Raw genomic sequence first — 54,973 nt, 5'->3', positions numbered from 1 at the left:
TCAAGGGCGAGGACTACTGGGGCAACGCTCCGACCGTGGCAGTGAACACCAACAAGGACCCCGCCCCCGGCCTGCCTGAGTGCTCGTAGCGCTCCACCCGGGGGAATGAGGACGGGCGAGGAGCCTTCGGGCCGGCCCTGTGCGGTGAGTTCTCAGGAGGGGAGAGACTCTCGCAGCCATCCTCGGCTGCGGAGAAGTCCTCACTGCCCCGTAGTCCGACCACGGCGAAGTGGTCCCCGCCGATGCGGGGGTGATCCCCTGCTGCGGAAGGCCGCTAGCCGACTGGGATCTCACCCGGTCCGTCAGGCCCGTCCGGGACGGTCGGTTGCCTGGAGCGTTCGGTCAGGAGGTCGATGAGGAGGGCGAGCGAGGGCCAGTTCAGGCGGCCGTGGCGGGCTACCGCGTAGGCGCGGAGCAGCACGTCGGGGGCGGTGAGCGGGACGAGGCGGACGTCGGGGAAGGTGGGGATGCCGGCCGGCAGCAGGCCCACGCCGAGGCCCGCGGTGATCATGCCCTGGACCAGGTCGAGGTTGTCGGCGCGGTGGGTGATGCGCGGGGTGAAGCCCGCCATGGAGGCGAGCGTGCGGATAGCGGTGTCGTCCGCGGTGTTGCGGGAGTTGACGATCCAGTCGTGGCCGCGGAAGCGGGCGAAGACCTCGGCGGCCGTCCCGGCGCCGTCGGCGGCTGCCGCGGGGACGCCCAGGCTCCAGGGAGTGGTCCACAGTGCGGTGGCGCGCACGGCGGGGTCGAAGGTGGCCGGGGCGAGGTTGTAGTCGTAGGTGAGTGCCAGGTCCGTCTCGTCCGAGGCCAGCAGTGCGAGGGCCTCGGCGGGCTCGTGCTCGCGGACGAGGAGGTGCAACCGCGGGTGGCTGGTGGCCAGTTCGGCGACCAGGGGCAGCAGATGGGCGCGGATGGCACTGGCGAAGCCGGCGATGCGCAGGGTGCCGTTGGGTTCCGCGCCGGGGGCGAGGTCGAGGTGGGCGGCCTCGACGGCGCTGAGGATGGTCACGGCGTGTTCGGCCAGGCGGCGGCCGGCGGGGGTGAGGCGGACCCGGCGGCCGTGCGGTTCGATCAGGTCGGTGCCCATCTCCCGCGCGAGTACGGCGATCTGTTGGGAGACGGTGGAGGTGGTGGTGCCGGTGGCCTCGGCGACCGCGCGCATGGATCCCAGCCGGGAGAGTTCCACCAGCAGATGCAGTCGGCGCGTTTCCATCCCCCCATTGTTCGGGATTCCCGAACGGAATGTCCATGATCAGCACGTGGACGTGAATGATGCCTGGGGCATCTACTGACCCTCATGTCTGCGTTCGACTCCCACGGCCCCCAGGGCCGCTCCCCGTCCCGTCTCCGCAGCGTCGGCGCGGGCCGATGGCGCCCCGGCGGTGCCGAGACCGGCTTCCTGATGGCGGTCGCCTCCATGACCTCCGTCCAACTGGGGCTGGCCCTGGCCATCCCGCTCTTCGGACAGCTCGGTGCGCTCGGTACGGCGGGACTGCGGCTGGGTTGGGGCGGGCTGCTCATGCTGGTCCTCATACGACCCCGCCTGCGCGACTTCACCCGGCGGGACCTGGGCGCCTGCACGGTGCTGGGCGCGGCCACCGCCGGCATGATGTTGTTCTTCATGCTCGCGGTGGCGCATCTGCCGCTGGGCACCGCGAGCGCGTTGGAGTTCCTCGGGCCCCTGGCGGTGTCCCTGTTCGGGCCGGGCGGCGGACGGAAACTGTGGGCGGTGCTGGCCGGGCTCGGGGTGCTGCTGCTCACCGAGCCCTGGCACGGCGGCCTGGACGCCGTGGGACTGGTCTGCGCGCTGGCCGCGGCGGGCTGCTGGGCCGCCTACATCCTGCTGACCCAGCGCGTCGGCGACCGCGTCACCGGATTCGGCGGCCTGGCGGTCTCGATGCCTGTCGCCGGTCTGCTCGGCGCGCTGATCGCCGGCCCGAGTCTGTGGGGGCATCTGACCTGGCGGCCGGTCTGGATCATGCTGGTGCTGGCCGCGGTGAGTCCGGTCCTGCCCTTCGCCCTCGAATTCCTCGCCCTGCGCCGACTGACCACCGCCGCCTTCGGCACGCTGATGAGCCTGGAACCGGCCGTCGCGCTGCTGATCGGCCTGCTGGTGCTCGGCCAGACACCGGGCCTGGCGCCGGCGGCCGGTGTGGTCGTCGTCGTCATCGCCGGCGTCGGTGTCACGCGTACCGGCGCGCGCACACCGACCGAACCGACCGAGGCCGGCGCGCCCGCGCCGCAACCCCGTCCGGCGGAAGCGCCCTGAGGGGCGGAGGCGGACACCCGTCGGGTCCCCGGGCGCTCCCGGGGGCCACGGCGCAGGGGCGGTGCCTCAGCCCACCGGCTTCCTGGCCTCGCTGCGGATCTTGCCGACGGTGTCCGCGAACGCCTGGAGGTCCACCGACTGCGGATCCTTCGCCAGGTCGTCGGCGTCGGTCTCGGCGACGTTCCCGCTCGTGCTGGAGTCCGCCCAGACACAGAACTCCAGCGTGACCTTCTGGCCCATCTCCTCGCGCACGTCCACCCCGCAGGTCAGCGGAGCGCCGCCGCCGCTGGGTGTGAACTCCTTCTCCGGCACCGCGACATGGGTGTCGGGGGTGCTCTTCATGCCGCTGATGGAGTGCGCAACCGTCGTGCGCGGGTCGTCGATGGTGCCGTAAATACCCACCATCACCAGCGACTTGGTCCCGTTGGCATACTGCCCGCCCACGGACTGGATACCGTGCTCGTTGGCCCCGTCGTGGGGTACGGAGCTGCTGGCCTGGGCGGAGATGTCCTTGGCGAGGGTGTAGCGGCCGTCCGCCAGTGTCTGGGGCACCGTGACCCGGTACTTCGGCCCGGCCGGACCGCCTCCGCCGCTGAAGGCCACGGCGGCCGCGATGCCGCCGAGGACGACGACGCCGGCCACCGCCCCGATGAGGGCCCACACCTTCCCGGCGCCGCGCCGGGGCGGAACCGGCGGCGGCATGCCCGGGCCCGGATAGCCGTAGGGTGCCTGCGGCGGTGCACCGTAGGGCGCCTGCGGGGCGCCATAGGGGCCTGGTTGGCCGGGGTGGCCGTACGGGTTCCCGCCCGGTGCCTGGAATCCCGCGGGTGCCTGCGGCGGGGGACCGGCCGGCGGGCCGGGCACGGGGGCACCGCCGGGCGCGCCGAACCCGGGCGCACCGCCGAATTCCTGGGGCGAGGGCTGAGGTGTAGTCACTCGCGCACCCTATCCGCCGCCGCGTTCCCGGCGATCAAGGCAGGGAGCGGGGAAGGGGACGGGGAGGGGCCGCGCGGCGGTTGGTGACTGGATGCCTGGTGGCCCGTCCCGCTGTTCGCAGCCTGATCGGGCCCGGGCCGGGCTTCCGCCTGCTCGGCGCGCCGCGTCAGCCGGTTGTGAGTGATGTCGGACGGCGAATGCCGGGCTCAGCCCACGCCGATGGGGCAGACGAAGGTGCCGGGGTGGGTGGCGCCGGGCTGGTTGAGGATGGAGCCGCCGTAGGGCCGGTCGAGGGTGACGTACGACCTCTTGTCGGGCGGGGTGAGAAGGATCTTGCGCGGCACAAACGCATTGGCTTCGTGCTTGACGACCGGCAGCGGCCGCTGTGAGGTGGGGCGCCGAGCATGACGTCAACTGCTCCGCATCCGGGCGCAGTTGGTGCGCAGACGTGCGCTGCCGATGCTGCGGGAACGCAGAGGGCGCAGGCCCGCCGCGGAGCCGTTGGTCAAGCCCGCGTCAACTACTTGCGTTCTTGCGCAAGTAGGGTGGTAGGCTGTCACCGCAACGCTTGAGGCGTCTCGTTGCGGTGCCGATGCTCCGACGAGTTGGGTGAACCGGTCACAAGGACTGGTCCGCTCGTTGCGTTGTCCGCGTGGCGCCCGCGCGCCCCGGCCGGAAGGAGGCGAGAGACATGGACGGCCATTGCAGTAGTCCGGGCCACAGTCGCCCCCGTATCCGTATGTCTTCTCCGACCTCCGGTACGCGGTAACCACCCTCCCTGCGGTATCCCTGCCCTGCCTGGCACCCGCACGACCACCGGCCGTGCCGGGACGCTGTGCTGCGCACTCGTGGGGAGAGCACTGCTGCGTACCCCCACCCGCTGGTTGCGAGGGTCCCGGCCATCGTCAAGACCGCCGACGTCTCGACGGGCGGTAACCGCCGGATTCCCGGGGCGTGTTACGTCCGCCCGGGCCCTGCTGCTCCCGCCCTTCCCTGAACGGAGTTCCCATGCTCGCCGCCATCGACCACGTCCAGTTGGCCGCTCCCGCCGGCTCCGAGGACGTCCTGCGCGGTTTCTACGTCACCGCCCTGCAGATGACCGAGATCCCCCAGCCCGCCGGGCTGGCCCGCCGGGGCGGCTGCTGGTTCGCCGCCGACGGCGGCCAGTTGCAGATCCACCTCGGGATCGAGGACGGTTTCCGCCCACCCCGCAAGGCCCACCCGGCGGTGCGGGTCACCGACCTCGACCGGCTCGCCACCCGCCTGGAGGACTACGGCGCGCCGGTCGTGTGGTACGTCAGCCTGCCGGGCCACCGCCGCTTCCAGACCCAGGACCCGGTCGGCAACCGCCTCGAATTCCTCCAACCGCTGCCATGATCAGGCCCGTTGCACGGCTCCGGCCGCGCGACCGCCGTCCGACGCGCCGGCCCCGTTCGTTCAAAGCTGTCTTGTGAGGAGAGCCCATGCTTGTCACCCTCGACCACGCCCGGCTCACTGCCCCTGCCGGATGCGGGCCCCTGCTGCGCGCCTTCTACGCCGACCTGCTCGGTATGGAGGAAGTCACCGGGCCGCCGGTTCTCGCGGTGCGCGGCGCCTGCTGGTTCACCGGCGAGCACGGTGGTGCCCAGCTGCATCTCGGCGTCGAGACGCCCTACCGACCTGGTGCCCGCACCCACCCCGGACTGCGCGTGCGGGACATCGACGCCCTCGCCGACCGCCTCAGAAACCACGGTGCGCCCGTCGTCTGGGACGACCGCGTCCCCGGACAGCGCCGCTTCTACAGCCTGGACCCGGTCGGCAACCGTCTGGAATTCCTCACCCCGACCGACTGACGGACCTCCGCGTCCAGCAGCCCGTCGTCAGTGAACTCCCGCGGCACGCCGCCATCGGGAACCGGATGGGAACCGGGCAGGCCGCTCACGTCTCCGGCAGACAGCGGGCGCCGCTTTCGCGTCGGCGCCCGCGTGCCCGGCGTTCCCCGACCGTCGCCGGTTCCCGCCGTCCGGCGCTACGCCGGTACCGCCGGCACCGCCCGCTGCCCCGGCCCGGCGTAGGAGGCGAGGGGACGGATGAGGGCGTTGTGGGCGAGCTGTTCGGTGATGTGGGCGGTCCAGCCGGTGATGCGGCTCATCACGAAGATCGGCGTGAACGCGGGGGTGTCGAAGCCCATCAGGTGGTAGGCGAGGCCGGCGGGGTAGTCCAGGTTCGGGTGGATGCCCTTGCGGGTGAGCATGGCCTGTTGCAGCGCCGAGTGGAGCGCGGCCAGGCGGGTCGTCTCGGGGTCAGCGGCGCGGGCCACCAGGCGGTCCAGGGCGGTCTGCATGATCGGGACGCGGGAGTCGCCGTGCTTGTAGACGCGGTGCCCGAAGCCCATGATCTTGCGCTTGTCGGCGAGTGCCCGGTCCAGCCACTCCTCGGCGCGCTGCGGGTCGCCGATCTCCTCCAGCATGTGCATCACGGCCTCGTTGGCGCCGCCGTGCAGCGGGCCCTTGAGGGCGCCGATGGCGGCGGTGACCGCGCTGTAGAGGTCGGAGAGGGTGGAGGTGACGACCCGGGCCGTGAACGTCGAGGCGTTGAAGCTGTGTTCGGCGTAGAGGGCTAGGGAGATCTCGAAGCAGCGGACGACGTCGGGGTCGGGCACGCTGCCGAAGCACATGTGGAAGAAGTTCTCGGCGTAGCCGAGGTCGGGGTCCGGGGCGAGGGGCGCCAGTCCGCGGCGGCGGCGCATGTCCGCGGCGACCACGGTGGGCAGCTTCGCCAGCAGGGTCAGGGACTTGGCGCGGTTGGCGGTCAGGCTCCCGTCGTCCTCGGTGGGGTCCTCGGCGCCGAAGAAGCTGACGGCGGTGCGCAGGACGTCCATCGGGTGGCAGGTCTCCGGCAGCCGGACCAGGAGCTCGGCGGTGGTGCGGTCCAGCGGGCGCAGGGCGCGCTCGCGGGCCTGGAAGTCCAGCAGCTGGGCGGGGGAGGGGAGTTCGCCGTGCCAGAGGAGGTAGGCGACCTCCTCGAAGGAGCAGCGGGCCGCGAGGTCCTGGACGGGATAGCCGCGGTAGGTGAGGGAGTTGGTCTCCTGGATGACGGTGGAGATCTCGGTGGTGTCGACGACGACACCGGCGAGACCGCGGTGGATGTCGAAGGAGCTGGTGGACATGGCTGTGCCCTTCGTGCGTCAGGTGCCGGGCGGGAGGGTGAAGTCGAAGACGGCCGAGTCGAAGGCCGTGTAGTCCTGGTAGCCGAGGAGTTCGTAGAGGCGGGAGCGGGTCTGCATGCGGGGCAGCAGGGACTCCTGGGTGCCCTCGGCGGCGAGCGTGCGCAGGCCGTCCTCGGCGGCGCCCATGGCCAGGCGCAGCAGGGTGACCGGGTAGAGGGCGATGTTGTAGCCGAGGTTCTCCAGGGCGCGGGTGTCCAGGAGGGGGGTCTTGCCGAACTCGGTCAGGTTGGCGAGCAGCGGGACGTCCACGGCCGTGCGGAACGCCTCGAACTCGGCCTCGTCGGCGAGGGCTTCGGGGAAGATCGCGTCGGCGCCGGCGTCGACGTACGCCTTGGCCCGGTCGATCGCCGAGGGCAGGCCCTCGACCGCTCGGGCGTCGGTGCGGGCCATGAGCAGGAAGTCGGGGTCGCGGCGGGCGTCGACGGCGGCCCGGACGCGGCGGACCATCTCCTCGCGGGGCGCGAGGGTCTTGCCGTCGAGGTGGCCGCAGCGCTTGGGGTTGACCTGGTCCTCCAGGTGGAGCCCGGCCAGCCCGGCGTCCTCCATCAGCTGCACGGTGCGGGCGGCGTTCATGGGTTCGCCGAAGCCGGTGTCGGCGTCGATGAGGACGGGCAGGTCGGTGACCCGGGTCGTCTGCTGGGCGCGGGCGGCGATCTCGGTGGCGGTGGTCAGGCCGATGTCGGGCAGGCCCAGGTCCGCGGCGAGGACGGCGCCGGAGAGGTAGGCGGCTTCAAAGCCGTGCTCCTCGATGAGGCGGGCGGTGAGCGGGTTGAGGGCGCCGGGCATGCGCAGCAGGCGCCCGGTGGCCAGGCGCTCGCGGAGGGCGCGGCGGCGTTCGGCGGGGGTGGTGCGGGTGTGCAGCAACATCAGAACAGGCCCTTCGGCAACCGCGCGTCGTACGCGGCCACGGTGTGCGGGTCGACGGCCGGGAACAGGCCGTCCAGGTCGGGGGCGCGCAGTTCGGCGAGGTGCTCGGCCGCGGCGAGGAAGCGGTCCTGGTCGCCGGGGGTGACGAGGCCTTCGGTGAGGGTGCGGAACTTGGCCGCGTAGGCGGGGCGGTCGAAGGGGCGGGCGCCGGCCGGATGGGCGTCGGCGACGGCCAGTTCGTCCTCGATCACCGAGCCGTCGTCGAGGGTGAGCACCGCGCGGCCGCCGAAGGCGCGGCGCTGCGGGTCGGGGTCGTGGTAGCGGCGGGTCCACTCCGGGTCCTCAACGGTGCTGATCTTCCGCCACAGTTCGACGGTCTCCGGCCGCTGGGCGCGTTCGGGGGCGTAGGAGCGGGTGTGGTGCCAGGTGCCGTCCTCCAGGGCGACGGCGAAGATGTAGGGCACGGAGTGGTCTAGGGTCTCGCGGCTGGCCGTGGGGTCGTACTTCTGCGGGTCGTTCGCCCCGGAGCCGATCACGTGGTGGGTGTGGTGGCTGGTGTGCAGGACGATGGACCGCACCCGCTGAAGGGGGCCGGTCTTCTCCCGCAGTCGGCGCGCGAGATCGATGATCGCCTGGGCCTGGTACTCGGCGGAGTGCTCCTTGGTGTAGGTGTCGAGGATCGCGCGGCGCGGCTCGCCGGGCTCGGGGAGCAGCACGGTGTAGTCGGCGTCGGGACCGTCCAACATCCAGGCCAGGAAGCCGTCCTCGCCCTCGTAGATCGGGGAGGGGGAGGTCTCGCCGCGCATGGCCCGGTCGACGGCCTCGATGGCGGCCTTGCCGGCGAAGGCGGGCGCGTACGCCTTCCAGCTGGAGATCTCGCCCTTGCGGGACTGGCGGGTCGCGGTGGTGGTGTGCACCGCCTGCTGTACGGCCTGGTAGACGGTCTCCGTCGGCAGCCGCAGCAGGGCGCCCAGACCGCAGGCGGTGGCCGCGCTGAGGTGGGCGACGTGGTCGATGCGGTGGGCGTGCAGGCAGATGCCCTTGACCAGGGCGACGTGGATCTCGTACGCGGCGACGGCGGCGCGCAGCAGGTCGGCGCCGGTGCGGCCGGTGTGCTGGGCGACGGCGAGCAGGGGCGGGATGTTGTCGCCGGGGTGGGAGTAGTCGGCGGCCAGGTAGGTGTCGTGGAAGTCCAGCTCGCGGACCGCGGTGCCGTTCGCCCAGGCGGCCCACTCCGGGGAGACGCGGGTGCGGGTGCCGAAGACCGAGGCGCCGGGGGAGGCGCCGGGGTGCGCGGTGGCCTGGGCGCGGGCGACGGCGACCGGTCGGCGCAGCAGGGAGGCGACGGCGACCGAGGCGTTGTCGATGACGCGGTTGACGGCCATGCCGGCGCTGTCGGCGTCCAGTTCCTCGGTGCCGGTCGCCACCGCCGCGAGCTTCCAGGCGAGCTGGTCCTCGCGGGGGAGCCGGTCGGCGCTGGGGTGGACACGGACGTGGTGCTCGATCACGGGACTCCTCGTGGAGGTCGGGTGGTCCTGGCGAGTGCTGACGTGATCGAGACTCCCCGCGCGGCTCTGCTCGCGCCACCCCGCCAAGCTGCGGATTCCCTACGGTCCGGGGCTGTGAATCTGCGAATGTTGCGAATTGTGCGGATGCTATGTTCGCAAGGTACTGCCGCTGCGGGGCCGCGCGGTAGCACCCGGCGGCACCGGTTCCCGCGGTCCCGCGACGAGGAGGTGGGCGATGGCCCGTCGACCGGCCGACCGCAAGGTCTACGCGCATGCCAAGCTGCGCCGCCTGCGTCGCGAGCACGGCATGAACCAGGTCGACCTGGCACGCGCCCTGGGCATCTCCACCAGCTACGCCAACCAGATCGAGCAGAGCCAGCGCCCGCTGACCGCACCGGTGCTGCTGCGGATCGCGGAGGTCTTCGGCGTCGACGCGGAGTTCTTCTCCGACGCCGAGGAGGACCGGCTCGCCGCCGACCTGCGGGCCGCCCTCGCCGACGAGGCGTGCGGGGTGCCGCTGCCCGCCGCCGAGGAGATCACCGAAGCCGCCCGCGACCACCCGGAGGTGGCCCGCGCGCTGGTCTCCCTCCACCGCCGCTACCGCGACACCGCCGAACAGGCCGCCGCCCTCGGGGCCCCCGGCGCGCACGACGGCCTGCTGCCCGCGACCGAGCCGCACGACGAGGTCCGGGACTTCTTCTACACCCACCACAACCACTTCGAGCCCCTGGACACCGAGGCCGAGCGCGCGGCCGAGAGCATGGGACTGCGGCCGGGCCGGTCCGCCGACCCGCTCACCGCCCGCCTCGCCGAGCGGAGCGGCGTCCGGGTGGTGCAGACGGCGCCGGGCCGTGCCGCCGACGCCCGGCGGTACGACCCCGACACCGGTCTGCTGTTCCTCTCCCCCTGGCTCAGCGACGGCCAGCGCGCCTTCCAACTCGCCACCCAGCTCGCCCTGTTGGAGCACGGCCCACTGCTTGACCAACTCGCCGCCAGCGCCGTGGAGTTGACCTCGCCGGAGTCCGTGGCGCTGGCCCGCATCGGCCTGGCCAACTACTTCGCCGGTGCCCTCCTCATGCCGTACACCGCCTTCCTCGCCGCGGCCGAGGGCGTGCGCTACGACATCGAGCTGCTCTCCGCGCGCTTCGGCGTCGGCTTCGAGACCGTCTGCCACCGCCTGAGCACCCTCCAACGCACCGGTCGCCGGGGCGTCCCCTTCTCCTTCCTCCGCGTCGACCGGGCCGGCAACATCTCCAAACGCCAGTCGGCGACCGACTTCCACTTCTCCCGCCTCGGTGGCACCTGCCCGCTGTGGACGGTGTACGAGGCGTTCTCGGCGCCCGGCCGGATACTGCCCCAGGTCGCCGAAATGCCCGACGGCAAGCGGTACTTCTGGATCGCGCGGACCCTCACCCGCGGCGGTTTCGGCCACCACGCCCCGCGCGCCGAGTTCGCCATCGCGCTCGGCTGCGAACTGCGCCACGCCCACCGCCTCGTCTACGCCGAGGGCATCGCCCTGGACGACCCCCGCGCCGCCACCCCCATCGGCCTGGGCTGCCGCATCTGCGAACGCCGCGACTGCGCACAGCGGGCCCGCCCCCCGGCCGGCGGCCGCCTGGCCATCGACCCGGACCGCCGCACCTATGTGCCCTACCCGGTGGAGTCGGGGACCCCCCTCGGCTGAACCTCCGCGCTCCCGGGCACGACAAGGCCCCAGGGCGCGACCCGATGCCCTGGGGCCGTTCGCCAGAAGGGGGAGCGGATCGCGCTATCCCCAGATCGCCTGCGCCAGCGCGGCCCCGATGAAGGCCGCTCCGAGGCCGGCGGTGATGCTGCCCACGACGTTGGCCGCGGCGAAGAGCCGCGCGCCGTCCTCGGTCAGGCGCAGCGTCTCGTAGGAGAACGTCGAGTAGGTCGTCAGGGCCCCGCACAGCCCGGCGCCGACGAGCAGTTGCACATGAGGGGATGCCGCTCCGGCGGCCACCGCACCGGTGACCAGCCCGAGGATCAGGCTGCCGAGGACGTTGATGGTGAAGGTCCCCCAGGGGAAGACGGTGTCGTGGCGGCGCTGGACGGCCCGGTCGGTCAGATACCTCAGGGGGGCGCCGATCATCGCGCCTATGAGGACGAGGGCCCAGTTCACGCCGTGGTCTCCTGCTGGTCGGTGGTGCGGTCGGCCCGGACCCCGTCGCGGGTCGCCGGTGCCTGGTCCATGAGTGCGCTGCGGTTCCGCCCGGTCATCGCGTCCGCCACCCGATCACGCGCCGGGTCAGCGCGGCGGCGAGCCACACCGCCGCCAGCGCGGACAGGGCGGTCAGGACCAGGTAGGCCAGCGCGGCGCCGGCGCGGTGCTGCTTGACCAGCAGCTGGATGTCCACCACGTACGTGGAGAACGTCGTGAAGCCGCCGAGGACGCCGGTGCCGAAGAAGGGCCGGACCAGTCGGTGCGCCGACCAGGCGTCGGTGATGACGACCATGAACACGCCGATCACGGCGCAGCCGAGGACGTTGATGCCCACGGTGGTCCAGGGGAAGGCGCCGGGGGCGGTGGGCCACGTCAGGGAGGCTCCGTAGCGGGCGGCGGCGCCCAGGGCCCCGCCGACGGAGACCGCGCCGATCACCGGCCACTGATCCGTGGGCGAAGGGCGCCGCGCACGGCGCAGGCGGTCCAACGGTCCGGTGCCTGGGGCGACGGATTCCGCAAGAGCCTCGGTCCGAGGGGGTTCCACGCGCACTTCTCCTACTCGCCGGCACCCCGGAAAAGGGTGCGCCTGATCGCAAGTAGGGACCGTTGGCGGCACATGGTGCTGCGGTTCGGGTACGGCGGGCCCCACCGCCGTCACGGCGCCGAGGGACGGTGGCCGTGGGTGCCCAGCGTAGCGCCTGGCGGGTGGGGCTCCAACACGGACAGCGATGTGCGGTTACGTGGTGGGGGTGGACTTACTAGGACGTCCAACTATATGTTCGGGGGCAAGGCCCGCGGTGCAGGGAAGCCGGTGCGATTCCGGCGCGGTCCCGCCACTGTGACCGGGGAATGCGCTCCCCGAACGAGACCGGCCACTGACGGAGAGTCCGTCGGGAAGGCCGGGGAGCGTGTGCTGATCCGGGAGTCAGGATACCGGCCGCGGGGTGTTCCGTGTTGTCCACGAGGATGGAGCAGACACGCATGGCACCGGTATGCACCCGCGCTCCCGACCGGCGAATCCGACGGGCGCCGAGCGGCGACCTCTGACGGTGGCCCAGCCCTGCGTATCCCGCGCCGCCCGCCCGCGCCGTTTCGGCGTCCGTGCGGGCCGGTGCGCCATCCCCGGATCTCACCTGACGGAGAGCAGGCATTCATGGTCCGTGAACTGGCACATTTCATCGGCGGCAAGCACACCCCGGGCACCTCGGGGATCTATGGCGATGTGTACGACCCCAACACCGGCGCGGTCCAGGCCCGCGTCCCGCTCGCAGGCCGCGCAGAGACCGAGGCGGCGATCGCCGACGCCGCCGAGGCCCAGCGCGCCTGGGGCGAGTGGAACCCGCAGCGCCGTGCGCGGGTGATGATGAAGTTCCTCCAACTGGTCGACGGGGAACGGGAGTCGCTGGCCCGGCTGCTGTCGTCCGAGCACGGCAAGACGGTCGCCGACGCCCACGGTGACCTGCAACGCGGCCTGGAAGTGGTGGAGTTCGCCGCCGGGATTCCGCACCTGCTCAAGGGCGAGTTCACCGACAACGCCGGCACCGGCATCGATGTGCACTCACTGCGCAGCCCGATCGGCGTCACCGCCGGCATCACCCCGTTCAACTTCCCCGCGATGATCCCGCTGTGGAAGGCCGCGCCCGCCCTCGCCTGCGGCAACTCCTTCGTCCTCAAGCCCTCCGAGCGCGACCCCTCCGTGCCGCTGCGGCTGGCCGAACTGTTCCTGGAGGCAGGGCTTCCGCCGGGCGTCTTCAACGTCGTCAACGGCGGCAAGGAAGCGGTCGACACCCTGCTGTCCGATTCCCGGGTCGGTGCGCTGGGCTTCGTCGGCTCCACCCCGATCGCGGCGCACATCTACGCCACCGCCGCCGCGCACGGCAAGCGGGCGCAGTGCTTCGGCGGCGCCAAGAACCACATGATCGTGATGCCGGACGCCGACCTCGACCAGGCCGTCGACGCGCTGATCGGGGCGGGTTACGGCTCGGCGGGGGAGCGCTGCATGGCGATCTCCGTGGCCGTGCCGGTCGGCGAGGCCACCGCCGACGCCCTGGTGGAGCGCCTGAAGGAGCGCATCGGGAAGCTGCGCATCGGCCGCAGCGACGACCCCGAGGCCGACTTCGGACCGCTGGTCAGCCGGGACGCCCTCGACCGGGTGCGCCGCTATGTCGACATCGGGGTCAACGAGGGCGCCGAACTCGTCGTGGACGGCCGCGGGTTCACCCTCGACGGCCACGAGAACGGCTTCTTCGCCGGCCCCTCGCTCTTCGACCGCGTCGCCACCCAGATGCGGGTCTACCGGGAGGAGATCTTCGGTCCCGTGCTGTGCGTCGTGCGGGCCGCGAACTACGAGGAGGCGCTGCGGCTGCCCAGCGCGCACCCGTACGGCAACGGCGTGGCGATCTTCACGCGGGACGGGGACACCGCCCGCGACTTCACCCGCCGGGTGAACACCGGCATGGTCGGCGTGAACGTGCCCATTCCGGTACCGGTCGCCTACCACACCTTCGGCGGCTGGAAGCGCTCCGGTTTCGGCGACCTGGGCCAGCACGGGCCGGACGCGATCCGCTTCTACACCCGCACCAAGACCGTCACCTCGCGCTGGCCCTCCGGGGCCAAGGAGGGCGCGAGCTTCACCATCCCGACCATGGGGTGAGCGCCATGACCACCACCATGCTCACGGAGGACCAACTCGCCCTCGTCGAGGCGACGCTCGACTTCACCCAGGACCATCTCACCCCGCACGCCGTGGAGTGGGACCAGACCAAGCACTTCCCGACCGACGTCCTGCGCAAGGCCGCGGGGCTCGGCCTGGGCGGGATCTATGTGCGCGAGGAGAGCGGCGGCAGCGGGCTCGGCCGCACCGACGGCGCGCTGATCATCGAGACCCTGGCCTCCGGCTGCCCGTCCATCGCCGGCTTCGTCTCCATCCACAACATGGTCGCCTGGATGATCGACCACTACGGCGACGCCGCCCAGCGCGAGCGGTGGTTGCCCAGGCTGTGTGCCATGGAGGACCTGGGCAGTTACTGCCTGACCGAACCGGGCGCCGGCTCGGACGCCGCCGCCCTGCGCACCCGTGCCCTGCGCGACGGCGACCACTACGTCCTCACCGGCGTCAAACAGTTCATCTCGGGCGCCGGGGCCTCCCAGGTCTACGTCGTCATGGCGCGCACCGGCGACGACGGCCCGCGCGGCATCTCCGCCTTCCTTGTCGACAGGGACGACCCCGGGCTGTCCTTCGGCCCCAACGAGAAGAAGATGGGCTGGAACGCCCAGCCGACCCGCCAGGTGATCCTCGACCAGGTGCGGGTGCCCGCCGACCGGCTGCTCGGCGGGGAGGGCGCGGGCTTCCGCATCGCCATGCACGGGCTGAACGGCGGCCGGCTCGGGATCGCCGCCTGCTCCCTCGGCGGCGCCCGCGCCGCACTCGACCGCAGCCTGGTCCACCTCGCCGACCGCGAGGCGTTCGGCCGGCGGCTGCTGGACGCGCAGGCGCTGCAGTTCCGGCTCGCCGACATGGCGACCGAACTCACCGCGGCCCGCGCCCTGGTCCACCAGGCCGCCCAGGCCCTGGACCGCGGTGACCCGCAGGCACCGCAGCTGTGCGCGATGGCCAAGCAGTTCGCCACCGACACCGGCTACTCCGTCGCCGACCGCGCCCTGCAACTCCACGGCGGTTACGGATACTTGACCGACTACGGCATCGAGAAGATCGTCCGCGATCTGCGAGTCCACCAGATCCTGGAAGGAACCAACGAGATCATGCGCGTCATCGTCGCCCGCGGCCTGACGGAGGCACTGCGGTGACCCAGACCGACGAGCCCGTCCTCCTGACCACCGAGGGCCGTACCGGCCGCATCACCCTCAACCGGCCCCGCGCCCTCAACGCCCTCACCCACCCCATGGTCGACCGCATCGACGAGGCGCTGACCGCCTGGGAGAAGGACCCCGCGGTCGCGGCCGTGGTCCTCACTGGTGCGGGCGAGCGCGGTCTGTGCGCAGGCGGCGACATCCGCGCCATCTACGAGGACGCGCGTGCGGCAGGCACCGCATCGGCCGCCTTCTGGCGGGCCGAGTACCGGCTGAACGCCCGTATCGCGCACTACCCCAAGCCCTACGTCGCCGTCATGGACGGGATCGTGATGGGCGGCGGCGTCGGCGTCTCCGCCCACGGCGACGTCCGCCTCGTCACCGAACGTTCCAAGATCGCCATGCCCGAGACCGGCATCGGCTTCGTCCCGGACGTCGGCGGCACCTACCTGCTCGGCCTGGCCCCCGGCGAACTCGGCACCCACCTCGCGCTCACCGGCACCGCGATCGGCGCCGGCGACGCCCTGCTGTGCGGCCTCGCCGACCACTTCGTCCCCGCGGACCGCCTTCCCCGGCTGCTCGCCGACCTCGCCACCACCGAGGTCTGGGACGTACTGGAACGCCATGTGCGCCAGCCGCCCCCGGGCGAACTCGCCGCACAGCGCGCCTGGATCGACTCCTGCTACCGCGCGGACACCGTGGAGGAGATCATCGGCCGGCTGCGCGCCCACCCCGCTCCCGCGGCCGGGCAGACCGCCGAGATCCTGGCCCAGAAGTCACCCACCGCCCTCAAGGTCACGCTCGCCGCGGTGCGCCGCGCCCGGCGGCTCGGGCCCCTGGAACGCGTACTGGAACAGGAGTACCGGATCTCCTGCGCCGCCCTGTCCTCGCACGACCTGGTCGAGGGCATCCGTGCCCAGGTCATCGACAAGGACCGGAACCCGAAGTGGTTGCCGGACACGCTGGCGGGGGTCGGTGACGCGGACGTGGACCGGTACTTCGCACCGACCGGGCCGACCGGGCCGTCCGGCCCCTCCGGCCCCGACTCCGGGCTCGGACTCGCCCCTCTGGCAACGGCACAGGAGGTCCCCTGGTGAACGACGCGACCCGCACCATCGGCTTCATCGGCCTGGGCCACATGGGCGGCCCGATGGCGGCCAACCTCGTCAAGGCCGGCCACCGCGTGACCGGATTCGACCTGGTGCCCGAACTCCTCGCCACCGCCGCGGAGTCGGGAGTCGAACCGGCCGCAACGGCGGTGGCGGCCGTGACCGCGGCGGACGTGGTGCTCACCATGCTGCCCGCGGGCCGGCACGTCCTGGGCCTGTACCGGGACGAGGGGCTGCTGGCCGCCGCCCGCCCCGGCACGCTGTTCATCGACTGCTCCACCATCGACGTCGCCGACGCGCGCACCGCCCACGAGGCCGCCGTCGCCGCCGGTATGCGCACCCTGGACGCTCCCGTCTCCGGCGGCGTGGTCGGCGCCGAGGCCGCCACCCTCACCTTCATGGTGGGCGGCGCACAGCCCGAGTTCGCCGACGCCGAACCGCTGCTGGCCGCGATGGGCAAGAAGATCGTGCACTGCGGCGGGGCCGGCGCCGGACAGGCCGCCAAGATCTGCAACAACATGATCCTGGGCATCTCGATGATCGCCGTCAGCGAGGCGTTCGTCCTCGGCGAAAGCCTCGGCCTCTCGCACCAGGCACTCTTCGACGTGGCCTCCACCGCCTCCGGCCAGTGCTGGGCACTGACCACCAACTGCCCCGTACCGGGCCCGGTCCCCGCCAGCCCCGCCAACCGCGACTACGCCCCCGGCTTCGCCGCCCCGCTGATGGCCAAGGACCTCGGCCTGGCCGCCAACGCGGCACGCGCCTGCGGAGTCCCCGCCCGACTCGGCCTGACCGCGGCGGAGTTGTACGCCGCGTACGCCGCGGGAACCGGCGCGCACGAGGACTTCTCCGGCATCGTGCGGACCCTGCGGAACGGGGCCGCCACCGCGCCCACCTCCGAACCCCACCGCGACGCGAAGGACGGCACCCCCGCATGACCCCACCCCACGAGGCGGCCTACGAGACCATCCTGGTCGAACGCAGGGGCCGCACCGCCCTGGTGACCCTCAACCGCCCCAAGGCGCTCAACGCCCTCAACCTCCACGTCATGAACGAGGTCGTCGCGGCGACCGAGGCACTCGACCGCGACCCGGACATCGGCTGCATCGTCCTGACCGGCTCGGCCAAGGCGTTCGCGGCCGGAGCCGACATCAAGGAGATGGCCCCGCAGGGCTATCTCGACATGTACCTCACCGACTGGTTCGCCGCCTGGGACCGCCTGGGACAGCTGCGCACCCCGACCCTCGCGGCGGTTTCCGGCTTCGCCCTCGGCGGCGGCTGCGAACTCGCCATGCTCTGCGACATCCTGCTCGCGGCCGACACCGCCGTCTTCGGACAGCCGGAGATCAAGCTGGGCGTCATCCCCGGCATCGGCGGCTCCCAACGGCTCACCCGCGCCGTCGGCAAGGCCAAGGCGATGGAGATGTGCCTGACCGGCCGCACCATGGACGCCACCGAGGCGGAACGCGCCGGCCTGGTCTCCCGCATCGTCCCCGCGGCCGACCTGCTCGACGAGGCCCTCGCGGTCGCCGAGACCGTCGCGGGCATGTCGCTGCCGGTGGCGATGATGGCGAAGGAGGCGGTCTCCCGCGCCTTCGAGACGAGCCTGACCGAGGGCGTCCGCTTCGAACGGCGGCTGTTCCACGCGGTGTTCGCGACCCAGGACCAGAAGGAGGGCATGCGCGCCTTCATCGACAAGCGGCCGCCGGAGTTCCGGCACCGCTGAAGGCCGCACCCCGCACCCCGCGCTGCGGCCGGCCTCGCCCGCGGCGGATCCCTCCCCCGGATCCGCCGCGGGCCCCAGGCACCCTCAGCTCACGAGGACGACGTCGCGGGCTGTCCCGTCGCGCACACGGCCGGCCCGGTGTGCTCGCGGCCGACCGCCCCTTCCGGCCCGTCTTCCGACGCCGCCTCCTCGACGCTCTCTCCCGGGTGCATGACCTGCACGTCACGCAGCAGGCCGTCCACCAGGTCGTCCACGTCGAGGCGCTTCTCCACCGAACGCAGGTCGGTCAGACCGGCCCGGAGCGTGACCCGGGGCGGCGCGAGGAGCTGGCAGCAGTCCTCGTCCGGCAGCACGGAGATCTCCGCGGTGCCGATGGACCGGGCCTCGTCGATGATCTCCTGCTTCTCCCAGCCGACCAGCGGCCGCAGGACCGGCAGGGTGGCCGCCTCGTCGACGGCGGCCATGTTCGCCAGTGTCTGGCTGGCCACCTGCCCCAGGCTGTCGCCGGTCACCAGCGCCTCCGCCCGGAGGCGGCCCGCCAGCGCGGAGGCCGTGCGGACCATCAGCCGCCGCTGCGCGACGACCTGGAGCCGGCCGGCCCCCGCGATCGCCAACTGCTTCTGCGCATGGCCCAGGGCGATGACATGCAGCCGCCCGCCGGGCTGGTAGCGATTGAGCTCACGGGCCAGGGCATAAGCCTTGTACAGCGAAGCGGCGTTGGTGTACGGCGCGCCCGTGAAGTGCACGAAGTCGCAGCGCAGCCCCCGGCGCATCGCCCGGTAGGCCGCCACCGGCGAGTCGTACCCGCCGGACAGCAACACCAGCGCGCGCCCACTGGAACCGACCGGCAGCCCGCCCTGGCCCGGAAGACGGACCCAGGAGACGTAGCTCTCCTTGTGGTCGATCTCGACCGAGACCCGTACGTCCGGAGCGGAGAGGTTCACCGGCACCGGCCCCAGGGCCGCAAGGACCCGCGCCCCGAGAAACCGCTCGAACTGCGAGGAGGTCATCTCGAAGTCCTTGTTCCGGCGCTTGACCCGCACCGCGAAGGTGATCGCGGGCCGCTCGGCCCGGGCCCCGGCGACCGCGCCCACGACCGCCTCGGTGATGGCCTGGACGGTGCTCGGGACGCGCAGGGCCGGCTCCACCGCGTTGAACCCGATCACCCGGCGGGCGCGCTCGACGAGGACGTCCTGCGGGACCTGGCCACCGAGCACGGTGATGTTCTGCAGGGACTTGATCCAGGTGGAGCCGCCGACCCCGCGCAGCGCGCCGCGGAGGTTGTCGTGCAGCCGCTCGGTGAAGCGGTGCCGGTTGCGGCCCTTGAGGAAGATCTCACCGTGTTTGAGCAGGACGCAGTACCCCTCCGGGCTCGGTGTCCTGAGGGCGGGAAGGGCGGAAGCGCTTGCTTCACCGGGCACGAAACTCTCCTTCGCGAGTCGTCGTGAGAACCGGCGCCGGACCGTGCACGCGAGGCGGGCCCCGCGCACCACCAGGCACGGCGGGGCGGAACCGCACCACTCGCTCAACGGCCCCGCGACCGGGACGCTGTGGACGTGTGCGCGGCGATCTCGTGATCTCACCCCGCACCGGCAGTGGCAGGTCTTCGGACTCGTGGGCACGTACCGAAGGACGGGACACCTACTGACCGTCGCTTCCCAGGCACCCTGTGTACCCAGTGCTCGATGACGGCGGTCGTTCCCACATACCGCTGCGAGGCAGTCCCGGATTCCCACCGGGTTCCCTCTTGCGACACCCCGCCTGGAGGACGGGGCGAACCAGCTGCCGGTACAGGGTAGACAAGGCGGCACGCGGTCCGTGAATCCAGCGAGGGCTTTGGGCGGCTGAAGGCCGTCCGAAGCCCCCGCATACGGAAGCGCGCCAACGCGACGTCCGTTTCCTGCCAGCACTCGCCCGTGCGCCGAGCCAGCATGAGCACATGACCAGGTACACCGTGCTCCCCGTAGACCCGGCCGTCCTCAAGGAACTGCGGATCGCCGATGACGCGGGCCGCCCCTGCGCCCCGTACACCGTGACCGACGACGACGCGGGCTCCCCGCTGCGCTGCTGCCTGCGCCCCACCAGGCCCGGCGAGCGCATCGCCCTCGTCTCCTACGCCCCGCTGCGACGCTGGGCCGCCGCCGGCGGGGCCCTCCCGGGCGCCTACGACGAACAGGGCCCCGTCTTCATCCACGCCGAGGAATGCGAGGGGTTCACCCCCGGCGACGGCTACCCCTTCGATCGGCCGGGCGCCCTGCGCACCGTGCGCCGCTACGACGCCCGGGGCCATATCGCCGGCGGACGCCTCCTGGAGATTCCGGCCGACGCCACCACCGGCTTCGACGCGGCCTTCGACGAGGCGTTCAGCGACCCGGACGTGGTGCTCGTACACGTCAGGGCACTGGAATACGGGTGCTTCTTCTTCGAGGTGCGACGGCCCTCCACCGAGCCGCGGTAGCCGCCACGCCACCTGACCGGCCGGTGTCGACGGACCGGCTGTCCGAAGGGGACGGGGGAGTCCAACGTCCGGTTGCCGGACCGGACTTGGGCGTCAACGGGCCTTCGGCGACCGCAGTCGCCGGGTGGCCTGGGCCGCGTCCCGCAGCAGTGCCGCACTGTCCGCACAGGGACGGCCGTCGACGAGGTGGGGCCGGCCGGCGACGAGGACCGTGTCGAGGTGGGAGCGGTCCATCTGGAGAACGACGGTGCTGTAGGCGTCGTGGACGGGGGCCACGTCGGGACGGTCGGCGCGCAGCACGAGCAGGTCGGCCTGCTTGCCGGGGGTGAGGGAACCGGTACGGCCTTCCAGGCCGAGGCTGCGGGCTCCGTCGACGGTGGCCATGCGCAAGATGTCGCGGACGCCGACCGGGGCGGTGACGGGCCGCTGCTGGTGGTGCCAGGCACGGCGGGCGGCCTGATAAGCGCCACGCATCTGGGAGAACATGTCGCCGGAGACGGTCGTCTCGACGTCGGCACTCAGGCTGACCAGCAGGCCGGGAACGGCCTTGGCCGCATGCGTCATGGGGTAGCCGTGCCCCATGATCATTTCGATGGGGGCGGAGACGGAGACGCTGCCGCCGGCATCGGCGACGATCCGCAGTTCCTCGGCGCTCATGCCGTTGCCGTGAATGACGGTGGTGCCGGGCACGAGCGCGCCGATGTCACGCAGCCGGGCCGCGGAGAGGGAGCCGGAGAAGTGCCGCGCCGTGCGCAGGCCCAGGTCTTTGGCGAGGGCCGCGTTGGCACGCTCGGCGTCGTCGTCTCCGCCGGTCTCGGTGACCAGCGCCATGGTGACCAGTGCGCGGTCGTCGTGAAGGATCTCGGAGCGGACGCGGCGGGCGTCGGCGGGCAGGGCGCAGCCGTGGGCGACCGCGTAGGGATAGCTGTTGCCGTAGGCGAAGACCGCTCGCAGGCCGGCCTCCTGCAAGGCCGTGACCAGGGCGTCGCTGCGCTCGGGGGTGTCCTGGATGTTGGAGATGTCCTGCACGGTGGTGACGCCGGAGGCCAGTGCGGCGCGGGCGCTGAGCAGTTGTCCGGTGTAGAGCTCGGCGGGTGTGAGGGCCGGGCCGTGGGTGTTGAGGATGACGTCGTAGTAGTCCTTCAGGCTGTGCGCCGGGCCGATGCCGCGGAACAGGCCCTGCCACATGTGGCGGTGGGTGTCGACGAACCCCGGCACGATGATGCAGCCGCCGGCGTCCACGACGTCCGCGTGGCGGGGTGCGTCGAGGTGCTCGGCCACAGCCGTGATGTGCTCGCCTTCGACGAGCAGGTCGCCATGGTCGAAGTCGCCCAGTGCGGGGTCCATGGTGAGCAGACGGGCGTTGCGGAAGAGTCGGGCGGACATGATCCTCCTTGCGGATCGGGCAGATTCCCCGGGTCGGGCCGGCTGAAGTCCGGCTGATGCGGGGCGCGTTCGGGACGGTGTGCCCCTCGCGGTCGTCGGGCTTGACGAGAACCCAGGCCACGACGCCGACGGGCGGCCGAGCGACGTCGTCGAGGATCCCGGCCCCGCCCACCACCATCGGCCACGGCACCACGATGACCGAGCCAGGAGGGCGATGACGCAAGAATGAACGCACACAAGAGAGGCGTTGGGAGAATGCGTGACGATCGACGTCCTGGACCTGAAAATCATCCATGCGCTGTCGCTGGACGGCAGGGCCTCGTTCCGCTCCCTGGCCAAGGCCCTGGAGGTCTCCCCGCAGACCGTGCAACGCCGGTACGCACGGTTGCGCAGCAGCTCCTCCCTACGCGTCCTGGGCCGCACCTACCCGGAAGCCGTCGGGGACGAGCAGTGGTTCCTCCGCCTGAAATGCGCTCCAGGTGCCACCGATGACGTGGCCTTGGCCTTGGCCCGCCACGCAGAGACGGACTGGATCCACCTCACCTCCGGCGGAACCGAGATCGTCTGCACGACGCGCAACCCGGAGGACGTCGAGTCCGCCCTGCTGCGCAGTCTCCCGCGCACTCCGCGCGTGACGTCACTGGTCGCGCAGTGTCTCCTGCACACCTACTACGGCGGCCCCCAGAACCCGATGGTGGACAAGACCAGCCCGCTCTCCACACGCCAGATCGAACAGCTCAGATTCCCGACCGCCTCGCCCGCACCTGCGACGTTGACGCGCACCGACCAGGCGTTGCTCAAGGTCCTGCACGTCGACGGCCGTGCCGAGAACCAGGAACTCGCCCGCGCGGCGGACTGCTCCGCCTCCACGGCCCATCGCCGCGTGACGGAACTGCGCCGACACGGCGTGCTCTACTTCGACCTCGACTACGATCCCCGCCTTGTGGACCGCTCGAAAGCGGTGATGCTCTGGGCGTCCGTGGCACCGAGAGCCCTGGAGGAAGCCGGCCGCGCCCTCGCCGAGCACAAAGAGGTCTCCTTCGCCACCTCCACCACCGGCCCCACCAACCTCTACGCGGCCCTCACATCCCCCAACTCCCGCTCCCTGCACACTTATCTCACCGGCCCCCTCGCCGATCTCCCTGGACTCACCCACGTCGAAACCGCCCCCGTCACCCGAACCGTCAAGAGCGCCGGCACCCTTCGCCGGTAGCCGCGGGCCACCGCACCGGCGCCTGCTGAGCGGCGACGGCCCCCTACGCCCCGAGGGCGTGCGCCAGGGCCTCGTCCAGGAGTTCCCGCAGGGCCGAGGAGGTCGGTGCGACCGCGGTGGCGAGGAGGGCCGGGCCGGCGGCCGGCGGGGCGAGGACGGCGCAGCCGTCGTGGGTGCCGTCGCGGAGCAGGACGGGGTCCTGAGGGGCGTCCATGTCCGGGTGCCAGGCATGCCGAAGGTCGCGGAGCACTTCCCACGGGTGGCGTGCCAGGCGCTCGCCGATCATCAACGGGAGCAGCCGACGAGACGAGCCGGAACACGGATCCTGTACTCGATCAGGTGGCATCGAGGTGCCGAGGTCTACTGCCGGGGGCGAGGGGTGGCGCTGACAGGCGGTGTCAGCCCGGGCCGCCGCCGAAGCTGATCTCATCGCCGTCCGTCTCGCGACGACCTGACCCGACGCCGTCCGGACGGTGTTTCCCCGCACCGCGCTACTGGGTACCGGGGCCTGCCCCAGTACCCAGTAGCTGCCCCCGGAGCGGCCGACGCCGCGCCGCCCTCGATGCGGGGTTCGCGGCACTTATCCGGCCGCTCGGGCGGGCGGAACCGGGCTGCGCCTCGACGACGCAGCCCGGCCGGTCGTGTCAGGCCTCGCGGCTGGTGACCTCAAGGAGGTGGAAACCGAACTGGGTCTTCACCGGGCCCTGGACCGTGCCGACCGGGGCGGAGAAGACGACGGTGTCGAACTCCTTGACCATCTGGCCCGGGCCGAACGAACCGAGGTCGCCGCCCTGGCGCCCCGAGGGGCACGTGGAGTGCTGCTTGGCAAGCTCGCCGAAGTCCGCTCCGGCCTCGATCTGCGCCTTCAGCTCCGCCGCCTTGTCCTCGCTGGGGACCAAGATGTGACGTGCGGTTGCCTTAGCCATGTGTTACACCCTTTCGATTTCACATCAACGCTGCCGAGGGTTGCGGGCCAAGGGATCTTCCGGGTGGTGACGATCACGTCCCCATCCGGCGCAGGTCGCTTCGGCCCCCGTCGGCAGCCCCGTAAGTCGGGCATGCACCATCTCACAGGCGATCACACGGTGTCCCATCGAGAGGGGGCCTGGCCGATGGTGGTCGACCAGGACCGCGCTTGGGGCGCGTGGTGCCGATATGGGTCGTGGACACCTCGGGGGCTGGACGGATCGTCCAGGCTGGACTTAAAGTCCAGTCATGGAGACAGTGGACGAGGGACCCGACCCTCGCGTGCGGATGTGGGAGCCGGCGTGCCAGGCCGTGGCGCTGCTGCTCGGTCCGTACGCCGAGGTGGTCCTGCACGACCCGGACACCGACCGGATGTTGGCCATCTGGAATCCGATGAGCGCGCGCGGCCCGGGAGATCCGTCGCTGCTGGGGGAGCTGGACGCCCTCGATCCGTCGGCTCGGGACGTGTTCGGGCCGTACGAGAAGCTGCTCGCCGACGGCCGGAGCCTGTCCTCGGTCAGCGCGATCCTGCGCGACACGGACGGCAAGGCCTCGGCGGTGATGTGCATCAACCTCGACCGCACGCCGCTGGAGCAGGCCGCAGCCGTGCTGTCCGCGTTCGGCGCTCCGACCGTGCCCCGGCCGGAGCCGCTGTTCGAGCAGGACTGGAGCGAGCGCGTCCAGCACATTGTCGGCGGATATGTGCGCGAGTGCGGCCGCCCGGTGGAGCGGTTGACCCGCGCCGACCGCCTGGCCGTCCTCGCCCGGCTCGACGAGGCCAAGGTCTTCGCCGTGCGCCGTGCCACCCCCGCCGTCGCCCGCACCCTGCGGGTCTCGCGCTCCACCCTCTACGGCCTGCTGGCCGAACTCAGAGCACCCGACAAGAAGGGCCGGCACGATGACCCAGCTGCCTGACTTCCGCCTGGAAACCTACTTCTCCCGCTGGGAGTTCGTCGCCCGCCACCACATGACCGCCTCCGACATGCAGACCATGGGGCTCGGCGAACTGCTCACGCTGGCGGACGACCAGGACCGGGCCGCGTTCGAGAACATGTCCCTGGGCTACACCACCCCCCGCGGCGATCCGGCGTTGCGCGAGGCGATCGCCCGGTCCTACGAGCGGGTGGACGCCGACGACGTCATCTGCTTCGCGGGTGCCGAGGAAGCGCTCTACATCGCGATGAACGTCCTCCTCGACGCCGGTGACCACGCGGTGGTGGTGACCCCGAACTACCAGGCGGCCGAGACCGTACCGCTGTCCCTGTGCGAGGTCACCGGTGTCGCCCTCGACCCGGACAACGACTGGGAATTGGACCTCGACCAGATCAAGGCGGCGATCCGGCCGAACACCCGGGTGGTGTCGGTGAACTTCCCCAACAACCCCACCGGCAAGGTCATCAGCGTCGCCGCCTTCGCCGAACTGGCCCGCATGTGCGACGAGCGCGGCATCCATCTGTTCAGCGACGAGGTCTACCGCGGCCTGGAACGCGATCCGGCCCGGACCCTGCCGCAGGCCGCCGACCTGTCCGCGCGCGGCCTGTCGCTGAACGTGACCTCCAAGGCCCTGGGTCTGCCGGGCCTGCGCATCGGATGGATCGTCTGCCGCGACCGCGCCCTGATCGACCGGCTGGAGCGCGCCAAGCACTACACCACCATCTGCAACTCCGGCCCCAGTGAGATCCTGGCCCGTATCGCCCTCAAGGCCCGCACGACGATCCTGGACCGCAACCGCGCCCTGCTCACGCGGAACCAGCCGGTCTTCGACGCGTTCTTCGCCGAGTTCCCGGACACCTTCGAGTGGCAGGCACCGGACGGCGGCTGCGTCGCCTTCCCCCGCTACCTCGGCCCGGAGGGCGTCGAGGAATTCTGCACCCGCCTGGTGGAGGAGGCCGGCATCTTCCTGCTGCCCGCCGGCATCTACCGCTCCGAGCTCACGCCCACCCCCACCGACCGGTTCCGCATCGGCATCGGCCGGGCCAATCCCGAAGAGGGCGTGGCCGCCCTCATCCAGTGGATGCGAGCCCATCGATGAACCTGCCCGTCTTCGCCGTCGCCGACATCGAACGAGCGGCCACCGCGGACCTGGTCCTCGACACCGTCCGCGACGCGCTGACCGCCCACGCCCACGGCCGCACCACCGTGCCGCCACCGTTGCACCTGCAGTTCCCCGACGCCGACGGGGACTGCCACGTCAAAGCGGGCTGGGTCACCGACGCCCCCAGCTTCACCGTCAAGATCGCGACCGGCTTCTACCGCAACCCCCGGACCGGCCTGCCCAGCAACCACGGCCTGGTCTGCGTCGTCAGCGCCCGGACCGGCCAGGTCCAGGCGATCCTCGACGACAAGGGCCTGCTCACCGCCTGGCGCACCGCCGCCGCGGGCGCGCTGACCACCCACGCCATGGCCCGCCCCGATGCGACGACCCTGGCCGTCTTCGGCACCGGAGAACAGGCCCGGCTCCAGGTCGAGTGGCTCGCCAGGCTCCGCCCGATCAGTACGGTGCTCGTCCACGGCCGGAGCGAGGACCGGGCCCGTGCCCTGTGCGGGGAGTTCACGGCGCGCGGGCTGCCCGCCCGACCCGCCTCCGCCGAGGAGGCCGCCGGCGCCGACATGGTCGTCACCACCACCCCCGCCGCCGCCCCGGTGCTGGACGCCGCCCATGTCCGGGACGGCGCGCACGTGACCGGGATAGGCACCGACATGCCTCACAAGAACGAACTCCCCCCGGCGCTCTTCGGCCGCGCCGCGCTGATCGCGACCGACGATCACGAACAGTGCCTGCACCACGGCGACTTCGGCCACGCCGTGCGCGCCGGAACCGCCGACTCCGGCGCCGACACCCCCATCGGCCTCCTCCTCGACAAGCCGGTCGGGCGACCCGACGACGCGATCACCGTCGGGGACCTGACCGGTGTCGGCGCACTCGATGCAGCCGTCGCCTCAGCGGTCCTGCGCGAACTCTCCGCTTGATCCTCCGACCCGCGGAGAGGCGAGAGGGGAGCTCGTGAGCCGGGGTGTCCACGTCCCGTGGATGCGGGGAACCGGGCCGCCCGGGCCGGCCGTTCGGCGGCCGGGGCGGCCCGTCGGGGTTCACGGGTTCACGGGTTCACGGATTCAGGGATTGACCACCTTCCAGCGTTCGGGCTGGATGTCGTTGCACGTGGCGAGGAGGACCTTGCCCTGGTCGCCGTTGGGGCCCATCAGGCACAGGTGGGTGGCCTCGTTGCGGTAGCGGATGGTGCCGTCCGCGTAGGTCTCGGCCAGCCAGCGCTGGCCGGCCCCGCCGACGCCGCGCGCGGCGTCACAGGTCCGCAGCACGGGTTCGGTCTGGTCGGTGGCGTGCTCGTCGCGGGCGCCCAGGCACTGGTTGCGACCGTCCAGGCTCTGGAAGCGGACCAGGTTGTCGCCCGGGTCGATCCGCTGGATGTTCCAGCCGAAGCTCTTGCGCTCGTAGAACAGCCAGTAGATCCACCACCACTTGGGCGGAGCGGGTTGGGCGTGGACGCGGGTCCCGGACACCGAGCCGTTCCGTAGCAGGCGGCCGCCGAGCCAGGATTCCAGGCGTACGTTGCCGGCGGTCGTCGGCCAGTCCTTGGGCAGTGCGGCGGCGTTGTCCCACCAGCGCTGGTCGGCGTTGCCGGTGCACGGCGCCGCGGTCACCTGCTTGCCGGACGGGGTCAGGCAGAGCCCGGGGGCGGCCACGTTCCGCCACCGCTGCGGTCCGCCGTTGTCCTGGCCCCACCCCGGGTCGTCCCGGGGGTCGCTGATCGTCCACTGCGCCCGCGGGTCGTCACACGGACCGGCGACGATCCGGGAGGAGGACGCGTCCCGACGGACGTTCGGCGCTATGGAGACGCAGTCCCCCATCGCGACGTTCTGGAGGAAGTTCGCGCCCCCGCCGGTGGTGAACATGCGGAAGGTCTGGTTGTTGCCGTAGTCGGGGGCGCCGATCCCCATCGAGCGGTCCGCGTTCTCCTGCAGCAGGTCGCCGGTCCGGGTCGGCAGCACCGTGGAGAAGGTGTGTGACGGAACGGGCGCCTGGGCCGGCGGGGGTGTCTGGGCGAAGTGCACCTCCGCGTGGTCGGACCCGCCACCGCGCGGGCGGTTCGCGACGAAGCGGCCGGGCAGGCCGTGCGTGATCGCGTAGTCCAGCTCGCTGGGGGTGTCGCCGTTGATGTGCGTCGGCTGGCGGGTGCGCACCAGGGTCTCGTCGGGGCGCAGGTGCAGCGAGTGGTCGTGGGCGTCGGCGTCGCTGCGGTTGAGGATGTTCAGGTTGAAGTCACCGACCATGACCCAGTTGGGGTGGGCCGGGTTCTCGGCGGCGAAGTTGCGGACCACGCGGAGCAGTTCGGGGACATCTTCGCCGCGGGCGTGGGTGTTCCAGTACCAGGTGTTCCCGAACCGCAGGCCGAGCAGCGGACGTGCCCGGTAGCGGTTGTTCGGGGCGTTCGGGTCCGGGTCGTAGGCCGGGTTGTCGAGCACTTCGACCTGGTCGGCCGGGGCGTCGCTGACGGTCGCCAGGTTCACCCGGCCGCCGTCCCAGAGGTCCAGGTCGGTACCGGCGAGCCTGCGGGGGTCGGTCTGGAGGAAGTACACATAGCGGTCGACGCCCCGGGCGATCTGCCAGCGCGTGAACGTGACGGAACTGGGCTGGTGGTAGGGGCGGGTCCTGCCGAGTCGGATCGAGCGGAAGTTGTTCCGGTGTTCGTCCGCCGGCATGGGTGGCCCGGAGCCGGCCTCCTGCAGCGCCACCACCGCGTTCTGCGCGGCCAGTGGCGCGATCTCCGAACGCCACCGACTGCCGTTGTCGGAGCCCAGCATGTTGTACGTCGCGAACGGTGAACTGCCGTCACCGTTCACGGCGTGCGCCGGCGCAGCGGTCAACGGAACGGTCAGCAGGGCCGCCACTCCGCTCAGGACGGCGACCACGGCGGTGATCCACCGTCGTGACCGTCGTCGCGTCCTCGTGGTCCGCGGGGTCTCCACGATCCGCGGACGGTTGTCTCCACTCAACGATCAAGTCTCTTTCGTCGGCCCCCGGGCCGGGCGGCCCGGGGGACTGCCGAGGCCGCCGACGCTTCGTGGCGGCACCGTGCTGCCGCGTGGGCAGCAGAGCGGGACCGGGGCTCGCCCCCGATCCGCTGTCGAGCGAGTGGTGCACGGACCGTCGGGTGAGCGGTCGCCGGTCCGTCGGACAGAGGAGACGGCAGAGCGCGTTCACGTGGTTCAGGGCCCATCGATATCCGGCCCCACTCCCGCACCTCTGGCCCCGCGCCGGTCGTCAGGCGGCTGGCCAGCGCGAAAGGGAACGGCGAAGTTCGCACCTGCACGCGACCCGGCGGCGCGGCGCCACGGCCCCGGACCGCCCCGAGAAGGCCCCGGCCTGGCGAGACGCCGCATCGGCCCGAACTCCGCGGAGACGAGCCGACGTTGTCCGTATCCGGGTGCTTGTGAAAGGGAGGAAAGGGGAGCAGCGGACAGCGCCATGCCGACGTATGAGGGCGGGTTGCACGGCCGGGCGGTCGTCCTCCTGCGGGCTGGGCGCGGTGCCCGTACGGTTCCCGGACCGTCAGCCCTGGTGGCGCCACCAGAAGGACGCGGGGTGGAAGTGCCGGGTCACTCCGAGCCGCCGCCAGAGGGGGCGCAGGATCTCCCGCAGTGCGGGGTCGGCGTGGGTGACCACCGACCACATCGGCCCGCACACCGACCTGCTCCCCGCCTTCCCTACCTGGGGCATCCGCATCCCGCCCGGCCCGCCACCCGACGGGGACCGGTACCGCTCTCCGGCAGCGCTCAGGGGAGGCGCAGCACGGGCTTGATGACCTCGCCCGCGGCCGCGGCGCGGGCGGCCTCCTCGATCTGGTGGAACGGGAATTCGGTGATGATCGCGTCGAGGGGCAGGGCCCCTTCGCGGTACAGGGCGACGAGGCGGGGGATGAAGTCGGCGGGTGTCGCGTCCCCTTCGATGACGCCGCGGATCCGGACGCCCTTGGTCATCACCGTCATGACGTCGAACTCGGCGCGGCCGCCGATGCCCACCAGGGCCAGGGTGCCGCGCTGGGCGAGGGAGTCGATGGCCTGGTTGATCACCGCGGGCTGGCCGGTGGTGTCGAGGGCGAAGCCCGCGCCGCCCTCGGCGTGGACGCGGACCTCGGCCGCGACGTCCTCGACGGTGCCGGGGTCGAGGGCCGCGACTGCGCCGAGCTTGCGGGCCTTGTCGCGTCGGGCCGCGAGCGGGTCGACGGCGATGACGCGGCAGCCCTCGGCGACCGCGGTCATGACGGAGGTGAGGCCGACGCTGCCCGCGCCGAAGACCACCACGGACGAACCCCGCGGCGGGCGCAGCACGTTGAGGATGGTGCCGGCTCCTGTCTGCACCCCGCAGCCGAGCGGGGCGGCGATCGTCGGCGGGAGGTCCGCGGGGACCTTGACCACGTTGCTCGCGTGGGCCAGGGCGTGGGTGGCGAAGGAGGACTGGTTGAAGAAGCTGCCGTAGACGGTCGATCCGTCGCCGGCCAGGGACAGCGGGCTGCTGCCGTCGGGCCGGGTGCCGCCGGCGTTGAGGGCGTGGATGCCCGCCTCGCAGTAGGCGTGGTGGCCGGTCGCGCACTGGCCGCAGGACGTGCAGCTGCGATAGCTCAGGCAGACGTGGTCGCCCGGCCGTACGGTGGTGACGCGGTCGCCCACGGCCGCCACGACGCCGGCGCCCTCGTGGCCGAAGACCATCGGGCTCAGCTGCGCCGGCCACTTCTGCCGGGCGCTCAGATCGGTGTGGCAGATGCCGGCCGCCGTGACCTTGACCAGGACCTCGTCGGACCGTGGCGAGTCGAGCACGAGGTCGTCGCGGAGGGTGAAGGGACCTCCGGTGGTTTCCACTACGGCTGCCTGGATGCGCATCAACGTGGCGACTTTCTCAGGGGGTTGGTTGGTGGACGGGGCGGTGTGCGGGGTGAGAGGGCGGCGTCGAGCCGGGGGAGGGGGGCGCGGGTGGTCACTCGCGTTCGAGGAGGAAGTAGAAGTACCGGCCGTCGTCGAGGACGTCCTTGCCGTTCATGACTCCCAGGAGCGTGCTGTCGTCGATCTGCTTGAAGTGGTCGACGATGGGCTGGCCGTCGTAGACCATCGAGGCGGTGGACTCGCCGCGGAACTCGGCCATCCACAGGCTGGCCTCGCCCTTGCCCGCCTCGATGTTGGAGAACAGCGTGCCGTCGGCGTCCCGGCAGATCAGCGGCTGTACGTCGGTGGTGGAGTGGAAGCGCTTGCCGTGCCAGTTCGCGGCGGCCAGCAGGCCCTCTCCATAGTGGCCGGTGACGAACGCGCTGCCGCGCCAGTCACCGAGGATCTCCTCGGGCCGCACCGGCGGGAGCGCGGCCCACAGGACGTCCAGTTCGTCGGTGGACACCTTTCCGCCGGCCGTGCGGATCTCGGTGATGCGTTCGCGGGCCTGTTCGGTGTTCATGGGTCCCCTTCCTGCGTCGGCGTTCGCTGGCCGAGGTTACTGAAGTCGCTGGTGTGTCGCGTGGATCGAATCCCGTCCGGCTGCCCATCTGCGTCAATCTGCGTCGATTCCATGGTCGTGCCATGGCCGGGCGGGCAGCGGAAGCCGGGCGAAAGAGGGGGCCCGGAGAAGTTCGCGGGCCTCGATGGCCATGCGTAGTAAGGCAGTTGGGGCCGATGGCCTTCTCATCCACGGTCGCCGAGCCCGCCTGGGCGTCCCCGGGATCCCTCCGGGGGCGCCGCACTGTGGCCGGAAAGACGCCCTGTGGTCCCCTGCGCCGTAGCGGACGGCCGCCCGCCGACGGGACCATGGGACAAGCCGGGCAGGAAACGCGCCAGAACGAGCCAGGCATGAAGCGACGCGCCAGGGCGGCACGCCCGGCCGCGGCAGGACGCATGCTGAGCCGGTAGGCCCGACCAGTGAGCGAGGCAGCCAGACCATGACGCCCCCGCGCCGTCCCAACCGTACCCTCGCGGCACTCCTGGCCGAGGCCGACTGGACCGCGGCCGATCTCTCGCGCGCCGTCAACACCCTTGGCGCGGGCCGGGGTTTGCGCCTGCGCTACGACCGCGCCTCGGTGGCCCGCTGGCTGAACGGGGCGCGCCCCCGGCCCCCGGTCGGGGAGCTGATCGGCCAGGCACTGAGCCGCCGTCTCGGCCGCCGGCTGACGCCCCAGGACACCGGCTTCACCGACCCGGTCACCACCGCGGGCATCCTGGCGTCCGACTGGCGCGTCGGCGACCCCGTCCAGCGGCTGTCCGCCCTCTGCCACGCCGAGACCGACCCGGTACGCCGCGCGGACCTCGCCCGCACCGTCCTCTCCGCCCCGCCGCCCGTGATCACCGGCTGGCAGAGCCGGCCGCCGGCCCTTCCCCCGGCCGACCCCCGCGCCCCCCAGGCGTCCGCCGCGGACCCGGCACGGCTGGAGGGGGTGGCCGTACGCAGTGCGCTGCTGGGGGAGCGGTTCGGTGGCGCGCACGCCCGCCCGGCGCTCGCGGGGTACCTCGCCGCCGAGGTGGTGCCGCTGCTGACCGCCCCGGCGCATCCGGTGGTCCGGCGCGCCCTCCTCACCGGTGCCGCCCATCTGGCCCTCCTGCTGGCCGGCCGCACCAGCGAAATCGGACACCCCGCCCTCGCCCAGTACTACTACGACATCGCCCTCGAACTCGCCCACGCGGCCGGCGACCGCGGCTCCCATGCGATCGTCCTCCGGTGCCTGAGCATCCAGGCGCACCAGCTCGGTGACCATCACCAGGCGATCGCGTTGGGCGAGGCGGCCACCGAGATCGCCGGTTCCGCGGTGCCCAGTGCCGTCCGTGCCTTCCTGCACGCGGGCCGGGCCGTCGTCCACGCCGGTGCCGGCCAGGCCCGCGCCGCGACCGCGGACCTGCTCACCGCCGAGCGGCATCTGGCCCGGGCCACCGGCCCCGAGGGCCCCTTCACCAGCTACCCGGAGACCGCACTGCGCTACCAGCGCGCCGAGGTGCTGTCATGCCTGGGCCACCACAAGGCGGCCCTGGCCGAGCTGGAGCACTCCCTTGCCTGCCGGCCCGCCGACCACCACAAGGCCCGCACCCTGCTGCACGCCCAACTCGCCCACACCCTGCTGGCACTGCACGAGGTCGACGCGGCCGTGGACCATTCCTTCCACGCCCTGCGTCATCACCGGCAGCTCGCCGCCGGGTCCGTGCACGGCACCCTGCCCCGCCTGGCCCACCGGCTCATGCCCTATCAGCGCCACCCCCGCGTCGCGGCGTTCCGGGAGCGGCTGCGCGCCATGCCCCGGTGAGGTCGGTCCGGGCCCCTGCCGGGCGTCCTCCCACGCGTCCTCCGTACGCACTGCGGGTAATCCGCCGGGCAGCACCATCGCCATGTCCAAAGGATCAATCACAAAGACATAAGGGGGAGTGGACACCCCAGGTCGAATCCCGGCGCGCCCGCCACGGACGCACGCTTCACCCGGAAGCACCCGGAAGCACCCGGAAGCACCCGGAAGCACCCGGTCCTCCGGACGCCGGCGGGTGCCGCACCGATCGGCGCGGCACTCGCCGACGCATCCCCGCGGCCGCACGGAAGGCCTGAGGCGGGGGCCGGAGCCGGGTGCCCTCATCTACCGGGGTGTGGCGCGGGCCGGAGCGTCAGTGCCGCGCGGCCGCGCGAAGCGTGGCGAACACGCCGCGCAGCTGCTCCGCGTCGTCATCGGCCGACCGCCAGGCAGCGGTTACCGTTCCCAGGCACCCCTGGGGGAGGTCCGCGTCCTCGCCGGCCTCGCCGTGGGCCGACGATTCGAGAACCCGCCGCACCTGGATGCCGACGACGCCTTCCGCGCTGTCCGTGCGGCCGGTTGCCTGCCCCTCCGTCGCCGTTTCCACGGTGATGTCGGTGCCGTGCGGCCCGCTGACCGCCGTCGCCGCCCGGAACACCGTCGACGCGTCGAGTCCCGCGGTGTCGCTGAGCCGGTGGACCACGGATTCGTCGCGGGTGTCGCTGCGGTCCGGTTCCTGCGGCTCGGCGCGGCCCTGGAAGAGGGCGAGCAACTCGGCCACGAGCACGGGGTCGTGCGTGCCGTCGTAGACCCAGCGCCGGCCCAGCACCCCGTGCTCCATGGTGCCGACCAGAGCCGCCTCGGCGCCGTCGAGCGGTGCCCCGCGGTAGGTGAGCGGGGTGAGATACGTACAGGGAAGGTCGCCGGACCGGTCGGTGACCACGACGAACTCGATTCCCACCTCGCCTTGCGGATCGTCGAGCCGGAAGCCGCCCCGCCGGGACAGCAGCGGCGTGCGGTCGGCGCCGGCGTACCAGGGCTGGGTGGGAAGCCAGTCGGTGAGAAGTTCTAGTTTGTTGGGCTTCAGGGTGGTTTCGTGAATGACAGCCATATCGCGTCAACGCCCTTGCCCGTCAACCTCTTCCCTGGTCGGGCGTATTCCGGCCGCCTTGTCCGGTGATCTATCTCTCCGGTTTGATGCGGACTTTCTGTGATAGACAGTCAGGTTGCGTCATGTCGGTCCGGTGTGTGAGCTGTCAGGCGACGGCGAAGCGCAACTCCGGACGTTCCCAGGCGACCTTCGGCGACGTCGGGGCGACCGTGCCCACGCGGTGGGCGCCCATGCGCCGGTAGAACGCCTCGGCCGGCGGGTGGGAGACGACTCGGACCTCGGTCAGGTCCGCCGCCCTGGCCTGGTCGATCATGTGCCTGATTAGCAGCCGGCCGACGCCCGTCCCCTGTGCCTGGTCGGCGACGAACGCCAGGTCCAGCTCCGGCGGGTCGAGGACGAGCGAGTAGAAGCCCAGCACGTGTTCACCCCGTCCGCCCTGCCCGTCTCCGTCTGGGGCGGTGGCGACGAAGACGCGGTGCCGGTCGATGTAGTCGGCGGTGACCCGGTAGTCCGCAATCATTGAGAAGTAGGCCCCGCGATAGGCGCTGGAGGCGTGCATCAATGCGGTGAGGGGCTCCGCGTCCGCTGCGGCGGCGCGCCTGATCGTCGTGGTCTGCATGGGTCGCAGTATAGGAGCGCAGACGCTGTTCAGTCATTACATGTCCAGGTGTGATGCGTTCCGGTTGCCTGCCTCGCCAACGTCACCCGGCTCGCCCGACGGGTCTGGCCTCCCCGAACCGTCCGACCCGCCGGGGCCGTCCGGGCAGCCCCGCACCAGCTCCTGGCAGCACCGCACGAACTTCCGGACGACGGGGTCGGTGTCGTCCGCCGGTGCCCAGGCGACCCCCATCTGACTGGCGCTGACGCCGGTGACCGGGCGGTAGACGACACCGGGACGGGAGTAGAAGCGGGACGCGGACCGGGGGGCCAGGGCGATGCCGTAGCCGTTGGCGATCGCGCTCAGCCAGTCGTCCGGCTGGTCGGTGACGGCGCCGATCCGGACCGGGTGCCCCTCGCGCTCGTCGGTGGCCAGCCAGTAGTCGCGCCACCGGCCCGTCTCCGGCGGAGCGGCCACGAACGGCTCGTCCCACAACTCCCGGAACGCGATGACCTCGCGGGTGGCCAGGGGGTGCGCGGCGGCGAGCGCCACGCAGCGCGGTTCGGTGAAGAGGGGCGCGATGTGCAGGGTGTCCTGACCGGGGAAGGGCAGCCGCACCAGTGCGACATCGACCTCCGAATCGGCCAGTCCGGCAGCCGGGTTGGACCAGGCGGCCTGCCGCATCTCGGCCCGCCAGCCCGGTCGGCGCCGGGCGAACTCCGCAACGATGCGCGGCGTCGCCTCGTTGGCCGCACTGGCCACGAAACCGACCCGCAGCACCCGCTGCGCGCGGCTCGCCGTGCTCTTCGTCTCCCGCAAAGTCCGGTCCCAGTCGGCAAGCAGTCCAGGCACCCGCTCGGCCAGGGCGCGCCCCGCCTCCGTCAGCGCCATACCGGTCCGGGACCGGATGAACAGGGCCACCCCGAGCTGCGCCTCCAACTGCCTGATCTGCTTGGTCAGCGCCGGCTGGGACACGAACAGACGCTGTGCGGCGTGGGTCAGGCTTCCCTCCTCCGCCACCGCGACGAAGTAGCGCAAGAGTCGGGTGTCGACATCCATGCCGCCAGGTTATAGCCGCAGGTATTGGACGTCTGGCGGCGGCGCGGCGAGGCTTTTTCGCAGAGGGAAGCGAAGCGAGAGGCGTGGGAAAAGATGGAACTGACCTACATGATCATCACCGGACTGGCGATCGTGGCGAACGCGGCGATCGCCGTCGCGGACTTCGGCAGGGCCCCGTTCGTCCTCGCCAACTCCGCCGCAGTGGGCGTCCCACGGTCCTGGCTCCCCTGGCTCGGGGCGCTCAAGGGCGCCGGAGCGGTCGGACTCCTGCTGGGACTGCTGGGCGCCCATGCCCTCGGTGTCGCCGCAGCCGTGGGTCTCGTCCTGTTCTTCGTCGGCGCCGTCGCCGCACACATCCGCCGGGGCGTCTACCACAACCTGGCCTTTCCGGCCGGTTACTTGGGGCTGGCCGCGGCCTCGCTCGTGCTCGCCTTCGAGCGGTAGCGGCCGTCCCGGCGTGCGCCGACGGGCGTTCTACCGAAGGCCGAGTCGGACGCGTCACCGAACGGGACCAGAGGTGCCCGGAGGGGCGGCCTACCGCCGCCCGACTCCCGCCCTCACCCTTCCGACAACTGACTGTTCTCCTCCGCCCCGTTGAGGAGCGCGGCCAGGATCGGTTCGGGGTGGGTCCACAGCAGGGAGCCGCCCGCGCCGGGCACAAGGTGGCGACGGGCGCCGGGAATCCGGCCGGCGAGCAGGGCGCCGTGGTCGGGGGAGTGGCTGCTGTCGTGTTCGCCGTACCAGAGGTCCACCGGCACGGTGAGCCGCCCGAGCGCGAACGGCCAGCGGCTCATGGCCAGTACGGTGTCGCGGGCGTACCCGGCCGCCGCTCCCTGGGCGAAGCCCTCGTCCAGCGCCCGGCGGTACGCGGCCGCGAACGCCGGATCCTCGTAGACGGCCACGTCGCACTGCGGACTGTGCCGCCGTACCAGGGCCCATATCGCGTCCGCGGTGAAACCGGCGAAGAACTCCTCGGCGCCGGCCGGGTCGGCCGCGGTACGGGCGGCCAGTTCCCGCACCTCCGCCGGCAGCGCGGCGGCGAACGCGATCCCCGCTGGCCCGTACGCCTCCGGATCGGCGGACACCGCCACCTCGTCCGCCCCCGAGACGAGAGGGGGTCCCAGTAGGAACGGAACGGGAAACCGGTGTTGCTGTCAAACCTTTTGACAGCTGATCGCCTCGCAGTCGTTCCCCCAGATCACGCCTCGGTCTGGTGGGCCGCGTGATCACGATGGTGCCGCCGATGGAGATCCGCCGGGTGCGGGTTACCGTGCAGCAGCTCGGCAGGGGCGCGTGCAGCGCGGGGCGCGGGACTTCAGCGGCGGGATTGGGCAGTTGGGTCAGCTGAGTCCGCGCACCAGGGTGAGGACACCGGCCTCGGGACTGGTGAGGTCGCATGTTGATGTGTCGCGTATTCGTTGCCATGTCGCGGATGAGATCACCGTGAGTGAGGCGGGGCAACGCTGAATCAGCTGGTGCGGTTGGCGGGCGATCTCGCTTCGCGGGCGTCGATGAGTTCGTCCAGGTGTGCCTCTGCCCAGGCACGTGCCGCGTCCAGCAGGTCAAGGAGACTCCGGCCGAGCGAGGTCAGTTCGTACTCGACGTGCCGGGCAGGTCCCGCATGGACCGTTCGGACGATGAAGCCGTCACGCTCCAGCGCCCGGAGTGACTGTGTGAGCACCTTGGGCGTGATGCTCCGCAGTGGGACCCGTAGTTCAGAGAACCGTCGGGGGCCGCCCGCAAGGCACTGGATGATCATTCCTGCCCATTTGTCCCCCACACGGATCGGCACCAGGTCAGAGGGGCAGAGCGGGTCAAACATTTCCGGGTCCAGGGGCTTGGTCACAGAGGCATCGTAGTGCGGTATCCAGGAGGTAACCATGAGTGCGTCTACCTTGCTCAGGCACGTCGAAAGGCAGAGCTTCTTGAGAGACGAGGCGGGTAGTCCATGAGCAAGATCATTGTTTTCGGGGCAGGCGGGCGCGCCGGGCGGGCAGTTGTTGGCGAGGCCCTCCACCGGGGGCACCACGTCACTGCTGTCGTCCGGAACCCAGCCAAGTACCAGGACCTTGAAGGCGCGGGAGTCCGCATCCTGACCGGTGATGTCACCAACACCGACGCTGTTGCCGATCTCGCGGCCGGGCATGACGCCGCGATCATGGCCGCCTACGATGCTGGCGCCCAGCCCGATGTCTTCTTCACAGCCGCTGCCCACGCTCTCGTCGATGGGCTGGCGCGAGCGGGTGTGGGACGGTTGGTTGCCGTCGGCCTGGCGGCAACACTTGAGACCGGCGACGGGATGCCTTTGATGGACACCCCGGGCTTTCCGCAGGAATACCGGCCCTTCTGCCTCGCTCATGCGGCCGGGACAGCTGTGCTGCGTGCCTCGGTGACCGCTCTGGACTGGCTGATCGTCAGCCCAGCCGGTGACTTTGATAACGCCGGGGCGGGCTCCGGCCAGTACTCCATGGCCGGCGTCAATATGGCCAGCCGCATCTCCCACAGTGACTTCGCGCTCGCCCTGCTCGACGAGATCGACGCCCCTCGTCACCACCGCATGCACGTCGGCGTCGAAGGGGCATGACAGAAGCAGACAGGCGGCTCCAGAGGTCGCCGAGCGAGTAGGGCTGAGTCACTTTGAGCGGTCACTGGGGGCGTATCGGCTCCAGGTTCCGCCGGCTTCCACGACGAGGATGGCCTGATCTGCACCACACGGATGCGGACCGGCGTCGACCCCATTCCCGTCGAGCGGTACCGCCAGACCGGCCACGCCTGGGCCTACGAGCAGTAGGAGCACGACGACGAGTCCGCGCCGCACCCGGCCGTCTCTGAGCACCTGACAGCGGCCGGTCCGGTCCGGGGCTGACCGAAGGTCAGCCCCGGCGGTGCGCCGCCGGGTCCTGGGCGGCGACATGCCGGGCGACCGCGTCCACGCCGGGACGGGCGTACCGCTCGAGTGAGCGGACGGAGGCGTGCCGGGAGCGGGCCAGCAGCATCGGGGTGCTGGTGCCGTTCTCCGCATCGTGGGTCAGGGCGGAGTGGCGCCACCGGTGCAGCGTCCAGCCCTGCAGCTCCTCCCACTGCTCGGGCCGGGCGAGGGGGTTGGCCAGCAGTCGGGTGGTCTCCTCGAAGATCTCCTCCGCACGCCGGTAGGACAGCCGGGCCCGCCCGGTGACCGGGCAGATGTCGTTGGTCGGCGTGCCAGCCGGTGCCCGGCGCTCGGTGAGGAACAGCGGGCCCTGAGTGCGGCCGGCGATCAGGCGGGGCAGCAGCTGGGCGGTGGCGGACTGCCAGTGGATCCACTCGGTGGCGCCGCCCTTGGCGGTGACCTTGCCGCGCTTGTCGGCGGTGGACAGGTCCTCGATGTTGAGGCAGAGCGTCTCCTCCGCCCGGGCCGCAGACTCGTACAGCAGCCGCCACAGCGTCTTCTCGCGCAGGCCCACGTCGTCCAGGCGCCAGACGGCGGCGACCTGGGCGAGGGAGAGCGCCTTGGTCTTGTCCGGCGGGGCCGGGCGCCGCTCGATGCCGAAGGTCGGATCCGTGGTGATCCAGCCCTGCCGGCGCCACCAGCCGATCGCCTTGCGGATCACCGACAGTTCGCGGTTGACGGTGTCGGCGTCCAGCTCGTCCGCCCGTGCGGCGGCGAGCTCGGCCAGCAGCTCGGGCAGGGCCTCGTCGTCCAGCGCGGCGAGCGCGAGCGCCGGCGGCTTCGCCCCGCGCCGGGCCGACCCGGTCGGCGTCGCCTCGCCGGCGAGCGTCCAGCACCAGTTGGTCAGCGAGATCCGGTAGACCCGTGCCGAGCCCCTCGAGATGCCCGCGGCTGTCAGGTACCGGTCCATCGCGGCGGCGTACGAGCCGGGACCGGCGGACAGGGGCACGACGCGGGCGCGCGGAAGCCGAAGCGCGCCCCCACCATCCGGCGCGGCCACCTGTTCGATCGCCACCCTCGCCCACCCTTCCGGCGCTGTCGCGGTAAATGCGTACACCTCGCCCCCGGCAGCGGTGATCATGCTCAGTCGAACATGCGAGGCCATCGCGGGGGTGCAATCCGGGGCCCGGAGGCCCTGTCGCGGTAAATCCGTAAATTACCGCGACAGGGCCTGACGGCTCGTTAGGCCGTAGCCGTCCAGGACCGGAAAGCTCGCTACCGCTAACCGCCGCCCCGTTTCCACCGCCGGGATCGGCGCCGTCGGTCGGCCTGTCAGATCGGCTGACGATCCGGGCGGGAACGGGAGATTGCCGAACAAATGGCCGGGCCCGTTGGGAGCATCGCGCGCGAGTCACCCCGACGATCAAGGAGCGAGCGGTGCCCACCAACTTCCTGACCGAGGATCAGCGCAAGCGCTACGGCCGGTTCACCGAGATCCCTGACGAGGGCCAGCTCGCCGGCTCGTTCCTCCTCGACCAGACGGCGCGGCGCCGGGCGATGGCCGCCAAGGGTCCGCGCAACCGGCTCGGTTGGGCGATCCAGCTCGGGACACTGCGCTACCTGGGTACGTTCCTGGACAACCCGGAAGACGTGCCCGACGTCGTCGTGGACTACGTCGCCGACCAGTTGGGCCTTTCGGTCACCGCCTTCGCCGGCTACGGCACGGCCGCGCACCGCTGGGATCACCAGGAGCAGATCCGCGAGGCGTACGGCTACACGAAGTTCGGCTTCGACCAGTGGTTCTCCCTGGCCCGCTGGATGTACCAGCGCGCGTGGATCGGCTCCGAGCGCCCGACCCTGCTCTTCGACCTGGCCACCAAGCGCCTACTGGACCACCAGGTGCTGCTGCCCGGGGCGACCACGCTGGAGCGGCTGGTCTCGGGCACGCGCGAGCGCGCCGAGAAGCGCCTGTGGGCGACCCTGGCCGCGGCTCCGAGCGCCGAACAGGCCGAGCGGCTGCAGCAGTTGGTCGTGGTGCCCGGCGACCGGCGGGTCTCCGAGCTCGACCGGCTGCGCAGGTCGCCGCGCGACATCTCGCCGCGCGGAGTACTCAAGGCGCTGGAGCGCTACGACGCGCTGAAGACGTTCGGCGGCCCGGCCTGGGACCTGTCCTCGATACCGCCGGGCCGCATCCAGGCGCTGGTGCGCTTCGCCAAGGCCGCCCGCGCCCAGGCCGTCGCCGAGCTCGGCGGCCACCGGCGCCTGGCCACCCTGGTGGCCTTCGCCGCGGTGATGCCGCAGGTCGCCGCGGACGAGGCGATCGAGGTCTTCGACCTGGTGATGGGCGACGTGATCCGCAGCTCGGCCACCAAGATGACCAAGAAGCGCCTGCGCTCTCTCAAGGACCTGGACGCCGCCGCTCTGCTGCTGCGCAAGGCCTGGCTCGCGGTGTGCGAGAGCGCCGCAGACCCCGAGGGCGACATCCGCGCGATGCTCGACGCGATGGACGTCGCCCCCGTCCACGCGGCCGCCGACACCGTCAAGGAACTTGCCCAGGAGCCCGACGACGGCTTCGAGCAGATACTGGAGGCCCGCTACAACACCATCGCCCGGTTCCTGCCCGAACTCCTCAAGCAGCTGGACTTCCAGGCCGGCCCCGATGGAGAGGACGTCATGAAGGCCGTCGCCTTCGTCAAGACCCTCAAAGGCCGGCGCAAGCCCATCAAGGGCTGGGAGACCCCGATCAAGTTCCTCTCCCCGCCTGGTTGCGCAGGGTCTTCCCGCCCAAGCCGGCCCCGGTGGGCATCGCCGAGAAGCGCGCCTACGTCGTCGCCACCACCGGGGCCCTGCGCGCCAGCCTTCACCGCCACGAGATCTACGTCCCGGGCCTGCGCAAGTGGGGCGACCCCAACGCCCGGCTCTTGAGCGACGACGCGTGGAAGGCCGCCCGGCCCCGGGTCTGCGAGGAACTCGACCTCAATGTCGACCCCAGTACGGCGCTGGCCGGCTGGGTCGAGCGCCTGGACCGCTCGCACCGCGAGCTGGTCGACGGCCTGGCGGCCAACCCAGCGGTGCGGATCGAGCAGCACGACGGCCGCGACCGCATCATCCTCACTGGCCTGGACCGCTTGGAGGTCCCCGCTTCCCTGGACGAGCTGAACCGGCAGATCGACGCGCGGCTGCCCGCCGTCGACCTGCCCGAGATGGTGCTGGAGGTCAACTCCTGGGTGCCCTACCTGACCGACTTCACCCACGTCTCCGAAGCCGAGTCCCGGATGGACGACCTGGAGCTGTCCATGGCCGGGGTGCTCACCGCGGAGGCCACCAACGTCGGCATGGAGCCGATCGTCCACGACGGCGTCGAAGCCCTCAGCCGCGACCGGCTGTTCTGGATTGAGCAGAACTACCTGCGCTCCCAGACCCTCAGCCGGGCCAACGTCCGCCTGGTCGCCTTCCACACCCTGCTGCCGTTGGTCCAGGCGTGGGGCGGCGGCGAGCTGGCCTCCGCCGACGGTCTGCGGTTCATCACCCCGATCCGCACCCTCAACTCCGGGCCCAATCCGAAGTACTTCGGCACCCGCCGGCAGGGGGCCGCGTTCTACAACTTCCTATCGGACCAGTTCAGCGGCCTGCACGGCATCCTGATCCCCGGCACCCAGCGCGACTCGTTCTACATCCTCGACGGCCTGCTGGAGCAGGAGACCGCCCTGCGGCCCGTCGAGATCACCTCGGACACGCACGGCGCCTCAGAGATGATCTTCGGCCTCTTCCGCCTCCTGGGCTACCAGTTCTCCCCGCGCCTGGCCGACGCCGGCAGCGCGACCCTGTACCGGGTCAACCCTGAGGCCGACTACGGACCCCTCAACCCGCTGACCCGCGACCGGATCAACCTCCGGCAGATCACCAGCAACTGGGACGACGTCCTTCGCGTCGCCGGCTCCCTGCACTCCGGCACCATCAAGGCGTCCGAGGTCCTGCGCGTGCTCGCCCCCGGCGGCAAGCCCACCCCCACGGGCAAGGCCATCATGGAGATCGGCCGCCTGGACCGCAGCGCCTACCTGTCCACCTACTTCGCCGACGAGCTGCTGCGACGCCGAGTGAACACCCAGCTCAACCGGCAGGAGTCCCGCCACAACCTCGCCCGCAAGATCTTCCACGGGCAGAAGGGCGAACTACGGCAGTCCTACCGCGAGGGGCAGGAAGATCAACTCGGGGCACTGGGGCTGATGCTTAACATCGTCGTCCTGTGGAACACGGTCTACTTCCAGAAGATCATCGAGGAGATGCGCGCCGAGGGCCTGCACGTCAGCGACGCCGACATCGCCCGCCTCTCCCCGCTGAAGTTCGCCCACATCAACTTCCACGGCCGCTACAGCTTCGCGCTGCCCGCCGAAGTCATCGGCGGCGAACTCCGCGCCACCCGCAAGCCCGCCGACGCCGCCCCCGTGCCGTTCTAGGCCGGCCCCTCCGGCTCACCCGACGCCCGGGCGAGCCGGTAGCGGACCTTCTCGTGCGACAGGCCCACCTGGCCACCGATCTGCCGCAGCCCCCAGCCCTCCGCCTTCGCCGCGGCCATCCCGCCGTCCAGGGCGGCATCCGTTACCTCGCCCAGCGCCTGCCGCAGCTGGACGACCAGCCGCAGCCGGATCGCCGGAGCCAGATCTTCGAGGCCGGCGCAGAACCGCGCCACGTCCGCCTTCAGGAAACCGATCGTCGGGTCATCGCTCACCCACGCACCTTGGCGGACCAGATCACCGGCCGTCAAAAAGTTTGACAGCAACACCGGTTTCCCGTTCCGTTCCTACCGGGACCCCGAGAGCCACCGCGCTGACCACACCCGCCTCCGCGCACGCCAGCGCGAACGGCGCGCCCTGCGAATTGCCGATCACCGGCGGGCGCCCCAGGCCGCGCTGTGCCGCGAAGTACCGGATGTCCGCGGCGAAGTCGGCGAACGTCCGCCCGGGGTGCGGGGTCGAGGCACCCAGTCCGGGGCGGTCCACGGAGACCAGCCGCAGATGCCGGGCCGCCAGCGCGTCCCGACCGCATCCGAGCCGGCGGCTGGTCGCCGCCCCCGGACAGAACAGCACCGCAGCGCCGTCCTCGGGGCCCCACTCGGACCATCCCAGCAACCGCCCGTCGGGCAGCCGGGTTTCACCGAGTCGGACAGGTACGGCGACATATGTGCTCATGATCCGCATCATCTCTACGGGCGGCGGCGGCCGCACCTGAATTCTTCCGGGCCGCGCGTGCCCCATGGCCAGGCGCCGCACTCGGCCTCGACGCCCGGGGCCGTCCCGTTCCGGACGCGTCCACCGCAGCGGGGCCGGCCCAGGCATGTCGGGCCGGCCCCGGGGCGTCGGGCGCGGTGGTGGTGCGGTGGGTCTCAGCCGACCGCGTTCATGAAGTCCAGCATCCGGCGGTTGACCTCGTCCGCGTGGTCGATCTGCGGGCCGTGGCCGGTCTGCGCGATGATCTCGGCCCGGGCGCCCGGTATCAGGTGCGGGACGCGCTCGGCCTGCCGCTTCGGGTGCACGAGCAGGCTCCGCTTGCCGAGCACCAGGTAGAGCGGGGTGCGGATGGTGGACAGTTCGTCGTCGGACAGGGGGAGCGGGGACGGGCGGCGGATGCGGTACGCGCGCACGCTCAGACGGACCAGGTCGCGCAGCTCCGGCACGATGAGGACCGGCTGTTCCAACCAGGCCGCCAGGCGCGGACGCAGCGCCTTGGGCGCGAACATCGCGAAGAAGCTGATGAAGATCCAGGTGAAGAAGCGCAGGCCCACCTTCTCCAGCCCGCCGGGGTCGAGCAGGGTGGCCGAGGCGAGGCGGCCCGGCCTGCGGTGCACCATGTTGAGGGTGAGCCAGCCGCCGTAGGAGGAGCCGACCAGGTGCACCCGGTCGAGGCCGAGTTCGGCGAGCGCCTCGTCCAACCACTGGGCGGCGCACTCGGGTTGGTGGATGGGGGCGCGCTGGACGCTGCGGCCGGGATCGCCTGGGGTGTCGAGCGCGTAGACCGGGCGATCGGCGCTGAGGGCCGCGGTGTTCGGGTACCACATGGCGGCGCAGGAGCCCGCCCCGTGCACGAGGACGATCGGGGTACGGGATGCGGCGGCCGGGTCCGTGGGGCCGTAGCGGTAGACGTGCGTGGTGCCGAAGGAGGTCTCCACGTCGGTTTCCGCGACGGCGGGAGCCCCCAGGGCGTAGAGCGCGTCGCAGGCCGCGAAGTAGCGGTCGCGCAGGTTGTCGTTCACATAGCGGCCGACATCGGCCTGGGTGCGGGTCATGGTCTTGGACACGGCCACCTCCACGGGGTCGTCTTCGTGATACGAACGTACCATGATGTTGGTACGGCGGTATCATCAAAAAACGGTGCGGTGGGCCCGCCACCGTTCACGACCCTCCGACCCCTACTCCAACCCCTGAACGTGCCTCTGACGAGGGAGACGCGGCTGATGCCGAAGCGTGTGGACCATGCCGAACGCCGTACCGAGATCGCCGAGGCGCTGCTGAGAGTGGCGGGGCGGCGTGGGCTGCACGCCGTCGGGATGCGGGACGTGGCCGCGGAGGCCGGCGTCTCACTGCGGCTGGTGCAGTACTACTTCGAGACCAAGGAGAAGCTGCTGCTCTACGGTTTGCAGCGGCTGACGGAGCGGTTCGGGGAACGGGTCGCCGCCCAGGTCGGGGCCGCGGGGGACAGCCCCGGGCCGCGCGCCACCATCGAGGCGCTGCTGATGGCGTCCCTGCCGACCGACGAGGAGAGCCGCACCTTCCACCTCGTCTACACCTCCTACGCGGTGCTGTCCGTGACCGACCAGGCGCTCGCCGCCCAGCCGTTCATCCGGAACCCCGACGCCGCCGAGGACGCCCTGACCGAACTCCTGCGGCAGGCCCGGGAATCGGACCTCGCCCACCCCGGCATCGACGTGCGCCTGGAGGCCGTCAGCCTGCTCGCCCTGTCCGCGGGCCTCGGCACCAGCGTCCTCGTCGGCCAGCGCACCGCCCGCTCCGCAGCCGAGGTCCTGGACGGGCATCTGGACCGGATCTTCCGGGCCGGCGGCGGGCGACCGCTGGCGGAGCGGACGCAGGGGTGACGGCCGTGCCCGGTGGACGTGCCGCATCGGCGGGACGGACGGTCAGTTGAGGGTGAGTGTCTGGCCGGGGAGGATCCGGTCGGGGTTGACGCCGATGGTGCGGGTGTTGGTGCGGTAGAGGCTGGTCCAGGTGGTGCCGTGGGTGTCGGCGATGGTGCTGAGGGTGTCGCCGGAGTGGACGGTGTAGCGGTCGGGGTGCGCGGGGTCGGGGGCCGGGTCCGGGGCGGGCTGCTGCGGGCAGGGGTGGTCGGCGGTGGCCGAGGGGCGTACCGGCAGGGGGGTCAGGGGTGTGCAGACCGGGGTGGCCGCCCCGATGAGCTGGACCATGCCCACACCGCCGGTGGGGGGCAGGAGCCTGGACCAGTTGTTGGCCAGCCATACGTTGCCGGAGGGGTCGATCTGTACCGCGGTCAGGTGCTGGATCGCCTTGTGGCGGAAGCCGGGGGTGGGGGACAGGACGGTGCCGGTGGTGGTGCCGGGCGGGCAGGCAGCGGTGTTCGTCCCGCACAGCAGCGACACCGAGGAGTTGCCGAAGCCCGCGACCCATACCCGGTCGGAGCCGTCGACGGCGATCGACCAGGGGAAGACGGTCCGGGGCAGTCGGTGGACGCCCGCGACGGTGCCGTCGGGCCGCAGTTCGGTGACGGTGCTGTTGAAGAAGCTGGGGACCCAGGCATTGCCGTGGGAATCCAGGGCGAGTCCCAACGGGCCTTGGAACGAGGGGCTGTTGATGGTGGCCTGGGTCTTGAAGTCCGGGCCGATGACGGTGACGCTGCCGCCGACCTTGCCGAGCGTCCCCGCTCTGCGGGAGTCCAGAATCTGACCGAAGTCCATGTGGCTGTTGGTGATCCAGGCCCGGCCGCGGCCGTCGATCTGGAGGGAGAAGGGGTGGTTGAGGCCGCTGCCGGTGAGGGTGAACGCCTTGGCGGGGTCCCCGTGCGGGTAGACGACGACGCTGCCCCGGCCCGGTTTGCCCTTCAGGCCGAAGGAGTTGGCGATCCACAGGTTGCCGCGCTGGTCGACGGCGATTCCCTGCGGGCGGACGAATCCGCCGTTCTTCCACCCTGCGGCGGGCGAGAGCGGGGTGCCGGTGGCCGAGAACTTCGTCATGGCGTTGCCGCCGTAGCTGGGCGCCCACACCGAACCGCCGTGGTCGATGGCGATGCCCCAGGCTCCGCCGTGCATACCGCCGCCGCGGAGGGGGCTGCCCAGGGTCGGGCGGCCGGTCGGGTCCAGGACGCTGACGTAGGGACTGGAGTTGCGGGTGCCCGGCAGCCAGTTGTTTGTCGCCCAGGCGTTGCCGCGGGCGTCGAAGGCGATGCGGCCGGGGCTGTACAGGCCGGTGTCGGTGTAGCGCAGGGCCAGGAGCCAGGCTTCGGGCGGCGCGGTGAGCGCGGGGGTGTGGACGCCGGCGGCGCGGGCCAGGGCGTACAGGCCGGTGGTGGACAGGGTCGGGTGGTGGGCCAGCGCCAGCAGGGCCTGCACCGTGTCTGCGGGGGCGGCGCCGCCGCGGGGTGTGGCCAGGCGCAGCAGCCGCTCGCAGCGCGGGCCGGCCGTCGTGCACACGGAGACGAGGTCGGCCAGGGTGCCGAGCGTGGCCAGGGTCTCGTGGCGGGCGCCGTTGGCGGCTCCGGTGACCGTCTGGCCGGCTTTCCCGGTCGCCGGGTCGGCGAGGTCGAAGGAGGTCGCCGCGGCGTTCTCCAGCCCCGGAGCGGGCCCGGCCACCTGGCGTCCGCTGTCGAACTGGGCCAGCGCGTAGGTGGCCGCCACGGTGGTCAGTTCGTCGACCGTCACCCGGTCCAGGGCCCGCGGTCGGACGGCGCCGCCGGACCCGACCCCCACGACCGCGCGCAGCCGCAGCCGCCGCCCGGACGTGGCCTCCACGTACAGCACCCCGCCGGCGGGTACGGCATACCGGATGCGGAAGGTCCCGTTCGCGTCGGTCCGGGCCTGGCCCAGTTGCCTGCCGCCCTCGCGCGTGCCCGCCCACAACCGCACCCGCACCCCGCGCAGCGGCTCTCCCACACCGGTCACCACACCGTGCACCGCGCCGCGCGACGGCGCGGCCGGCAGGGCACCCGAGGGGGTGGCGGCCAGCGACAGCGTGACCGCCGCCGACGCCGAGGCGAGGGTGGCGCAGGCCGCCGGCACCCGCCCGGCCCACCACCGCCGACGCCGGGAGGTGCTCGATGCGTCGTTGGGTATGCCGGAGCTGGTCATGGCGTCACGGGCCTTTCGGGGAAGTGGGCACGGCCGTCAGCGCAGGACAGCGCGGGAGTTGCGCACACCGGATCCACGCTCCACCACACCAACGCGCCCGGACCCGCGCAACGAGTGGTGCGCCGTCCGGGCGGACGCCGGCCCCGAACGGGCCGGCTCAATCCGTGGATCGCTCCCGCTCCCGGCCCGTACCGCTGTCGACCTCCGGCGCACGGAGGGTGAACCAACCGATCCGGATACCGAACAGCCAGATCACCCCCAGATACAGGCCCGTGCCCACCTGGCGGATCTCATCGCGCACACCACGGGCGATCAGGGACGTGCGCGAGTAGTCGATGACGACGCACTCCCGCTCGTCCAGCAGGCTCGGGCCCGGACCCACCCGGGCCAGTACCGCCAGCGCGTCCCACGGCCCCAGTCGGTTGCTCAGATAGCCGCCGCCGTCAGGGCTGAACACCTTGCCCCGCCAGACAGCCAGCCGCACCAGCACCGCGATCGGCGTCGCCAGTCCGGTGCCGGCGCCCAGGATCGCGGTGCCTTCCATCGGCCCACCGGGCACCTCACCGGCCGGACTGGAACGGAACACCTCCTCCAGTCGGCCGTTGCCGGCCGCCAGCAGATCACTCTCGGTAAGAGCCACAGCATGCCTCCAGCAGTCGTCACCGGCCCACGCCGCCGCGCCCCGGCCCACCGCGTCTCGACGGGCCCCCACGCCGGACGGCCGGCAGCACGGCAGAGCCTGAGCCTGCGCAGGCGGATCAGCTTCACCATGAACGCCCCCGACCCGCACCACCACCCCGGTACCGCCGAACAGCGCCCCGACCTGCGCCGACGGGGCCGTTGCCCGCGTGCTCGACGGAGGAGCCAGAACCCCTGTGCCTGGCACCTCGGCGAGCGAGCCCGAACCCGCAGCCCAGTAGGGAGATCACGCATGCGGAGCCTGTGCGCGGCCCCCGTCGAGGGCATGCGCCCCGGGGAGGGCGAACGTGCCGGGCAGCCGTGCGACGAACCGTGGGTCAGCCCACCACAGTGCGCACGTGAGCCGGGGCCGGCCCGCCGCAGTCGGCAGCGGACCGGCCCGGGTGCGTTCCCTCAGCATGCTTCGACCCGGCCGGCTCGCGCTCGGATACCGGAACGGCGGTGGAGGCCGGATTCCTCGTTCGAAGTGGTCGCCGCTGACAGTGAGTTGGCTGACGGCGGCCGTGAAGCGGCAGTGGTAGAGGCGGTGTTGCTGGGCGGATGGTGGTTCAGGCGGATGCCGGGCGGGTGGACGTGAAGTGGGCCGAGGCCTCTCGTGTCCACAGCAGGGCGACGGCCACCAGCCCGGCCGCGCACGGCACGACGCCGGCGAGCGTCATCACGAGGGGGTGCGGCTGGCTGAAGTTGTACACGGCCAGCGCGGTGCCCAGCACGACGGCCGCGAGCCCGGCCCCGCGCACCCAGCGCCGTCCGCGGCGGGTCGCCCACGCCATCGCCGTGAACAGGGCGATGCCCAGCACGGCGAGGGTGAACAGGTAGGTGAGGATGCTGGATTCGGCCATCCCGATCTGGTCGGCGCTGCGCTGCGGGTAGGCCTGTCGGAGCTGTTGGGCGAGGCCGCCTCCCGCGGCCTGGTCGATGACGATCGCGCCCGCACCGGCCGCCGCGAGGGCGGCGGCTGTGCGCAGGGCGAGCGTGGCTCTGCGGACGGATGCGGCGAGTTGCTGCGATGACATGGGTCCCCCCTGGAACGGAAGCAACGAGACAACGAAGAAACTTGAGATATCGTGTATCAATCAATAGGGAGGATAGAAGGCCAGATGACGAACGAGCAACCCCCGACCGGGATCACCCGACGTCGCCGCCGCCTGTCGGACGCCGAGACCGCGCAACGCATGCTGGACGCCGCCATGGCGATGGTCGGGCGCAGCGGCCTGACCGTGAGCCTGGACCATCTCAGCTTCGAGGACGTCATCCGCGAGGCCGGCGTGGCGCGCGCCGCGGTCTACCGCCGCTGGCCGTACAAGGACCTGTTCTTCAGCGATCTGCTCAGGCAACTCGCCCACAGCGCGCCCGCGGCGGCCGGTGCCGACGGTCAACTCGGCGAGGAGGCGGTCCGCAGGCTGGCCCATGAGCGGATCGACCAGTTCGCCACCGCCCAAGGGCGCCACGACCTGTGCGTCGAGCTGCTGCGCCAGGGCGCCTTGCGGGACTTCGAGGCCATGCACGCCTCGTCGCGGTGGCGCACTTACATCGCCCTGCACGCCACCTTCCTCAGCCTCGCCGACAGCGAACTCCAACGCGAGGTCCAGACCGGACTCGCCGCCGCCGAACGCGCCCTGAACGACCAGATCGCCCGCTCCTACCAGCGCCTGGCCGCCCTGCTGGGCCTGCGCCTGCGCCCTGGACTCCACGCCACCTTCGAGGAGTTGGCCACCCAGCTGAGCGCCACCATGCGCGGCTTCGTCCTCACCGCACCCGCCCGTCCGGACCTCACCGAGAAGCAGCTCAGGCCGGGCGCCTTCGGGACGGCCGGCGAGGCGGAATGGTCCCAGCCGGCTCTCGGTGTCACCGCGACGGTGCTGTCCTTCCTCGAACCCGACCCCGCGGTGGAATGGAACGAGGCGCGCCTGGCGCAGGTGCGGCACGCGCTGGGGGAATGACCGCACGCGGGAGGTGGTGCCGTGCTGCCCGCTTCGGCCAGGCACGGGGGTGTGCGGGCACCTTCTCGCGACGTAGCTGTTACATGACGGACATGGGTTGGCCAAAGGCGATCCATAACTTATGTGCCGCGACGCCCGCTTGGCCTCACGGCGCAGCCCGTTCGAGGAAGCGGCGTACCGCGCATGTCCTTGCCGAGTTCGGCATCACCGGTCAGTCATGGAGTCACACATGTCAGCCTTACTTTCCTGCCGCCGTACGACCCTGCGTGCCATGGCGGTCTGTGCCGCGGTCACGGCGACCGTCCTCGGTCCGGCAGCCGGCGCGTTCGCCGCCGGGCCCGGGCAACTCCCCGGTTCCGCGCGGGCCGTCGGGTCGACGCCCGCCGACGCCGCCCGGTGCACGGTCGCCCAGCCCACCGACACCTTCCTCGCGCTGCCCAAGGGCTGCACCGTTCGCCGGGGGATGTCCGACGGCGGCACGTACGTCCGTACGGTGAAGCTGGCGGACGGTGTCTCCGTCGCCAAGATCTACCGGATGGGCCCCGGCCACTTCCGGGCGGAGGGCTTCGCCTACGGCTCCTCGTTCGGCTCCATCGAGGCCACCCAGGCCGAGCCCTACGTCGCCGGCAACCTCAACGGTTTGATCACCGCCCTCTCCTCGCAGGGCGAACTGGTCTCCTGGATCGCGCAGGCCGGCCCGAGCGGCCCGCACGTCGAGACGCTCGCCGACGGGAAGACCGTCGCACGGGTGACCCGACTCGGCGACCAGCACTACCGGGCGGTCCTCGTCGACGCCGGCGGACGCACCGTCGCCACGATGGAGGTCGACGGCGACGCGACGTTCCGCTCGGCCGTCAAGGTCGGCTCTGTCTGGGCCGTGTTGGAGACCGACGGCAGCGTGACCTCGCACGTCCAGGGCTGACCGGACGTCTGCCCGGCCGGCCTCGGCGGATGCGTGGGTCTCCGGCGGCGCGGCCTGGAAACCCCCGACTCCGCTGTGCTCCGAGGCCGGTGGCAGTCAGCCTCTCGTCACCTCCGTCAGGAGGGGCGCGCCCTACGCCTTCCCCACCGCACCGGACCGGACCGCTCTCGGCTCTCGGGGTGCGGTGGGGAAGGGTGAACGGCGCTCAGGATGCGGCTACTTGGGGCGGCCTGGCCTGGTGCCACATGGGCGCTCGACCCCCTGCCGGGAGCGTTGGGCTCTGAGCTGTCTCCCGGCCGGGGATGTCGCTCCGGCGACTGCTACCAGGGCACGGTCTGGTCCTGGTAGTTGAGGTACTTCAGGCCCGGTTCGCCGCTGTGGCGGTCGATCGTGTCCACCACGCCCGGGATGGACTGGCCGATGGTCAACGGCGCGTCGGGGCCGCCGAGTTCGGTGCGGACATGGCCGGGGCACATGAGCAGCAGCGTGTGTGCGGCATCGGCGTACCGGACGGCGTAGCTGCGCATCAGCTGGTTCAGGGCGGACTTGCTGGCGCGGTAGACGTCCTGACCGCCCTTGGTGTTCAGGGTGAGACTGCCCTGGCGCGAGGACATGACGCCGATGGTCCCGGTCGGTGTGACCAGCGAGCGGAAGGACTCGACCACGCGCATCGGGCTGAGCGCGTTGGTGACCATGACCTCGACGAACATCTCCGTCGGGACCTCGCCGACGGGGATGTCGCCCCGCGCGATGCCGGCGTTGACGAACAGCAGGTCCAGAGGGCGCTCCGCCAGGCGTTCGCGCAGTGCGGCGATCTGCTCGGGTTCCGTCATGTCCAGCGACTCGACGGTGACGCGACCCTCGGACGCCTCGGCCAGGTCGTGCAGGCCGGTGCGCCGGTCGCCGCGGACCGTCCCGATGACGTGCCAACCCCGCCGCGCGTACTCGGTGGCCAGGGCGAGCCCGAGGGCCCGGGAGGCGCCGACGATGAGGGCAGTCCTGGCGCTCATGACCGCACCGCCGGCTTGAGGACCTGCTCGCACCACTCGCGGAAGGTCGTCGGGCTCGCGGTCTGCGGGGTGCGCGGCACTCCGTCGTCGAGGCCGTCCTCCTTGGCGCGCATCATGTCGAGGTAGCCCTGCACGAGCGCCTCGCCCGTGCCGCGTCCGGTGAGTGCGGTGCGGAAGTCGTCCAGCGTCTGGCGTTCGTAGCGGATCGGGCGGCCGAGCACGTCGGACATGATCTGCGCCAGGTCGTTCGGCGACAGGTCCTCGGGGCCCAGTACCGGGACCTCGCCCGTTCCCGTCCACGAGCGGTCGAGCAGGAGGCCGGCGGCGGCCGCGGCGATGTCGCCGGTGGCGGCCCTCGGTGCCTTGCGGTCGGCGGCGACGGTCTCGGTGAACACGCCGTGGTCGCGGATCGAGGCCGCCTGCCACAGCAGGTTGTCGAAGAACGTCGGGTTGGCGAGCGCCCGGTAGGCCACGCCGGTGCCGGCGATGAGGTGGTCCATGGCCAGTGAGGCCGTCACGTGCCCGGCGCGGCCGGCGACGGGGGTGCCCTGGCCGAGCGCCGAGACGCCGACGACGTGTCCGACCCCGTGGGTCGTGAACGCCTTCGCGGCGGCGCGGGTGAAGCCGGAGTACATGGCGTCCAGGCTCGGTGCCTGGGTGTTGGAGGGGACCAGCCAGAAGACGGCGTCCGCGCCGGCGAAGGCCCGGTCGACGACCTCGGCGTCGCCGTGCGAGCCGGTGACGACGTCCACGCGGGCGCGGACCGCGTCGGGGAGCTTCCCGGGGTCGCGCACGATGACGCGCAGCTCCTCGCCGCGCGCGGGGGTCTCGGCGAGGAGGATCTCCAGGAGCCGGCCGCCGATCTGGCCGGTGGGGGCGGTGATGACGATCATGCTTCGAGTCTCGGGGCGGCCATCCGCGGCGTCCAATACCCTTCCCGGCAATTGATACCTTCGGGGCATGGATCTCGATCTGCGCAAGCTTCGCTACTTCGTCGCAGTGGCCGAGCACCGGCACTTCGGTCGGGCGGCGGAGCAGCTCTACATCGCCCAACCGGTACTCAGCCGCCAAATCCGTTCCTTGGAGCGGGAGTTGGGGTCCACGCTGCTCGTACGCACCACCCGCAGCGTGGAGCTGACCCCCGCCGGCAAGCAGCTCTACGAGGAGGCGCAGCAGATCCTCCCCTCGATCGCCGCGGCGGTCCGACGCGTCCACGACGCCGATCAGGGCCTGCAACGGCTCGCGGTCGCCTTCTCCCCGGGACTGCATGTGGCGGACGCGATCCGGGCGTTCACCTCGCGCCACGCGGACGTCGAGATCGACGTCGTCCCGGCGCGCTGGTGGGAACAGGACCGGCCGCTCCGCGACGGCCGCGCCCAAGTCGGCTACCTGCGGCGGCCGTTCGACGAGACGGGCCTGCGCATCATTCCCATCGGCCGGGAAACCCGGGTCGCCTGCATGCCCGCGGCGCATCCGCTGGCGAGCCGTCAGGAGCTCACCTCCGTCGACCTCGACGGTGAGCCGATGCTCGACACCCCCAAGCGTCGGACGCTCACGCTGGAGGAGAAGTTCGAGCTCATCGCCTCCGGACGCAACATCGCGCTCATCCCGCTGGGTGTCGCACGGTCCTACTCCCGCCCCGACCTGGTGTACCTCCCCGTCAGCGACGCCCCGGAGGTGGAGACGTGCCTGGCTGTGGCCGCCGACCGGCGCGAGAGGCTGCTGCGAGACTTCCTGGACATCGCCACCGCGACCCTGCGGCCCGCCTGAGCGGTCGGCGTGCAGGGCCGCGGTCGGCGGTGGCGGCAGCTGCCGCAGTCGGCCAGTCGGCCAGTCGGCCAGTCGGCCAGTCGGTCAGTCGGCCGGTCGGTCCGTTGCCGCCGGGGATTCCCGGGCGGCTGCGGTGCTCAGCCGGCCCCCTCGTCGCGCTTCCAGTCCCCGCGCGCCGCCTCGGCCGGGCCGGCGGCCGGCTCCGCGAAGGCGGGCCCTGTGGCGAGGGGTTCCGTGTGGGTGAGGCCTCCGTGGGCGCACAGTCCGTAGATGGCCAGGACGTCCAGCGCGATGATCAGCACGGACCACACCGGGTAGGCGGGGAGGAAGAACATGTGGGCGAAGGCGTTCAGGACCAGGACCACGACGCCGAACCACCGGGCCGCTTCCGACCGCGTGGCGAGCACGCCGACGGCGGCTATGGCCTGGAGGATCGCCAGGGCCAGTATCAGCCAGCCGAAGGCGCGCAGATCCCCCAGTATCAGGGTGTAATTGCCCGTGAACACACGGGAGTTGATGATCGCGGCGATGCCGTCGAGGCCGTTGAAGAGCGCCAGCATGGCCAGCATGACGCCGGCGAAGGTCACCAGGCCGTGGCCTTTCGACCTGGTCGGCCGTGCGGCCGTCGCCTGTGCGCGGTAGCCGGGATGGGGCGTGCCGGACGGCTGGCCTGTCGCTGATGCCATGGGAACCTCCCTGGGTAACGCGTGCGGTGTGCCGGTCCCGGATGTGCCCAGCCGGCCACCCCGCCGCCCACGTCTCTCGCGTGGGCGATGTG

The 54,973-nt window shown here is 71.9% G+C and carries 53 protein-coding genes, 2 pseudogenes and 2 riboswitches (1 of these 57 cut by a window edge); of the genes and pseudogenes, 24 read left to right on the top strand and 31 right to left on the bottom strand.

Features of this window, described 5'->3' with window-relative positions; all coding sequences use genetic code 11:
• Positions 1–89, top strand: the 3' portion of a protein-coding gene (locus ACIQE0_RS11940) for a hypothetical protein (protein WP_402330975.1). Its footprint begins 295 nt before the window's first position; only the last 89 of its 384 coding nucleotides appear in the window; its start codon lies beyond the left edge, outside the window; its stop codon occupies positions 87–89.
• A 185-nt stretch (positions 90–274) separates the two neighbouring features.
• Here ACIQE0_RS11940 and ACIQE0_RS11935 read toward each other — a convergent pair whose 3' ends face one another.
• Positions 275–1,213, bottom strand: a complete 939-nt coding sequence (locus tag ACIQE0_RS11935; protein WP_402330973.1) for a LysR family transcriptional regulator — start codon at positions 1,211–1,213, stop codon at positions 275–277.
• An 84-nt stretch (positions 1,214–1,297) separates the two neighbouring features.
• Between ACIQE0_RS11935 and ACIQE0_RS11930 the strand changes: the two genes are divergently transcribed.
• A complete protein-coding gene (locus ACIQE0_RS11930) occupies positions 1,298–2,269 on the top strand; it encodes an EamA family transporter (RefSeq protein ID WP_402330971.1) in 972 nt (323 codons plus the stop codon).
• A gap of 66 nt (positions 2,270–2,335) precedes the next feature.
• Here the strand turns inward: ACIQE0_RS11930 and ACIQE0_RS11925 are convergent, their stop codons facing one another.
• Together ACIQE0_RS11925 and ACIQE0_RS11920 are read right to left on the bottom strand one after the other, a co-directional pair.
• Positions 2,336–3,205, bottom strand: coding sequence for a hypothetical protein (locus ACIQE0_RS11925; protein WP_402330969.1), 870 nt, complete (start codon positions 3,203–3,205; stop codon positions 2,336–2,338).
• Between the two features lie 206 nt (positions 3,206–3,411).
• On the bottom strand, positions 3,412–3,549 hold the full coding sequence (locus ACIQE0_RS11920) for a hypothetical protein (protein WP_402330968.1): 138 nt from the start codon (positions 3,547–3,549) through the stop codon (positions 3,412–3,414).
• Between the two features lie 664 nt (positions 3,550–4,213).
• Between ACIQE0_RS11920 and ACIQE0_RS11915 the strand changes: the two genes are divergently transcribed.
• Entirely contained in the window at positions 4,214–4,582 is a 369-nt protein-coding gene (locus tag ACIQE0_RS11915) for a glyoxalase (protein ID WP_366335938.1), read from the top strand.
• An 86-nt stretch (positions 4,583–4,668) separates the two neighbouring features.
• On the top strand, positions 4,669–5,037 hold the full coding sequence (locus tag ACIQE0_RS11910; protein ID WP_366335939.1) for a VOC family protein: 369 nt from the start codon (positions 4,669–4,671) through the stop codon (positions 5,035–5,037).
• Between the two features lie 176 nt (positions 5,038–5,213).
• Here the strand turns inward: ACIQE0_RS11910 and ACIQE0_RS11905 are convergent, their stop codons facing one another.
• The 3 genes from ACIQE0_RS11905 to ACIQE0_RS11895 are packed head-to-tail and all read right to left on the bottom strand — an operon-like array spanning position 5,214 to position 8,788.
• Positions 5,214–6,353 (bottom strand): bifunctional 2-methylcitrate synthase/citrate synthase, encoded by a 1,140-nt coding sequence (locus ACIQE0_RS11905; RefSeq protein ID WP_402330965.1) that lies wholly within the window; start codon positions 6,351–6,353, stop codon positions 5,214–5,216.
• An 18-nt stretch (positions 6,354–6,371) separates the two neighbouring features.
• Positions 6,372–7,280: a methylisocitrate lyase gene (gene prpB / locus ACIQE0_RS11900; protein WP_402330964.1), complete on the bottom strand. Its 909-nt coding sequence runs from the start codon at positions 7,278–7,280 to the stop codon at positions 6,372–6,374.
• Positions 7,280–8,788, bottom strand: coding sequence for an MmgE/PrpD family protein (locus ACIQE0_RS11895; protein WP_366335944.1), 1,509 nt, complete (start codon positions 8,786–8,788; stop codon positions 7,280–7,282). Before ACIQE0_RS11895 ends, prpB begins: the two co-directional genes overlap by 1 nt.
• Positions 8,789–9,023: 235 nt before the next feature.
• Between ACIQE0_RS11895 and ACIQE0_RS11890 the strand changes: the two genes are divergently transcribed.
• On the top strand, positions 9,024–10,472 hold the full coding sequence (locus tag ACIQE0_RS11890) for a short-chain fatty acyl-CoA regulator family protein (protein ID WP_402330961.1): 1,449 nt from the start codon (positions 9,024–9,026) through the stop codon (positions 10,470–10,472).
• An 84-nt stretch (positions 10,473–10,556) separates the two neighbouring features.
• On the opposite strand, the gene crcB is transcribed toward ACIQE0_RS11890, so the two are convergent.
• Positions 10,557–10,931 carry a fluoride efflux transporter CrcB gene (gene crcB / locus ACIQE0_RS11885; RefSeq protein WP_366335948.1) on the bottom strand — a complete coding sequence of 125 codons (375 nt, stop codon included), beginning with the start codon at positions 10,929–10,931 and terminating at the stop codon, positions 10,557–10,559.
• A 94-nt stretch (positions 10,932–11,025) separates the two neighbouring features.
• Positions 11,026–11,517 (bottom strand): fluoride efflux transporter FluC, encoded by a 492-nt coding sequence (locus ACIQE0_RS11880; RefSeq protein WP_402330959.1) that lies wholly within the window; start codon positions 11,515–11,517, stop codon positions 11,026–11,028.
• A gap of 258 nt (positions 11,518–11,775) precedes the next feature.
• A riboswitch (cobalamin riboswitch) is annotated at positions 11,776–11,908 on the top strand.
• Positions 11,909–12,126: 218 nt separating this feature from the next.
• On the opposite strand from ACIQE0_RS11880, the gene ACIQE0_RS11875 reads away from it, so the two are divergent.
• From ACIQE0_RS11875 to ACIQE0_RS11855, 5 genes are read left to right on the top strand one after another with little or no spacing between them, the layout of a single operon-like run.
• Entirely contained in the window at positions 12,127–13,626 is a 1,500-nt protein-coding gene (locus ACIQE0_RS11875; protein WP_402330957.1) for a CoA-acylating methylmalonate-semialdehyde dehydrogenase, read from the top strand.
• Between the two features lie 5 nt (positions 13,627–13,631).
• Positions 13,632–14,780, top strand: a complete 1,149-nt coding sequence (locus ACIQE0_RS11870) for an acyl-CoA dehydrogenase family protein (protein ID WP_366335952.1) — start codon at positions 13,632–13,634, stop codon at positions 14,778–14,780.
• Entirely contained in the window at positions 14,777–15,880 is a 1,104-nt protein-coding gene (locus tag ACIQE0_RS11865) for an enoyl-CoA hydratase/isomerase family protein (protein WP_402330955.1), read from the top strand. The genes ACIQE0_RS11870 and ACIQE0_RS11865 overlap by 4 nt, the downstream gene beginning before the upstream one ends.
• Before the next feature lie 41 nt (positions 15,881–15,921).
• Complete coding sequence (mmsB, locus tag ACIQE0_RS11860) at positions 15,922–16,830, top strand: 3-hydroxyisobutyrate dehydrogenase (protein WP_402331072.1); 909 nt, start codon at positions 15,922–15,924, stop codon at positions 16,828–16,830.
• Positions 16,827–17,618 (top strand): enoyl-CoA hydratase, encoded by a 792-nt coding sequence (locus tag ACIQE0_RS11855; RefSeq protein ID WP_402330954.1) that lies wholly within the window; start codon positions 16,827–16,829, stop codon positions 17,616–17,618. The genes mmsB and ACIQE0_RS11855 overlap by 4 nt, the downstream gene beginning before the upstream one ends.
• Positions 17,619–17,707: 89 nt before the next feature.
• On the opposite strand, the gene thiI is transcribed toward ACIQE0_RS11855, so the two are convergent.
• Positions 17,708–19,039 (bottom strand): tRNA uracil 4-sulfurtransferase ThiI, encoded by a 1,332-nt coding sequence (thiI, locus tag ACIQE0_RS11850; protein ID WP_402330952.1) that lies wholly within the window; start codon positions 19,037–19,039, stop codon positions 17,708–17,710.
• A gap of 158 nt (positions 19,040–19,197) precedes the next feature.
• A riboswitch (cobalamin riboswitch) is annotated at positions 19,198–19,416 on the bottom strand.
• Positions 19,417–19,557: 141 nt separating this feature from the next.
• Here thiI and ACIQE0_RS11845 point away from each other — a divergent pair.
• Positions 19,558–20,076 (top strand): DUF1203 domain-containing protein, encoded by a 519-nt coding sequence (locus ACIQE0_RS11845; protein WP_402330950.1) that lies wholly within the window; start codon positions 19,558–19,560, stop codon positions 20,074–20,076.
• A 93-nt stretch (positions 20,077–20,169) separates the two neighbouring features.
• Here the strand turns inward: ACIQE0_RS11845 and ACIQE0_RS11840 are convergent, their stop codons facing one another.
• A complete protein-coding gene (locus tag ACIQE0_RS11840) occupies positions 20,170–21,462 on the bottom strand; it encodes an amidohydrolase family protein (RefSeq protein WP_402330948.1) in 1,293 nt (430 codons plus the stop codon).
• Between the two features lie 259 nt (positions 21,463–21,721).
• Between ACIQE0_RS11840 and ACIQE0_RS11835 the strand changes: the two genes are divergently transcribed.
• Positions 21,722–22,675, top strand: a complete 954-nt coding sequence (locus tag ACIQE0_RS11835) for an Lrp/AsnC family transcriptional regulator (RefSeq protein ID WP_402330946.1) — start codon at positions 21,722–21,724, stop codon at positions 22,673–22,675.
• Between the two features lie 43 nt (positions 22,676–22,718).
• On the opposite strand, the gene ACIQE0_RS11830 is transcribed toward ACIQE0_RS11835, so the two are convergent.
• Both ACIQE0_RS11830 and ACIQE0_RS11825 read right to left on the bottom strand, forming a co-directional pair.
• Positions 22,719–22,961 carry a hypothetical protein gene (locus ACIQE0_RS11830; protein ID WP_402330944.1) on the bottom strand — a complete coding sequence of 81 codons (243 nt, stop codon included), beginning with the start codon at positions 22,959–22,961 and terminating at the stop codon, positions 22,719–22,721.
• Between the two features lie 358 nt (positions 22,962–23,319).
• Positions 23,320–23,601 carry a peptidylprolyl isomerase gene (locus tag ACIQE0_RS11825; RefSeq protein ID WP_366335968.1) on the bottom strand — a complete coding sequence of 94 codons (282 nt, stop codon included), beginning with the start codon at positions 23,599–23,601 and terminating at the stop codon, positions 23,320–23,322.
• Between the two features lie 289 nt (positions 23,602–23,890).
• Here ACIQE0_RS11825 and ACIQE0_RS11820 point away from each other — a divergent pair, with 289 nt between their 5' ends.
• Genes ACIQE0_RS11820 through ACIQE0_RS11810 form a run of 3 tightly spaced genes read left to right on the top strand, consistent with a single transcriptional unit; the run spans position 23,891 to position 26,611 of the window.
• A complete protein-coding gene (locus ACIQE0_RS11820; protein ID WP_366335970.1) occupies positions 23,891–24,556 on the top strand; it encodes a PAS domain-containing protein in 666 nt (221 codons plus the stop codon).
• A complete protein-coding gene (locus ACIQE0_RS11815) occupies positions 24,540–25,673 on the top strand; it encodes an aminotransferase class I/II-fold pyridoxal phosphate-dependent enzyme (RefSeq protein WP_402330941.1) in 1,134 nt (377 codons plus the stop codon). The genes ACIQE0_RS11820 and ACIQE0_RS11815 overlap by 17 nt, the downstream gene beginning before the upstream one ends.
• On the top strand, positions 25,670–26,611 hold the full coding sequence (locus ACIQE0_RS11810; RefSeq protein WP_402330939.1) for an ornithine cyclodeaminase family protein: 942 nt from the start codon (positions 25,670–25,672) through the stop codon (positions 26,609–26,611). Before ACIQE0_RS11815 ends, ACIQE0_RS11810 begins: the two co-directional genes overlap by 4 nt.
• A gap of 144 nt (positions 26,612–26,755) precedes the next feature.
• On the opposite strand, the gene ACIQE0_RS11805 is transcribed toward ACIQE0_RS11810, so the two are convergent.
• The 4 genes from ACIQE0_RS11805 to ACIQE0_RS11790 form a co-directional block, all read right to left on the bottom strand.
• Positions 26,756–28,654, bottom strand: coding sequence for an endonuclease/exonuclease/phosphatase family protein (locus ACIQE0_RS11805; protein WP_402330937.1), 1,899 nt, complete (start codon positions 28,652–28,654; stop codon positions 26,756–26,758).
• A gap of 556 nt (positions 28,655–29,210) precedes the next feature.
• The gene (locus ACIQE0_RS11800) at positions 29,211–29,345 is read right to left on the bottom strand and encodes a hypothetical protein (RefSeq protein WP_402330935.1); all 135 of its coding nucleotides are present in this window, start codon (positions 29,343–29,345) and stop codon (positions 29,211–29,213) included.
• 89 nt (positions 29,346–29,434) lie between these two features.
• A complete protein-coding gene (locus ACIQE0_RS11795; RefSeq protein ID WP_402330933.1) occupies positions 29,435–30,538 on the bottom strand; it encodes an NAD(P)-dependent alcohol dehydrogenase in 1,104 nt (367 codons plus the stop codon).
• Positions 30,539–30,632: 94 nt separating this feature from the next.
• A complete protein-coding gene (locus tag ACIQE0_RS11790) occupies positions 30,633–31,100 on the bottom strand; it encodes a DUF4334 domain-containing protein (RefSeq protein ID WP_402330932.1) in 468 nt (155 codons plus the stop codon).
• A 478-nt stretch (positions 31,101–31,578) separates the two neighbouring features.
• Between ACIQE0_RS11790 and ACIQE0_RS11785 the strand changes: the two genes are divergently transcribed.
• Positions 31,579–32,928 (top strand): hypothetical protein, encoded by a 1,350-nt coding sequence (locus ACIQE0_RS11785; protein WP_366335984.1) that lies wholly within the window; start codon positions 31,579–31,581, stop codon positions 32,926–32,928.
• Between the two features lie 349 nt (positions 32,929–33,277).
• Here the strand turns inward: ACIQE0_RS11785 and ACIQE0_RS11780 are convergent, their stop codons facing one another.
• The 3 genes from ACIQE0_RS11780 to ACIQE0_RS11770 form a co-directional block, all read right to left on the bottom strand.
• Entirely contained in the window at positions 33,278–34,015 is a 738-nt protein-coding gene (locus ACIQE0_RS11780; RefSeq protein ID WP_366335986.1) for a maltokinase N-terminal cap-like domain-containing protein, read from the bottom strand.
• A gap of 145 nt (positions 34,016–34,160) precedes the next feature.
• Complete coding sequence (locus ACIQE0_RS11775) at positions 34,161–34,634, bottom strand: GNAT family N-acetyltransferase (RefSeq protein ID WP_402330929.1); 474 nt, start codon at positions 34,632–34,634, stop codon at positions 34,161–34,163.
• Between the two features lie 36 nt (positions 34,635–34,670).
• Positions 34,671–35,672 carry a LysR family transcriptional regulator gene (locus ACIQE0_RS11770; protein ID WP_402330927.1) on the bottom strand — a complete coding sequence of 334 codons (1,002 nt, stop codon included), beginning with the start codon at positions 35,670–35,672 and terminating at the stop codon, positions 34,671–34,673.
• Positions 35,673–35,765: 93 nt separating this feature from the next.
• On the opposite strand from ACIQE0_RS11770, the gene ACIQE0_RS11765 reads away from it, so the two are divergent.
• Positions 35,766–36,116 (top strand): DoxX family protein, encoded by a 351-nt coding sequence (locus ACIQE0_RS11765; protein WP_402330925.1) that lies wholly within the window; start codon positions 35,766–35,768, stop codon positions 36,114–36,116.
• A gap of 113 nt (positions 36,117–36,229) precedes the next feature.
• On the opposite strand, the pseudogene ACIQE0_RS11760 reads toward ACIQE0_RS11765, so the two are convergent.
• Positions 36,230–36,784, bottom strand: a pseudogene (locus ACIQE0_RS11760) (alpha/beta fold hydrolase); the annotation flags it as partial.
• Between the two features lie 356 nt (positions 36,785–37,140).
• Positions 37,141–37,518, bottom strand: a complete 378-nt coding sequence (locus ACIQE0_RS11755; protein ID WP_359111131.1) for a helix-turn-helix domain-containing protein — start codon at positions 37,516–37,518, stop codon at positions 37,141–37,143.
• 102 nt (positions 37,519–37,620) lie between these two features.
• Here ACIQE0_RS11755 and ACIQE0_RS11750 point away from each other — a divergent pair, with 102 nt between their 5' ends.
• Positions 37,621–38,256, top strand: a complete 636-nt coding sequence (locus ACIQE0_RS11750) for an NAD(P)H-binding protein (protein ID WP_366335994.1) — start codon at positions 37,621–37,623, stop codon at positions 38,254–38,256.
• A gap of 289 nt (positions 38,257–38,545) precedes the next feature.
• Here ACIQE0_RS11750 and ACIQE0_RS11745 read toward each other — a convergent pair whose 3' ends face one another.
• Positions 38,546–39,616, bottom strand: coding sequence for a tyrosine-type recombinase/integrase (locus ACIQE0_RS11745; protein WP_402330923.1), 1,071 nt, complete (start codon positions 39,614–39,616; stop codon positions 38,546–38,548).
• Positions 39,617–39,978: 362 nt separating this feature from the next.
• On the opposite strand from ACIQE0_RS11745, the pseudogene ACIQE0_RS11740 reads away from it, so the two are divergent.
• Together ACIQE0_RS11740 and ACIQE0_RS11735 are read left to right on the top strand one after the other, a co-directional pair.
• A pseudogene (locus tag ACIQE0_RS11740) lies at positions 39,979–40,470 on the top strand (DUF4158 domain-containing protein); the annotation flags it as partial.
• Between the two features lie 869 nt (positions 40,471–41,339).
• Positions 41,340–42,998 (top strand): Tn3 family transposase, encoded by a 1,659-nt coding sequence (locus ACIQE0_RS11735; protein WP_402330921.1) that lies wholly within the window; start codon positions 41,340–41,342, stop codon positions 42,996–42,998.
• Here ACIQE0_RS11735 and ACIQE0_RS11730 read toward each other — a convergent pair.
• The 3 genes from ACIQE0_RS11730 to ACIQE0_RS11720 form a co-directional block, all read right to left on the bottom strand.
• Positions 42,995–43,270, bottom strand: a complete 276-nt coding sequence (locus ACIQE0_RS11730; RefSeq protein ID WP_366336000.1) for a hypothetical protein — start codon at positions 43,268–43,270, stop codon at positions 42,995–42,997. The two genes, ACIQE0_RS11735 and ACIQE0_RS11730, sit on opposite strands and share 4 nt — an antisense overlap.
• A gap of 22 nt (positions 43,271–43,292) precedes the next feature.
• Positions 43,293–43,730: an alpha/beta fold hydrolase gene (locus ACIQE0_RS11725; RefSeq protein WP_402330919.1), complete on the bottom strand. Its 438-nt coding sequence runs from the start codon at positions 43,728–43,730 to the stop codon at positions 43,293–43,295.
• Positions 43,731–43,924: 194 nt separating this feature from the next.
• Complete coding sequence (locus ACIQE0_RS11720; protein ID WP_402331070.1) at positions 43,925–44,824, bottom strand: alpha/beta fold hydrolase; 900 nt, start codon at positions 44,822–44,824, stop codon at positions 43,925–43,927.
• A gap of 168 nt (positions 44,825–44,992) precedes the next feature.
• On the opposite strand from ACIQE0_RS11720, the gene ACIQE0_RS11715 reads away from it, so the two are divergent.
• Entirely contained in the window at positions 44,993–45,631 is a 639-nt protein-coding gene (locus ACIQE0_RS11715; RefSeq protein ID WP_402330917.1) for a TetR/AcrR family transcriptional regulator, read from the top strand.
• Positions 45,632–45,673: 42 nt separating this feature from the next.
• Here the strand turns inward: ACIQE0_RS11715 and ACIQE0_RS11710 are convergent, their stop codons facing one another.
• From ACIQE0_RS11710 to ACIQE0_RS11700, 3 genes are all read right to left on the bottom strand, one after another.
• Entirely contained in the window at positions 45,674–47,851 is a 2,178-nt protein-coding gene (locus tag ACIQE0_RS11710; RefSeq protein WP_402330915.1) for a LysM peptidoglycan-binding domain-containing protein, read from the bottom strand.
• 157 nt (positions 47,852–48,008) lie between these two features.
• Positions 48,009–48,491, bottom strand: a complete 483-nt coding sequence (locus ACIQE0_RS11705) for a hypothetical protein (RefSeq protein ID WP_402330913.1) — start codon at positions 48,489–48,491, stop codon at positions 48,009–48,011.
• A gap of 607 nt (positions 48,492–49,098) precedes the next feature.
• A complete protein-coding gene (locus ACIQE0_RS11700; RefSeq protein ID WP_402330911.1) occupies positions 49,099–49,566 on the bottom strand; it encodes a hypothetical protein in 468 nt (155 codons plus the stop codon).
• Between the two features lie 84 nt (positions 49,567–49,650).
• Between ACIQE0_RS11700 and ACIQE0_RS11695 the strand changes: the two genes are divergently transcribed.
• The gene (locus tag ACIQE0_RS11695) at positions 49,651–50,493 is read left to right on the top strand and encodes a TetR/AcrR family transcriptional regulator (protein ID WP_402330909.1); all 843 of its coding nucleotides are present in this window, start codon (positions 49,651–49,653) and stop codon (positions 50,491–50,493) included.
• Positions 50,494–50,722: 229 nt separating this feature from the next.
• Positions 50,723–51,415 carry a hypothetical protein gene (locus ACIQE0_RS11690; protein ID WP_402330907.1) on the top strand — a complete coding sequence of 231 codons (693 nt, stop codon included), beginning with the start codon at positions 50,723–50,725 and terminating at the stop codon, positions 51,413–51,415.
• 320 nt (positions 51,416–51,735) lie between these two features.
• Here the strand turns inward: ACIQE0_RS11690 and ACIQE0_RS11685 are convergent, their stop codons facing one another.
• Positions 51,736–52,425: an SDR family NAD(P)-dependent oxidoreductase gene (locus ACIQE0_RS11685; protein ID WP_402330906.1), complete on the bottom strand. Its 690-nt coding sequence runs from the start codon at positions 52,423–52,425 to the stop codon at positions 51,736–51,738.
• Positions 52,422–53,318, bottom strand: a complete 897-nt coding sequence (locus ACIQE0_RS11680; RefSeq protein ID WP_402330904.1) for an NAD(P)H-binding protein — start codon at positions 53,316–53,318, stop codon at positions 52,422–52,424. The genes ACIQE0_RS11685 and ACIQE0_RS11680 overlap by 4 nt, the downstream gene beginning before the upstream one ends.
• 67 nt (positions 53,319–53,385) lie before the next feature.
• Between ACIQE0_RS11680 and ACIQE0_RS11675 the strand changes: the two genes are divergently transcribed.
• Complete coding sequence (locus tag ACIQE0_RS11675; protein WP_402330903.1) at positions 53,386–54,195, top strand: LysR family transcriptional regulator; 810 nt, start codon at positions 53,386–53,388, stop codon at positions 54,193–54,195.
• Between the two features lie 137 nt (positions 54,196–54,332).
• On the opposite strand, the gene ACIQE0_RS11670 is transcribed toward ACIQE0_RS11675, so the two are convergent.
• Entirely contained in the window at positions 54,333–54,881 is a 549-nt protein-coding gene (locus ACIQE0_RS11670) for a hypothetical protein (protein ID WP_402330901.1), read from the bottom strand.
• Between the last annotated feature and the right edge of the window lie 92 nt (positions 54,882–54,973).

The organism is Streptomyces sp. NPDC093097, assembly GCF_044754325.1.
Taxonomy (GTDB): domain Bacteria; phylum Actinomycetota; class Actinomycetes; order Streptomycetales; family Streptomycetaceae; genus Streptomyces.
This window is presented reverse-complemented; position numbering and strand designations above follow the sequence as displayed.

Bases quoted from the DNA above. Each gene is read 5' to 3' on its own strand.
- ACIQE0_RS11935 (WP_402330973.1), bottom strand. From the start codon at position 1,213: ATGGAAACGCGCCGACTGCATCTGCTGGTGGAACTCTCCCGGCTGGGA.
- ACIQE0_RS11930 (WP_402330971.1), top strand. From the start codon at position 1,298: ATGTCTGCGTTCGACTCCCACGGCCCCCAGGGCCGCTCCCCGTCCCGT.
- ACIQE0_RS11915 (WP_366335938.1), top strand. From the start codon at position 4,214: ATGCTCGCCGCCATCGACCACGTCCAGTTGGCCGCTCCCGCCGGCTCC.
- ACIQE0_RS11910 (WP_366335939.1), top strand. From the start codon at position 4,669: ATGCTTGTCACCCTCGACCACGCCCGGCTCACTGCCCCTGCCGGATGC.
- ACIQE0_RS11905 (WP_402330965.1), bottom strand. From the start codon at position 6,353: ATGTCCACCAGCTCCTTCGACATCCACCGCGGTCTCGCCGGTGTCGTC.
- prpB (WP_402330964.1), bottom strand. From the start codon at position 7,280: ATGTTGCTGCACACCCGCACCACCCCCGCCGAACGCCGCCGCGCCCTC.
- ACIQE0_RS11890 (WP_402330961.1), top strand. From the start codon at position 9,024: ATGGCCCGTCGACCGGCCGACCGCAAGGTCTACGCGCATGCCAAGCTG.
- ACIQE0_RS11875 (WP_402330957.1), top strand. From the start codon at position 12,127: ATGGTCCGTGAACTGGCACATTTCATCGGCGGCAAGCACACCCCGGGC.
- ACIQE0_RS11870 (WP_366335952.1), top strand. From the start codon at position 13,632: ATGACCACCACCATGCTCACGGAGGACCAACTCGCCCTCGTCGAGGCG.
- mmsB (WP_402331072.1), top strand. From the start codon at position 15,922: ATGGGCGGCCCGATGGCGGCCAACCTCGTCAAGGCCGGCCACCGCGTG.
- ACIQE0_RS11855 (WP_402330954.1), top strand. From the start codon at position 16,827: ATGACCCCACCCCACGAGGCGGCCTACGAGACCATCCTGGTCGAACGC.
- ACIQE0_RS11845 (WP_402330950.1), top strand. From the start codon at position 19,558: ATGACCAGGTACACCGTGCTCCCCGTAGACCCGGCCGTCCTCAAGGAA.
- ACIQE0_RS11840 (WP_402330948.1), bottom strand. From the start codon at position 21,462: ATGTCCGCCCGACTCTTCCGCAACGCCCGTCTGCTCACCATGGACCCC.
- ACIQE0_RS11830 (WP_402330944.1), bottom strand. From the start codon at position 22,961: ATGATCGGCGAGCGCCTGGCACGCCACCCGTGGGAAGTGCTCCGCGAC.
- ACIQE0_RS11825 (WP_366335968.1), bottom strand. From the start codon at position 23,601: ATGGCTAAGGCAACCGCACGTCACATCTTGGTCCCCAGCGAGGACAAG.
- ACIQE0_RS11820 (WP_366335970.1), top strand. From the start codon at position 23,891: ATGGAGACAGTGGACGAGGGACCCGACCCTCGCGTGCGGATGTGGGAG.
- ACIQE0_RS11815 (WP_402330941.1), top strand. From the start codon at position 24,540: ATGACCCAGCTGCCTGACTTCCGCCTGGAAACCTACTTCTCCCGCTGG.
- ACIQE0_RS11810 (WP_402330939.1), top strand. From the start codon at position 25,670: ATGAACCTGCCCGTCTTCGCCGTCGCCGACATCGAACGAGCGGCCACC.
- ACIQE0_RS11795 (WP_402330933.1), bottom strand. From the start codon at position 30,538: ATGCGCATCCAGGCAGCCGTAGTGGAAACCACCGGAGGTCCCTTCACC.
- ACIQE0_RS11790 (WP_402330932.1), bottom strand. From the start codon at position 31,100: ATGAACACCGAACAGGCCCGCGAACGCATCACCGAGATCCGCACGGCC.
- ACIQE0_RS11785 (WP_366335984.1), top strand. From the start codon at position 31,579: ATGACGCCCCCGCGCCGTCCCAACCGTACCCTCGCGGCACTCCTGGCC.
- ACIQE0_RS11780 (WP_366335986.1), bottom strand. From the start codon at position 34,015: ATGGCTGTCATTCACGAAACCACCCTGAAGCCCAACAAACTAGAACTT.
- ACIQE0_RS11775 (WP_402330929.1), bottom strand. From the start codon at position 34,634: ATGCAGACCACGACGATCAGGCGCGCCGCCGCAGCGGACGCGGAGCCC.
- ACIQE0_RS11770 (WP_402330927.1), bottom strand. From the start codon at position 35,672: ATGGATGTCGACACCCGACTCTTGCGCTACTTCGTCGCGGTGGCGGAG.
- ACIQE0_RS11765 (WP_402330925.1), top strand. From the start codon at position 35,766: ATGGAACTGACCTACATGATCATCACCGGACTGGCGATCGTGGCGAAC.
- ACIQE0_RS11750 (WP_366335994.1), top strand. From the start codon at position 37,621: ATGAGCAAGATCATTGTTTTCGGGGCAGGCGGGCGCGCCGGGCGGGCA.
- ACIQE0_RS11725 (WP_402330919.1), bottom strand. From the start codon at position 43,730: ATGAGCACATATGTCGCCGTACCTGTCCGACTCGGTGAAACCCGGCTG.
- ACIQE0_RS11720 (WP_402331070.1), bottom strand. From the start codon at position 44,824: ATGACCCGCACCCAGGCCGATGTCGGCCGCTATGTGAACGACAACCTG.
- ACIQE0_RS11715 (WP_402330917.1), top strand. From the start codon at position 44,993: ATGCCGAAGCGTGTGGACCATGCCGAACGCCGTACCGAGATCGCCGAG.
- ACIQE0_RS11710 (WP_402330915.1), bottom strand. From the start codon at position 47,851: ATGACCAGCTCCGGCATACCCAACGACGCATCGAGCACCTCCCGGCGT.
- ACIQE0_RS11700 (WP_402330911.1), bottom strand. From the start codon at position 49,566: ATGTCATCGCAGCAACTCGCCGCATCCGTCCGCAGAGCCACGCTCGCC.
- ACIQE0_RS11695 (WP_402330909.1), top strand. From the start codon at position 49,651: ATGACGAACGAGCAACCCCCGACCGGGATCACCCGACGTCGCCGCCGC.
- ACIQE0_RS11690 (WP_402330907.1), top strand. From the start codon at position 50,723: ATGTCAGCCTTACTTTCCTGCCGCCGTACGACCCTGCGTGCCATGGCG.
- ACIQE0_RS11685 (WP_402330906.1), bottom strand. From the start codon at position 52,425: ATGAGCGCCAGGACTGCCCTCATCGTCGGCGCCTCCCGGGCCCTCGGG.
- ACIQE0_RS11680 (WP_402330904.1), bottom strand. From the start codon at position 53,318: ATGATCGTCATCACCGCCCCCACCGGCCAGATCGGCGGCCGGCTCCTG.
- ACIQE0_RS11675 (WP_402330903.1), top strand. From the start codon at position 53,386: ATGGATCTCGATCTGCGCAAGCTTCGCTACTTCGTCGCAGTGGCCGAG.
- ACIQE0_RS11670 (WP_402330901.1), bottom strand. From the start codon at position 54,881: ATGGCATCAGCGACAGGCCAGCCGTCCGGCACGCCCCATCCCGGCTAC.